Source organism: Bradyrhizobium sp. BR2003 (genome assembly GCF_009720285.1).
Taxonomy (GTDB): domain Bacteria; phylum Pseudomonadota; class Alphaproteobacteria; order Rhizobiales; family Xanthobacteraceae; genus Bradyrhizobium; species Bradyrhizobium elkanii.
Genome location: NZ_SMYJ01000032.1, coordinates 111,148 through 168,128, shown reverse-complemented (window position 1 = coordinate 168,128; position 56,981 = coordinate 111,148). Strand labels below are relative to the sequence as shown.

Annotated in this window: 50 protein-coding genes and 1 pseudogene (2 of these 51 only partly in view); 33 read left to right on the top strand and 18 right to left on the bottom strand. The window is 64.9% G+C overall.

The window, feature by feature from the left end:
* On the top strand, window positions 1–338 hold the 3' end of the coding sequence (locus E2I15_RS27420; protein WP_028341789.1) for a D-alanine--D-alanine ligase family protein. Its footprint begins 697 nt before the window's first position; the window shows 338 of its 1,035 coding nt (coding positions 698–1,035); the start codon falls outside the window, past its left edge; it ends in the stop codon at window positions 336–338.
* A gap of 10 nt (window positions 339–348) precedes the next feature.
* On the opposite strand, the gene E2I15_RS27415 is transcribed toward E2I15_RS27420, so the two are convergent.
* From E2I15_RS27415 to E2I15_RS27405, 3 genes are all read right to left on the bottom strand, one after another.
* On the bottom strand, window positions 349–621 hold the full coding sequence (locus tag E2I15_RS27415; protein ID WP_016840622.1) for a hypothetical protein: 273 nt from the start codon (window positions 619–621) through the stop codon (window positions 349–351).
* A 358-nt stretch (window positions 622–979) separates the two neighbouring features.
* Window positions 980–1,480, bottom strand: coding sequence for a Crp/Fnr family transcriptional regulator (locus E2I15_RS27410; protein WP_246729450.1), 501 nt, complete (start codon window positions 1,478–1,480; stop codon window positions 980–982).
* A gap of 261 nt (window positions 1,481–1,741) precedes the next feature.
* Window positions 1,742–1,918, bottom strand: a complete 177-nt coding sequence (locus tag E2I15_RS27405; RefSeq protein WP_155262588.1) for a hypothetical protein — start codon at window positions 1,916–1,918, stop codon at window positions 1,742–1,744.
* Between the two features lie 262 nt (window positions 1,919–2,180).
* Between E2I15_RS27405 and E2I15_RS27400 the strand changes: the two genes are divergently transcribed.
* From E2I15_RS27400 to E2I15_RS27380, 5 genes are all read left to right on the top strand, one after another.
* Window positions 2,181–3,206, top strand: a complete 1,026-nt coding sequence (locus E2I15_RS27400; RefSeq protein ID WP_170991653.1) for a L,D-transpeptidase family protein — start codon at window positions 2,181–2,183, stop codon at window positions 3,204–3,206.
* Between the two features lie 163 nt (window positions 3,207–3,369).
* Window positions 3,370–4,173: a dienelactone hydrolase family protein gene (locus E2I15_RS27395; RefSeq protein ID WP_246668215.1), complete on the top strand. Its 804-nt coding sequence runs from the start codon at window positions 3,370–3,372 to the stop codon at window positions 4,171–4,173.
* A gap of 213 nt (window positions 4,174–4,386) precedes the next feature.
* On the top strand, window positions 4,387–6,051 hold the full coding sequence (locus tag E2I15_RS27390; protein WP_137480989.1) for a thiamine pyrophosphate-binding protein: 1,665 nt from the start codon (window positions 4,387–4,389) through the stop codon (window positions 6,049–6,051).
* Between the two features lie 16 nt (window positions 6,052–6,067).
* Window positions 6,068–6,838 carry an SDR family NAD(P)-dependent oxidoreductase gene (locus tag E2I15_RS27385; protein WP_137480990.1) on the top strand — a complete coding sequence of 257 codons (771 nt, stop codon included), beginning with the start codon at window positions 6,068–6,070 and terminating at the stop codon, window positions 6,836–6,838.
* Window positions 6,839–7,298: 460 nt separating this feature from the next.
* Window positions 7,299–8,216 (top strand): DMT family transporter, encoded by a 918-nt coding sequence (locus tag E2I15_RS27380; protein WP_016840630.1) that lies wholly within the window; start codon window positions 7,299–7,301, stop codon window positions 8,214–8,216.
* A gap of 431 nt (window positions 8,217–8,647) precedes the next feature.
* Here E2I15_RS27380 and E2I15_RS27375 read toward each other — a convergent pair whose 3' ends face one another.
* On the bottom strand, window positions 8,648–8,824 hold the full coding sequence (locus tag E2I15_RS27375) for a hypothetical protein (protein WP_162832420.1): 177 nt from the start codon (window positions 8,822–8,824) through the stop codon (window positions 8,648–8,650).
* A 387-nt stretch (window positions 8,825–9,211) separates the two neighbouring features.
* Between E2I15_RS27375 and E2I15_RS39590 the strand changes: the two genes are divergently transcribed.
* The gene (locus E2I15_RS39590; RefSeq protein ID WP_016847287.1) at window positions 9,212–9,340 is read left to right on the top strand and encodes a hypothetical protein; all 129 of its coding nucleotides are present in this window, start codon (window positions 9,212–9,214) and stop codon (window positions 9,338–9,340) included.
* Here the strand turns inward: E2I15_RS39590 and E2I15_RS27370 are convergent.
* The 4 genes from E2I15_RS27370 to E2I15_RS27355 are packed head-to-tail and all read right to left on the bottom strand — an operon-like array spanning window position 9,337 to window position 12,942.
* A complete protein-coding gene (locus tag E2I15_RS27370) occupies window positions 9,337–10,092 on the bottom strand; it encodes a GntR family transcriptional regulator (RefSeq protein WP_137480992.1) in 756 nt (251 codons plus the stop codon). The two genes, E2I15_RS39590 and E2I15_RS27370, sit on opposite strands and share 4 nt — an antisense overlap.
* Window positions 10,093–10,098: 6 nt before the next feature.
* On the bottom strand, window positions 10,099–11,079 hold the full coding sequence (locus E2I15_RS27365; protein ID WP_137480993.1) for a Gfo/Idh/MocA family protein: 981 nt from the start codon (window positions 11,077–11,079) through the stop codon (window positions 10,099–10,101).
* Window positions 11,076–11,963, bottom strand: a complete 888-nt coding sequence (locus tag E2I15_RS27360) for an NAD(P)-dependent oxidoreductase (RefSeq protein ID WP_137480994.1) — start codon at window positions 11,961–11,963, stop codon at window positions 11,076–11,078. Before E2I15_RS27360 ends, E2I15_RS27365 begins: the two co-directional genes overlap by 4 nt.
* Before the next feature lie 19 nt (window positions 11,964–11,982).
* Complete coding sequence (locus E2I15_RS27355; protein WP_137480995.1) at window positions 11,983–12,942, bottom strand: Bug family tripartite tricarboxylate transporter substrate binding protein; 960 nt, start codon at window positions 12,940–12,942, stop codon at window positions 11,983–11,985.
* A gap of 136 nt (window positions 12,943–13,078) precedes the next feature.
* On the opposite strand from E2I15_RS27355, the gene E2I15_RS27350 reads away from it, so the two are divergent.
* The 3 genes from E2I15_RS27350 (at window position 13,079) to E2I15_RS27340 (ending at window position 16,261) form a co-directional block, all read left to right on the top strand.
* Window positions 13,079–13,468, top strand: coding sequence for a carboxymuconolactone decarboxylase family protein (locus tag E2I15_RS27350; protein WP_137480996.1), 390 nt, complete (start codon window positions 13,079–13,081; stop codon window positions 13,466–13,468).
* A gap of 60 nt (window positions 13,469–13,528) precedes the next feature.
* Window positions 13,529–14,890 (top strand): class-II fumarase/aspartase family protein, encoded by a 1,362-nt coding sequence (locus E2I15_RS27345; RefSeq protein WP_137480997.1) that lies wholly within the window; start codon window positions 13,529–13,531, stop codon window positions 14,888–14,890.
* Window positions 14,891–15,004: 114 nt separating this feature from the next.
* Window positions 15,005–16,261, top strand: a complete 1,257-nt coding sequence (locus E2I15_RS27340) for an aminopeptidase (RefSeq protein WP_137480998.1) — start codon at window positions 15,005–15,007, stop codon at window positions 16,259–16,261.
* A 188-nt stretch (window positions 16,262–16,449) separates the two neighbouring features.
* On the opposite strand, the gene E2I15_RS27335 is transcribed toward E2I15_RS27340, so the two are convergent.
* From E2I15_RS27335 to E2I15_RS27325, 3 genes are read right to left on the bottom strand one after another with little or no spacing between them, the layout of a single operon-like run.
* Complete coding sequence (locus E2I15_RS27335; RefSeq protein WP_137480999.1) at window positions 16,450–17,382, bottom strand: GNAT family N-acetyltransferase; 933 nt, start codon at window positions 17,380–17,382, stop codon at window positions 16,450–16,452.
* 11 nt (window positions 17,383–17,393) lie between these two features.
* On the bottom strand, window positions 17,394–18,446 hold the full coding sequence (locus E2I15_RS27330; protein WP_137481000.1) for an amidohydrolase family protein: 1,053 nt from the start codon (window positions 18,444–18,446) through the stop codon (window positions 17,394–17,396).
* 43 nt (window positions 18,447–18,489) lie between these two features.
* Window positions 18,490–19,305, bottom strand: coding sequence for an MBL fold metallo-hydrolase (locus tag E2I15_RS27325; protein WP_137481001.1), 816 nt, complete (start codon window positions 19,303–19,305; stop codon window positions 18,490–18,492).
* A 184-nt stretch (window positions 19,306–19,489) separates the two neighbouring features.
* Here E2I15_RS27325 and E2I15_RS27320 point away from each other — a divergent pair, with 184 nt between their 5' ends.
* The gene (locus tag E2I15_RS27320; protein WP_246668216.1) at window positions 19,490–20,434 is read left to right on the top strand and encodes an alpha/beta fold hydrolase; all 945 of its coding nucleotides are present in this window, start codon (window positions 19,490–19,492) and stop codon (window positions 20,432–20,434) included.
* A 90-nt stretch (window positions 20,435–20,524) separates the two neighbouring features.
* Here the strand turns inward: E2I15_RS27320 and E2I15_RS27315 are convergent, their stop codons facing one another.
* Both E2I15_RS27315 and E2I15_RS27310 read right to left on the bottom strand, forming a co-directional pair.
* Window positions 20,525–22,042, bottom strand: coding sequence for a permease (locus tag E2I15_RS27315; RefSeq protein WP_137481002.1), 1,518 nt, complete (start codon window positions 22,040–22,042; stop codon window positions 20,525–20,527).
* Window positions 22,039–22,791, bottom strand: a complete 753-nt coding sequence (locus E2I15_RS27310) for an ABC transporter ATP-binding protein (protein WP_137481003.1) — start codon at window positions 22,789–22,791, stop codon at window positions 22,039–22,041. The genes E2I15_RS27315 and E2I15_RS27310 overlap by 4 nt, the downstream gene beginning before the upstream one ends.
* 296 nt (window positions 22,792–23,087) lie before the next feature.
* On the opposite strand from E2I15_RS27310, the gene E2I15_RS27305 reads away from it, so the two are divergent.
* The 6 genes from E2I15_RS27305 to E2I15_RS27280 all read left to right on the top strand — a co-directional run bounded on the left by E2I15_RS27305 (window position 23,088) and on the right by E2I15_RS27280 (window position 30,010).
* Complete coding sequence (locus E2I15_RS27305; RefSeq protein ID WP_018269126.1) at window positions 23,088–23,963, top strand: branched-chain amino acid ABC transporter permease; 876 nt, start codon at window positions 23,088–23,090, stop codon at window positions 23,961–23,963.
* A 10-nt stretch (window positions 23,964–23,973) separates the two neighbouring features.
* The gene (locus tag E2I15_RS27300; RefSeq protein ID WP_137481004.1) at window positions 23,974–25,125 is read left to right on the top strand and encodes a branched-chain amino acid ABC transporter permease; all 1,152 of its coding nucleotides are present in this window, start codon (window positions 23,974–23,976) and stop codon (window positions 25,123–25,125) included.
* Complete coding sequence (locus tag E2I15_RS27295) at window positions 25,122–25,880, top strand: ABC transporter ATP-binding protein (RefSeq protein ID WP_028336610.1); 759 nt, start codon at window positions 25,122–25,124, stop codon at window positions 25,878–25,880. Before E2I15_RS27300 ends, E2I15_RS27295 begins: the two co-directional genes overlap by 4 nt.
* A gap of 10 nt (window positions 25,881–25,890) precedes the next feature.
* Complete coding sequence (locus E2I15_RS27290) at window positions 25,891–26,670, top strand: ABC transporter ATP-binding protein (RefSeq protein ID WP_137481005.1); 780 nt, start codon at window positions 25,891–25,893, stop codon at window positions 26,668–26,670.
* Between the two features lie 140 nt (window positions 26,671–26,810).
* Window positions 26,811–28,649, top strand: coding sequence for an AMP-dependent synthetase/ligase (locus tag E2I15_RS27285; protein ID WP_137481006.1), 1,839 nt, complete (start codon window positions 26,811–26,813; stop codon window positions 28,647–28,649).
* 161 nt (window positions 28,650–28,810) lie between these two features.
* Window positions 28,811–30,010 (top strand): ABC transporter substrate-binding protein, encoded by a 1,200-nt coding sequence (locus E2I15_RS27280; RefSeq protein ID WP_137481007.1) that lies wholly within the window; start codon window positions 28,811–28,813, stop codon window positions 30,008–30,010.
* A 149-nt stretch (window positions 30,011–30,159) separates the two neighbouring features.
* Here the strand turns inward: E2I15_RS27280 and E2I15_RS27275 are convergent, their stop codons facing one another.
* A complete protein-coding gene (locus E2I15_RS27275; RefSeq protein ID WP_137481008.1) occupies window positions 30,160–30,906 on the bottom strand; it encodes a transglutaminase-like cysteine peptidase in 747 nt (248 codons plus the stop codon).
* A 594-nt stretch (window positions 30,907–31,500) separates the two neighbouring features.
* Here E2I15_RS27275 and E2I15_RS27270 point away from each other — a divergent pair.
* Window positions 31,501–35,667: a VCBS domain-containing protein gene (locus E2I15_RS27270; protein ID WP_137481009.1), complete on the top strand. Its 4,167-nt coding sequence runs from the start codon at window positions 31,501–31,503 to the stop codon at window positions 35,665–35,667.
* Between the two features lie 100 nt (window positions 35,668–35,767).
* Complete coding sequence (locus tag E2I15_RS27265) at window positions 35,768–38,002, top strand: CHASE2 domain-containing protein (RefSeq protein ID WP_137481010.1); 2,235 nt, start codon at window positions 35,768–35,770, stop codon at window positions 38,000–38,002.
* Window positions 38,003–38,058: 56 nt separating this feature from the next.
* Here E2I15_RS27265 and E2I15_RS27260 read toward each other — a convergent pair.
* Window positions 38,059–39,246, bottom strand: a pseudogene (locus E2I15_RS27260) (ABC transporter substrate-binding protein); the annotation flags it as partial.
* A gap of 143 nt (window positions 39,247–39,389) precedes the next feature.
* Here E2I15_RS27260 and E2I15_RS27255 point away from each other — a divergent pair.
* The 7 genes from E2I15_RS27255 (at window position 39,390) to E2I15_RS27225 (ending at window position 46,738) form a co-directional block, all read left to right on the top strand.
* Window positions 39,390–41,042, top strand: coding sequence for an ABC transporter substrate-binding protein (locus tag E2I15_RS27255; protein WP_137481011.1), 1,653 nt, complete (start codon window positions 39,390–39,392; stop codon window positions 41,040–41,042).
* A 197-nt stretch (window positions 41,043–41,239) separates the two neighbouring features.
* Window positions 41,240–42,193 (top strand): ABC transporter permease, encoded by a 954-nt coding sequence (locus E2I15_RS27250; protein WP_016846820.1) that lies wholly within the window; start codon window positions 41,240–41,242, stop codon window positions 42,191–42,193.
* Window positions 42,194–42,196: 3 nt separating this feature from the next.
* A complete protein-coding gene (locus E2I15_RS27245) occupies window positions 42,197–43,084 on the top strand; it encodes an ABC transporter permease (protein WP_137481012.1) in 888 nt (295 codons plus the stop codon).
* Window positions 43,085–43,087: 3 nt separating this feature from the next.
* Window positions 43,088–44,161, top strand: a complete 1,074-nt coding sequence (locus E2I15_RS27240) for an ABC transporter ATP-binding protein (protein WP_170991654.1) — start codon at window positions 43,088–43,090, stop codon at window positions 44,159–44,161.
* Window positions 44,158–44,355: a hypothetical protein gene (locus tag E2I15_RS27235; protein ID WP_137481013.1), complete on the top strand. Its 198-nt coding sequence runs from the start codon at window positions 44,158–44,160 to the stop codon at window positions 44,353–44,355. The genes E2I15_RS27240 and E2I15_RS27235 overlap by 4 nt, the downstream gene beginning before the upstream one ends.
* On the top strand, window positions 44,352–45,764 hold the full coding sequence (locus E2I15_RS27230; protein ID WP_137481014.1) for an amidase: 1,413 nt from the start codon (window positions 44,352–44,354) through the stop codon (window positions 45,762–45,764). Before E2I15_RS27235 ends, E2I15_RS27230 begins: the two co-directional genes overlap by 4 nt.
* Window positions 45,761–46,738, top strand: a complete 978-nt coding sequence (locus E2I15_RS27225; protein WP_137481015.1) for an ABC transporter ATP-binding protein — start codon at window positions 45,761–45,763, stop codon at window positions 46,736–46,738. The genes E2I15_RS27230 and E2I15_RS27225 overlap by 4 nt, the downstream gene beginning before the upstream one ends.
* On the opposite strand, the gene E2I15_RS27220 is transcribed toward E2I15_RS27225, so the two are convergent.
* A complete protein-coding gene (locus tag E2I15_RS27220; RefSeq protein WP_137481016.1) occupies window positions 46,735–47,643 on the bottom strand; it encodes a LysR substrate-binding domain-containing protein in 909 nt (302 codons plus the stop codon). The genes E2I15_RS27225 and E2I15_RS27220 overlap by 4 nt on opposite strands.
* Before the next feature lie 110 nt (window positions 47,644–47,753).
* Here E2I15_RS27220 and E2I15_RS27215 point away from each other — a divergent pair, with 110 nt between their 5' ends.
* From E2I15_RS27215 to E2I15_RS27205, 3 genes are all read left to right on the top strand, one after another.
* Window positions 47,754–48,548: an acyl-CoA thioesterase domain-containing protein gene (locus E2I15_RS27215; protein WP_137481017.1), complete on the top strand. Its 795-nt coding sequence runs from the start codon at window positions 47,754–47,756 to the stop codon at window positions 48,546–48,548.
* Between the two features lie 150 nt (window positions 48,549–48,698).
* Window positions 48,699–50,450 (top strand): type I secretion system permease/ATPase, encoded by a 1,752-nt coding sequence (locus E2I15_RS27210; RefSeq protein ID WP_137481018.1) that lies wholly within the window; start codon window positions 48,699–48,701, stop codon window positions 50,448–50,450.
* Complete coding sequence (locus E2I15_RS27205) at window positions 50,447–51,757, top strand: HlyD family type I secretion periplasmic adaptor subunit (protein WP_137481019.1); 1,311 nt, start codon at window positions 50,447–50,449, stop codon at window positions 51,755–51,757. The genes E2I15_RS27210 and E2I15_RS27205 overlap by 4 nt, the downstream gene beginning before the upstream one ends.
* Window positions 51,758–51,919: 162 nt before the next feature.
* Here the strand turns inward: E2I15_RS27205 and E2I15_RS27200 are convergent, their stop codons facing one another.
* Complete coding sequence (locus tag E2I15_RS27200; RefSeq protein WP_137481020.1) at window positions 51,920–52,402, bottom strand: CinA family protein; 483 nt, start codon at window positions 52,400–52,402, stop codon at window positions 51,920–51,922.
* Between the two features lie 173 nt (window positions 52,403–52,575).
* Here E2I15_RS27200 and E2I15_RS27195 point away from each other — a divergent pair, with 173 nt between their 5' ends.
* The 4 genes from E2I15_RS27195 to E2I15_RS27180 all read left to right on the top strand — a co-directional run bounded on the left by E2I15_RS27195 (window position 52,576) and on the right by E2I15_RS27180 (window position 55,852).
* On the top strand, window positions 52,576–53,652 hold the full coding sequence (locus tag E2I15_RS27195; protein ID WP_137481021.1) for an amidohydrolase family protein: 1,077 nt from the start codon (window positions 52,576–52,578) through the stop codon (window positions 53,650–53,652).
* Window positions 53,649–54,758: an amidohydrolase family protein gene (locus tag E2I15_RS27190; protein ID WP_137481022.1), complete on the top strand. Its 1,110-nt coding sequence runs from the start codon at window positions 53,649–53,651 to the stop codon at window positions 54,756–54,758. Before E2I15_RS27195 ends, E2I15_RS27190 begins: the two co-directional genes overlap by 4 nt.
* A gap of 53 nt (window positions 54,759–54,811) precedes the next feature.
* Complete coding sequence (locus tag E2I15_RS27185) at window positions 54,812–55,225, top strand: Rieske (2Fe-2S) protein (RefSeq protein ID WP_137481023.1); 414 nt, start codon at window positions 54,812–54,814, stop codon at window positions 55,223–55,225.
* A gap of 120 nt (window positions 55,226–55,345) precedes the next feature.
* The gene (locus tag E2I15_RS27180; RefSeq protein ID WP_155262587.1) at window positions 55,346–55,852 is read left to right on the top strand and encodes a class I SAM-dependent methyltransferase; all 507 of its coding nucleotides are present in this window, start codon (window positions 55,346–55,348) and stop codon (window positions 55,850–55,852) included.
* 39 nt (window positions 55,853–55,891) lie between these two features.
* On the opposite strand, the gene tcuB is transcribed toward E2I15_RS27180, so the two are convergent.
* Window positions 55,892–56,981, bottom strand: the 3' portion of a protein-coding gene (gene tcuB, locus E2I15_RS27175; RefSeq protein ID WP_137481025.1) for a tricarballylate utilization 4Fe-4S protein TcuB. Its footprint extends 14 nt past the window's final position; the window shows 1,090 of its 1,104 coding nt (coding positions 15–1,104); the start codon falls outside the window, past its right edge; the stop codon is at window positions 55,892–55,894.

The following is a 56,981-nucleotide window of genomic DNA, read 5'->3' as shown; positions in this document are numbered from 1 at the left end:
CCACCGAAAAGGTCAAGCACGATACCAGCTATCAGGAGCGGGTCGGGATTGTCGACGGCCCGGCCGAGGACCTCACGCCGGAACTATCCGCCCATATTCAACGGCTGGCGAAGCGCATCTACCGGACCCTGGGGCTCGACGGCTATGCGCGCATCGACTTCCGCCTGTCCACCAATGGCGTTCCGTATTTCATCGAAGCCAATCCCAACCCCGAAATCGCCAAGAGCCAGGAGTTCGCGACGGCCGCCGGGCATGACGGGCTCAACTATCCGGATCTCCTGCAGCGCATTGTGACGCTCGGAATAAGCCGCGCCAAGGCCGGCGCATCGCTGGGCTGACTCCAGGCCGTCAAAGGCTGCGCTGCATCGGATGGCGTCGCGCATCTTTGGGGATGAACATCGCAAACGTTTCCCTAACGCGCGCGGCCGGCGTCACGTTGCCGGCGGCTGCGGACACAGGGGCCGCCGTCGGATGAAACGCGTCCGGTTCCGGCCAGCGCCGTGCAAGGACTTCGTTTACCGAAACCGGCATGGCGAGCCCATCACTGCGGCAGCTGTCGTAGACGTACAAACCGGCAAGAAAAATCGATACGACAACAAGGATCGTCCTGAAAATCGGCATTGTGTTTGCGCCTTCTTGATTGAGGCGGACAATGCCCGGTGACGGTGAACCGCGCGTTTAGCGCTCCGGTCGATCGGCCGATACGGTTCCCAACTCATGAACGTCGGAGCGTAAACGACCCGCTTACCAATGCCTTCAAGGTTGCGGCAACCAGCTTTCCTCACCGGCGGGAAAGAAGTCTCTGGCATTGAGAGACCAACAACAAGACTGAGGAGGCACCATGTTCGTCGCCATTCGAGTCATGATCCTGATCGCCAGTGCATATGCCGGCTCGGCCGTTGCAGAGATGCAGTTTGCGCCGCTGCCGAGCCTTGCGGCTTCGTCCGCGCCGTAGCGCCGGCAGGCGAGGCGGCGCACGTTACGCCGGATTGGGCGCCACCGCGCCGACCCGGATTGCGCGGGCTGCGTTTTCCGTCATCCTCGTCGCGGTCAAGCGCAGGAAATACAGCGACAGTCCCGGGTTGCGCTCGCACAGCTTCCTCAGCGCGCCGTCGCTGATCCAGAGCAGATCCACATCGGTCGCAGCTTGAGCCGTTTGCGTGCGGCGGCGCTCGAGCGAAAACAGCCCGATTTCGCCGAACAGTTCGCCCGCCGATACTGCGCGATCGATCTCGGGAAACCTGACCTCGCCCGATACGACCATGTACAGCAGGTCGGCGTCGTCGCCCTTCCGGAAGATCGTTTCTCCCGCCTTGACGTGCTTCGGCTGCATGAACGGCTGCAGCCAGTTCGGGGAAAGGTCCGTCGCTGCAGCCCGCTTCGCTTTCCGAAGCAGCCGAACCATCTGGAACAGCAACACCACGTTCAGCGGCAGCAGAATGATATGCAGGATGAGCACCGGGTAGATCCGGTCGCCCAATCCATAGCAGATGAACGCGAGATTGCTGAATATCGCGACAGCGCGCAGGCTCAGCATCGTGCTCATGCAGAACGTCAGCAACACGATAGCCGACGCCAGATAACCCAAACCATCGATCAACGTCATGACAACGCCCACTGGAAAATAAATTGCAAGCAAACCGATCTGAAACGACCGGCAACATACACCAGGGCATTCATTTTCCTGAGCGGAAATATCGCCGGCCCACGCTTGCGGCGGCGCACGCGTCGTGACGCGGCCTCAGCTCGACGAACGTCCGCGCGAGGTGACGTGAACGGCCCGGCCCTTCGCCGGCTTTGTCCTGCCGGCAACGACGGCCGGGCGCGCCTTGCCGAGCGCGAGCCGCCTGCGCGCGCGGCCGGCGACCGACCTTGCCGCCTCTCGCGCGGCCTCGGTCTTGCGGATGATCGTCGTCACCGCGGACGCCGGCGACGCCGCGACGAAGGCGACATCCTTCGCCTTCGAGAGGCCGCCGATGCCTTCGCACGGCGTTCGCTCCGCAAATCGATACGAATGGCGAGCGTGTCAGCATGCTCGATCCAGTCCTCCGCCTTGGTGCCGGTGATGATCCGGACATGGTCGCGGGTGAGCTGTTCCGTGGCGGAACTTCGCCGCTATTCGCATTGGAACTTCGAGGCTTTCCGTAGCTTTATGGAAGGTAGCCACGTTGGGATGCACGATGTTCCGACCGTTTTCCGCTGCGCGTTTTGCTGTTGTCCTTTTGCTTGTGTCGGCCGCGCCGGCGTTGGCCGCGGCTCTCGATGCCGCCGCGATCAATGACGAGGCGGCGCCGCCGGCAAAATTGCCGGACCGCCGTCAGCTCAGCGCCTTCATTGCCAGGCTCGAGATCCTGCTCGACCGCGCGCATTTTTCTCCCGGCGAGATCGACGGCAAGCTGGGTGACAACGCGCAGAAGGCGCTCAGGGCGTTTGCCGAGGCGAGTGGATTGCCCTTCGACAACGCAATAACGCCGGAGCTCTGGAGCAGGCTCACCGCCGCCAGCGACGGGCCTGCGATCGTCAGCTACACGATCGTCGATGCCGACGTGAAGGGACCGTTCGTGAAGAGGATCCCGGCGAAGATGGAGAGCATGAAGAGCCTGCCGACGCTGGGCTACACCAGTCCGCGCGAAGCGCTCGCGGAAAAATTCCACATGAGCGAGGCGCTGCTTCAGGCGCTCAATCCGGGACGGAAGTTCGACAAGGCCGGCGAGACCATTGCGGTTGCGAACGTCGTCGATGCCGGAAGCGCAACGCCGATCGCGCGCGTCGAGGTCGACAAGACGCGGCAGACGCTCGGCACGTTCGATGCGGCAGGCAAGCTGCTCGGCTTCTATCCTGCGACGGTCGGCAGCGCGGATAAGCCGACGCCGAGCGGAACGCTGAAGGTGACGGCGATCAACAAGAACCCGACCTACCGCTACAATCCAAAATACGCGTTCAAGGGCGTCAGATCGAAGACGCCCTTCACGATCAGGCCCGGTCCGAACAACCCGGTCGGTGCGATCTGGATCAACCTCTCGGGAGAAGGCTATGGCATTCACGGCACCCCCGATCCCGGCAAGATCTCCAAGGCGGAGTCCCACGGCTGCGTCCGGCTCACCAACTGGGACGCGCAGCGCGTCGCTGCCGGTGTCGCGAAGGGCACGCCGGTTGCGTTCGTCGATAACGCGACGAGCACAGCAACGACGGCTGAGAAGCGCTGACCGTGACGCAACATCGTTCACGCATCAGCAACCGACAGAAATGTCGGCGGCGCTCGAGAGATGATGCGCAGCTTGCGGAGCAAAGCCGCTCCGCTTTCCAAGCCTAGCGCGGGATTCGCTGGTATGCCAATGTCGCGTCGTGCCAAACCCGCAGGAGGTCAGCATGCGAACGATCATAACGAACATAGTGGGAGCACTCAGCGCCATCGCGATGGTCGCGAGCGCGCACGCAGCGGTCAAGGAGGAGCCGGTCACCTACAGCGATGGCGAGACCACGATGAAGGGCTTCGTCGTCTATGACGACGCGACCCAGGCCAAGCGGCCCGGCATCGTCATGGTGCATGAATGGTGGGGCATCACCCCGCATATCCATAACGAGGCGCGGAAGTTCGCGGAGCAGGGTTACGTGGCCTTCATCGCGGACATGTATGGCGATGCCAAGACCGCCGACAACCCGAAGGATGCCGGTGCGCTCTCCGGGGCGGTAATGAAGAACCCGAAGGTGATGGAGCAGCGCTTCAACGCCGCGCGCGAGCAACTCGCCAAGCAGGCCTCGGTCAATCCGCAGCGGATCGGTGCCGTCGGTTACTGCTTCGGCGGAGCGGTGGTGCTGAACATGGCGCGCACCGGCGCCGATCTCGCCGCCGTCGCAGGCTTCCACGCCTCGCTCGGTCTCAACACCCCCGCACCGGCGCCGGGCACCGTCAAGGCGAAAATCCTGATCCTGAACGGCGCTGACGACCCGTTCGTGAAGCGCGAGCAGTACGATGCGCTGAAGAAGGATTTCGACGCGGCGAAGGCCGATTACCGGATCGTCGAGTATCCCGGCGCGGTGCACGCGTTCACCAACCCCGAAGCCACCGAGCTCGGCAAGAAGTTCAATTTGCCGCTCAGATACGACGCCAAGGCCGATCAGGAATCCAAGGCCGAAGCCGCCAAGCTGTTTGCCGCCAACCTCAAGAAATAAGCAACAAGGGCCACCCGAACGGTGGCCCTTTCCATTCATGGCGGCTTTGGCCGCGGAAGTGGCAGGGCCGCGGCCTCGCTGGCGCGTTCGCGCCTCGAAGCCATGCGGAAGACGCAGCCGGCCGCGCGGATGCCAGCCGACTCGCACGGTTGCCACGGGGCGCTCCCCGGCCGATGATGCGCAGAACGGATCAGAACAATCGAGAGGGAGCGAATGCGCGGGCGTCGTGTGCTGATGGAATCGTTCGTGTCGCACGGCGTGCGTCATATCTTCGGCAATCCCGGCACGACCGAAACGCCGCTGCTCGACAGCCTGGCGGCATTTCCGCAACTCGAATACATCATGGCGCTGCATGAAGGTGTCGCGGTCAGCGCCGCCAGCTTCTACGCGCAGGCGTCGGGACGCGTCACCGTCGCCAACCTGCACGTCGCTCCCGGCCTCGGCAACGGCATCGGCTCGCTGTACGGCGCGCTGAAGGCGGGTTCGCCCGTGGTCGTGACGGCCGGCCAGCAGGATACCCGAATGCGGCTCAACAACCCGCTGCTCGGCCACGACCTCGTTGCGATGGCAGCGCCGGTGACCAAGTGGAGCGTGCAGATCGAGCGCGCCGACGAGATCGCGCCGATCATGCGACGCGCGTTCAAGGTGGCGACCGACGCGCCGCAGGGGCCGGTGTTCGTGTCGCTGCCGATCGACGTCATGGAACAGGAGACCGCGGTGGAGGCGTCGACGCCGGATCGTTTGTGGCGATCGACGCGCCCCGATCCGGAAGGCATCGAAGCGCTCGTCGCCCTGCTTCTGAAGGTGAAAAAGCCGGCCATCATCGCCGGTGACGACGTGGCGCGATCGGGCGGCGAGCAGGCGCTGGTGGCGCTCACGGAGGCGATCGGCGCCACCGTGTGGTTCGAGGGGCTCCGCCATCACGCGCCGTTCCCGACCAGCCATCCGAGCTATCGTCAGTCGCTTCCCGGCGACGCCCGGCAAGTGCGCAAGGCGCTCGGCGATGCCGATCTCGTGCTGCTGATCGGCGGTCCGTTCTTTGAGGACATCTGGTTTGCGCCTGGTGGCCACATCCCTGACGGCGCGTCAGTGCTGCAGATCGAGGCCTCGGCCGAACGCCTCGCGCTCAACAACCGGCTCGATGCCGGTATCGTCGGCGACATCGCCGTCAGCGTCAGTGCCTTGACGGAGGGGGTGCGTGCACAGGCGAGCGCGGACTTCAGGCAGGCCGCGCAGAACCGCAATGCCGCGCTGGCCGAATTGCAGGCGAAGGAGAAGGAGGCCTATCGCGCGCGCGTCGAGAAAAGCTGGGACCGCCAGCCGACCGCGATGCCGCGCGTTACCGCAGAGCTGCGTCGCGGGCTGCCCGACGATGTCGTCATCGTCGATGAAAGCATCACGGCAAGCCTCGATCTCGCGCGCGCCTTCGATTATCGCGGCTTCGGCGACTATTTCGGCGGCCGTGGCGGCGGCATCGGCCAGGGCCTCGCCGGCGCGATCGGCGTCAAGGTCGCAATGCCGGACCGTCCGGTTGTCGCCATCTCCGGCGACGGCTCGGCGATGTACGCGATCCAGGCGTTGTGGACCGCCGCGCACCACAAGCTGGCGATCGTGTTCGTGGTGCTGGCCAACCGCGAGTACCGCATCCTCAAGCACAATGTGGACGTGTGGCGGCAGAATTTCGAAGCCGGCACCCAGCATCCCTATCAGAACATGGATATCACCGGCCCCGCACTCGACTTCGTGCATCTCGCGGCCGGCATGGGCGTCGAGGCGGTCAGGGTCGAGAAGGCCGACGACATTGCCGGTGCAATCGCAAAGGCTGTCGCGGCCCGGCGGCCGTACCTCGTCGAGATCGCAATCGAAGGCAAGCGCTGATCCGAAGGAGTTTCTCATGGCAGGCATTCTGGACGGCAAGGCTGCATTGGTGACGGGCGGCGGCTCCGGCATCGGCCGGGCGACGGCGATCGCCATGGCGCGCGAGGGTCCGCGCGTGGCGGTGTCCGACCTCTCGAAGGAGGGCATCGATGAGACGGTCGCCTTGATCAATGCCGCCGGCGGCCAGTCGATCGCGATCCAGGGCGACGTCACCGACGAGGCCGATGTCGCGAACATGGTGGCCCGCACGGTGTCGGCGTTCGGGCGCATCGATTGTGCGTTCAACAATGCCGGCGTTGCCGGGCGCTCCGTCGGCCCGCCCGGCCAGCGCATTCATGAACTCACGCAAGCCTCGGTGGCCAGGATGTTTTCGGTGAATCTGATGGGCGTGTTCCTGTGCCTGAAATACGAGATCGCGCAAATGCTCAAACAGGGCGGTGGCGGCGCCATCGTCAACACGGCCTCGATCGCAGGCCTGGTCGGTCTTGCCACGTCGGGCCATTATGTTGCGACCAAGCACGGTGTCGTCGGGCTGACCAAGTCCGCTGCGATCGAATATGCCCAGGACGGCATCCGCGTGAATTGCGTCAATCCCGGATACATCAAGACGCCGATGACCAGGGAGACGATGGACGAACGTTACGACGAGATCATCGCCAAGGTGCCTGTCCGTCGCCTCGGCGTACCCGAGGAGATCGCGGAAGCCGTGGTCTGGATGTGCTCGGACAAGGCGTCGTTCATGACAGGCGCATCGCACGTGGTCGACGGCGGCTACAGCGCCGCCTGATCTTCCGAAGGGCCTTTGTTTACGTTAGTGGACCAGTCGCACAAGCATTTGATCATCGCGGCATGTATGGCCGTGTTGATCTTCGCGGCCTCAGTGCTCTTGCTGTGAGTGATGCATCTCAGGCAATATGGCGTTGGGCAACGAAGAGCTTCGAGATTCGGTGTTCAAACTCAATCGCATCGTCGGTTTCATCATTCTAGCAGCGCTCGTCTACGGCGTGCTCCAGGCTTGCGGGCTACTTCCTGACGGCGCACCTCGGCTGCTTCCTCAACGCAGCGGCTCGCCTGCGGCTTGAGATTGATGCTCCAAATCCGAGCGTCCGCTGCTGGCCCAAAACGGACACTGCGGCGGCGCGGAATGATGATGCCGTCTGACCCAGGCAGACTCCGGCAAGCTTGCGCCGACCAGCCGTGCATACCAGTGGGTTGATCCGTCTCGGCAGCTCACGTAGTCGTTCGCGATGAACGAACGTCCGGCCAACGCCAAGGCTGCAGCCCTTCCGGATACGAAAGCCATCCTGCTCGGGGTCGCCTGCGGCCTCGGCGCGGCGCTGTGCTGGGCGCTCGGCTTCGTGGCGACCCGGCACGGCCTCAAGGTCGGCTTCACGCCCGTCGACCTGCTGATGCATCGCTTCCTGTGGTCGGGCATCGCCTTCCTGCCGCTCGTTGTGCGCGCCGGCCTCCGCGATCTCTGCGGCATCGGCTGGGGGCGCGGCATGGCGCTGATGCTGCTGGGCGGGCCGGTGATGTCGCTGATCAGCTATGCCGGCTTCATGTTCGTGCCGCTGGGGCATGGCAGCGTGATCCAGCCGTCCTGCGCGACGCTGGGCGGATTGTTTCTCGCGGTCGTCCTGCTGAAGGAATCGGTCTCGCTCTCGCGGGCAGCCGGCGCTGTCGTCATTGTCGTCGGCCTTGCCGTGATCGGCAGCGAGTCGATCGGCCATATGGGGCCGAGCGCCGTGATGGGCGATCTGATCTTCGTTGCGACCGGATTGATGTTCGCTGGCTTCGCCACGCTGGTGCGCTATTGGCGTGTCTCGGCGTTCTCCGTGGCCAGCGTCATCAGCGTGTTGTCGCTCTCGCTGTTTCCACTGTATGCCGTCTCGGGTGGGCTCGCTCGCGATGCGGCCATCGGCCTGCATGAAAACGCGCTGCAGGCCATCGCCCAGGGCATCCTGGCCGGGCCCGCGGCAATGTATTTGTTCGCGGTGTCGATCCAGCGCCTCGGCGTTGCCCGCGCAGCCGTATTTCCTGCGACCGTGCCGGTGTTGACGCTGCTGTTGGGATGGCTCCTGATCGGCGAGCCACCGACCACGCTGCAGGCGGCCGGGTTGGCCGCCGTGTTGGCGGGATTCTATCTCGCGCAGCGGCAGCGCTAGACGGCTTGCCGCCGTCCCGATTGGCGCGGTCGCGGCGACGATAGACAAGCATGTGAGGGATCGCGAATGGTGCGGCTCCCCGCCGTGTCGCAATGAGACGCCGATGCAAGTTCAACGTTTGGCGCTGCCGATGCTTGCAGGGCTCGTGCTTGCAGCCGAGAATGCGGATATGTGACTCACAGCGGCGTCAAAAACTCAGTGTCGTCTGGGCGAAATCCAGGACCCATTACCCCAAATGAGAGTTGTTGCGCGATGCTGGAGCCATGATCCCGTTCATGATCAAGCGCAGTGGATATGAGTCCTGGCTTTTCGCCAGGACGACGATCGTGTATGTAGCATCCGCACGGTCATCGCCCGGCTTGCCGCCTCCGCTAAAGCTTCGGCGCGCCAAAGGAAACTGTGCGCCCGAGCCGCTCAGCGCGGCGGCGACCTTACTGGTCCACCTTCGGCGTCTTGCCGGCAATGTCGAGGCCGAACCGGAGCGCGCGCTCCTGGCGCTCTTCCGTCAGCAGCTTCAATTCCCGTTCCAGCGACCGCGCGACCTCGTCCTGGGTTTCCTTGGAGCGGCGACGGGAGTCGCCTTGCGGTTTGGCCGGTTCGGCAGTCACGAGAGAAACCCTTGTCATCACAGTGTCACAGGCCCTGATGGCACGGCGGGAGTCGGGGCGACAATCAAAAAGAATTCAGTGGGCGTATCTTTGGAAGGTTTGTTGTGCGTCTGACTCAAATTTGGGCAGAAAATTCTCTTAAGTGTTGTCTCGAATGGAGCCGAACCGCTTCGGCCCACGGTCTCATCAATTCGGATGAGAGAGCCTGGTTCCGACGAAATCATTTCCGGATTCGCACGAAGGCGTCCTGAAACCGACAAGGTCTAACCTTAGTAGCGTTGTGAAGGACGGCTGCATGGTGAGACGCTGAGGACTGCGGTGGTGAGATTCACGACCTGGGTCGAGAGATCAGTCGGTCCTGTAGAGACGTTGGGGATGATCCCGGAAATGAAGAAGTTGAATGCCGTGCCTTATGTCTGGGCGGCCGCGCTGATCGCGGTCGCGATCTGGGGCGTGAGCGGCACCCCGCAGACGGCACATACCTCTGCCAGCACGCATCTGGCCCGGGTGCGCTAGAGCTTCGGCCGCAGCGAGCGCTGCATATCCATCGTGTAGGTGTAGCGCCCCTCGGGGTGCGTGGTGATGGTGACCTCGAACAGTTCCTCGCGCTGGCCGTAGTAGCGGCGTACCACGGTGAGCGCCGGCGAGCCGGTCTTGACGCCGAGCGCCCTGGCGATCGGCGCCGGCATGCCCCGCACGAAGATTTCCATCTGCGCGCGCTCGGTGACCTGGCCGTACATCCTGGCGATCTGCTCATGCACCGGGGTGCGGCCATGGTCGGGCCGGACCACGACATCGGCGAACCGGCGCAGCACATAGATCTCGGCCCAGCCGAGCGGTGCGGCGAACTGGTCCGAGCGGCGCACCGCCTCGATCAGGAACCAGCTCTTGCCCGGCTCGCATTTCAAAAGCCCGGCCAGCTTGCGGTCGGCCACGATGTCGCTGCTGGCCACGACCTCGCGGTAGGTCTCGTTGGAATAGCGCAGCCACTCGCCGAGCGACTTGACGCTGTGGGTGAACAGCACCGGCGGCTCGGATGCGATCACCACCGAGCCGAGGCCGGCGCGGCGCACGATCAGGCCCTGGTCGATCAGGATGCGCAGCGCCTCGCGCACGGTCTGCCGGCTGGCCTGGTAGCTCGCCATCAGTTCGGTCTCGGTCGGCAGCAGATTGCCGACCGCGTAGGTGCCGAGCCGGATGTCCTTCTGCAGCCCGGTGGCGATGTCGCGATAGCGGGACGATCTCGCCCTGTCCGGTTGTTCAGACATGGCAGATCACTGGCATGCCATATGGCAGGCAACGGGATGTCCAGACTGCATCGACTGCAGCGCGGCCTCGAACGCAGCGAGCGTCGCCAGCACGTCCGCTTCAGGCACCGGGAACGGCTGCTTGCCTTCGACCGCGTCTGCAAAGGCCGCAAGTTCCGCGGTCAGGGTGTCGATCGCCGGATAGCGCGTCGTCGCAGGCGCCTCGCCGGATCTCCGCAGCACCATCGTCTGTTCGTCGAGCACCTCGGCGGATCCCTTCGTTCCGAACACATGCACGCGCCAATAGAACGGTGTTGCGCGAATTGTCGCAAGGGTTGCGCTCACGCCATTCACAAATTCAATCGCCAAGGTTGCAGTGTCGAGCGGCGGCGGTCCGGCCTCGCGCGCACTCAACCGGGCATAAACCTGTCGGGCAGGACCAAGGAGGCTGACGAAGCCGTCGAGCACATGCAGCCCCGCGCCGGTCAGGCCGCCGCCCGGCGATTCCTCGGGCGACAGCCGCCAGCCCTGGGCGATGCTCTGCGAGTTCTCGTTGCTGTTGTGGCCCTCGACATGCAGGATGGTGCCGAGCTCGCCGCCGGCTGTGATCGTGCGCAGCGCCTGCATCGACGGCCAGAACCGGCGGTTATGCCCGACCGCGAGCACCACGCCGGCACTGCGGCACGCCGCGAACATCTCTGCGGCATCGGCGCGCCGAAGCGCCAGCGGCTTCTCGCAAAACACCTGCTTGCCGGCGCCGGCTGCCGCGATCACCTGGCCCTTGTGCAGCGAATGCGGCGTCGCCAGCAGCACGGCATCGATGCGAAAGTCGGCGAGGACATCGTCCAGGCTCGCCGTGACGGAGAGGCCGTGCGTCTCGCAAAAGCTGGCGGCGCCGTTGGCGTCGGGTTCCACCGCGCGGACGATCCTGAGCCGCGGCTCGCTCTGCGCAGCCTCGACCAGTGCGCGGCCCCACCGGCCGAGGCCCGCGATCGCACAGTTGATCATGACTGTCCCTCACCATGGCCGCGGCCGGCCCGGATCGCTTCGATGACCGCGGCGCTGTCGTTGTCCGGCCCTTGCAGCGCGATCGCCGCGCGCAGCAACCCGGCCTGCACCGAGGTCAGCGGCAAGGGCAGGCCGTGCCGGCCGGCCTCCTGCAGGATCAGTTCGGCATCCTTCAGGGTCTGCGCGATATGCGATTGCGGCGTGAAATCCCGCGCCAGCATCTTCGGCCCCTTGCTGTCCATCACCTTGGAATATGCCGCCGATCGCCGCGCGGTCGCAAGGAACGCCGCGCCCTCGAGGCCGAGGCTTTCGGCAAAGGCGATGCCCTCGGCCAGCGCGGCACGGTTGTTCTGCAGGATCAGGTTGATGGCGAGCTTGGTGCGGCTGGCATTGCCGATCGCGCCGACATTGATCCGCTGCGGGCAGAGAATGTCGAGGGTAGCCGTGGCGGCGTCGATGACGTCGGCATCGCCGGCGACCAGCGCAGTGGCCGTGCCCGCACGGACCTCGGCGCTGGTCCCCGAGATCGGCGCTTCGATGAAGGCGAGGCGCGAGCGGGAGGCGAATTCGGCGATTGCCATGATCTCGCCCGGCGCGCAGGTGGTGGTGCAGATGACGCGCGGCGGCGGCGTCGCGTTGGCAAGGTCCGGCAGCAACGTCCCGACCTGAGCCGCGTCATACACCGCGATGACGATGGTCCGGCAGCGCGCCGCGACGTCGGCGGCAAACGCCGCGAACTCGGCACCGCTCGCTCTCAAGCCATCCGTCTTCGCAGCGTCGACGTCGAAGCCGATCACCCCGATGCCGGCGTCGATCATCCGCGCGGAGAGCGCCGAACCCATCAGCCCCAGGCCGATCATGCCAACAGGTGTCTCGCGAGCCATGATGCGACGCCGCCTCGCTTTATTGCGGCTGGATGCCGGCCGCCTTAACCTCCGCCGACCAACGCACAACCTCGCTCCTGACGAAGGCGCCGAACTCGGCCGGCGCCAGCGGCGCCACCATCACGCCGACATCGGCGAGCTTCTTCCTCGTCTCCGACATCGCGAGGTATTTCGCACACTCGGCGTAGAGCTTGCTGACCACCGGTTCCGGTGTGCCGGCGGGCGCGAACAGGCCGTACCAGATCGTGGCCTCGAAGCCCGGCATCGCTTCGGCGAGTGCGGGCAGGCCGGGCGTCAGCTCGTTGCGGGTCGCCGACGTCACGGCGATGCCGCGCAAGGTGCCGCCCTGCATCTGCGGGATCGCGACCGAGAAATCGCCGAAGGTGAGATCGATCACCCCCGCCATCACGTCGGTCATCGCCTGCGGCACGCCGCGATAGGACGCCGCGATCAGCGACAGGCCGCCGCGCGAATGCAGCTGGGCGATCGAGATCTGCGAGGCGCCGGAGCCGTAGCCCGCGGTCAGATTGGGGTTGGCCTTGGCGTAGGCGAGGAACTGCGGCAGGTCCCTGGCCGCGAGCTTTGGATTGACCAGCAGCACCATCGCCGTGGTGGTGGTGCGGATCACCGGCGCGAAATCCTTCACCGGGTCGTAGGGCAGGCTCTTCAGCGTCGCGACGTTGCTGGCATGGGTGGTGTTGGTGCCCATCAACAACGTGTAGCCATCGGGCGCGCTGCGGGCGACCTCCTGGGCGCCGATGCTGCCGAGCGCGCCGGCGCGGTTCTCGATCAGCACGGTCTGGCCGAAGGCGTCCTGCAGATGCTGGCCGACCAGCCGCGCGACATTGTCGGGACCGGCGCCGGCCGGGAACGGCACGATGATCTTGAGCGGCCGTTGCGGGAAATCGTCGGCCGCGAAAGCCGGCAGGACCGGAAGCGTCGCAAGCAGGACGACGAGCAGCCCCAGCCGTAGCTTCATCCCGGTCCCCTCCCGTATCTGCTTTTGCAAATTTATACGGACAAATCAGTCAGAAAGGCAAGCGTCAGGCTTGCCGGAATGTTGAGGTGCGTCATATTTATCCGTATAAATAGCCCATTCAGGGAGCCCGACGACGATGGTGGACATCAGCGATCTCCATGCGCGCGGACTGCGCCGGCGGCAGAAGATGTTCGGCGAGGACGATGTCGCCAAGCGGATGGCCGCTGCCGGCGATTTCGGCACGCCGCTGCAAGACATCATCAACGCCTATGTCTATGGCGACGTCTGGGAGCGCAGCGGGCTGTCCGACCAGATCCGCAGCCTCGTGATGCTCGGCATCACCGCGGCGAGCAGCAAGCCCGCCGAGTTCCGCGTCCATGCCAAGGGCGCGCTGGCCAATGGCTGCACCGCCGCGCAGGTGCAGGACGTGCTGCTGCTGGTCGCGATGTATTGCGGCATTCCGGCCGCGATCGAGACCAGCAAGATCGCAGCCGAGGTGTTCGGCGAGGCGCCGCCGGAGGGGTAGGGCACAAGCCTCTGCCGTGATAGGGACGTTGCCGACCGCGACCGGCAACAGGATCTGCCCATGTCCGCCTTCCCGACCTCGACCACCGTGCTCGATTCCGTGTTGTTTCGCGATGCCTTCGGCACGCGCGAGATGCGCGAGGTGTTTTCCGACCTGCGGTTGATCGAGCGCTACGCCGAGGTCGAGGTCGCGCTGGCAAGGGCCGAGGCGCGCTGCGGTGTGATCCCGGCGGAAGCGGCCGCGGAGATCGCAAAACGGACCGATGTTGCCGCGCTCGATTTCGATCTGCTGCGGCAGGAGACCGACGTGGTCGGCTACCCGATCCTGCCGCTGGTGCATCAGATGGCGAAGCAGTGCGGCGAGGCCGGCCGCTATGTGCATTGGGGCGCGACCACGCAGGACATCATGGACACCGCCGTGGTGCTGCAGCTGCGCGATGGTCTCAAGATCATCGAGGACGACATCGCCGCGCTGCGCGGCATCCTCGCCGATCTCTCGAAAACATACCGCGACACGCCGATGGCCGGGCGTACCCATCTGCAGCAGGCGCTGCCGGTGACGTTCGGCTACAAGACCGCGATCTGGCTCGCCGCCTTCGATCGCCACGCCGTGCGGCTGGTGGAGCTGAAGCCGCGCGTGCTGGTCGGCCAGTTCGCCGGTGCCGCCGGCACGCTGGCTTCGCTCGGCGACAAGGGTTTCGAGGTCCAGCAGGCGCTATGCGAGGAGCTCGGGCTCGGCGTGCCCGTCTCCACCTGGCATGTCGCGCGCGACGGTCTGGCTGAAGCGGTGAATTTCCTTGCGCTGGTCACGGGCACGCTCGGCAAGATCGCGCTCGACATCATGATCATGGCGTCGACCGAGTTCGCGGAAGTCTACGAGCCGTTCGTGAAGGGGCGCGGCGCGTCCTCGACCATGCCGCAGAAGCGCAACCCGATCTCGTCGGAGCTGATGCTCGCCGCCGCCAAGGCGGTGCGCCAGCATGCCGGCCTGATGCTGGACGCGATGGTGCAGGATTTCGAGCGCGCCACCGGTCCGTGGCACGCCGAATGGATGGCGATCCCGGAAAGCTTCGTGCTGACCGCGGGCGCGCTGCACCAGGCGAGGTTCGCGCTTGGCGGCCTGATCGTCGACGAGCAGCGGATGGCCGACAATCTCGACATCAGCCGCGGGCTGATCGTGGCCGAAGCCGTGATGATGGGCCTCGCGCCTTCGATCGGCCGGCAGGAGGCGCATGACGTGGTCTATGACGCCTGCCGCGTCGCCAACGACAAGGGCCTGACGCTGGCCGAGGCGCTGGCCGCGGATGATCGCGTCGCCAGCCGGATCGATCGCGCGACGATCGACCGCCTCACCGCGCCGAAAAACTATCTCGGCCTCGCGCCCGAGATGGTCGACCGGGTGCTGGGCTCGGTGAAGCGGTAAAATTCGAGGCAATTGCTCGCCGTCGCGTGATCGGGCGCAGCGGGCAGGAACCTTGCGGATGCGGATCGAATTGGACTACGAATCCCGAGAGTTCCTCAAACGACACGGCGCTTCATGACCGCACATCAACGCAACCTTTCCGCCTCGATCGATCCCGTCAAGCTCGATCGGCTCGCCGAAGTCGCGATCAAGGTCGGCCTGCAGCTGCAGCCGGGGCAGGATCTCTTGCTGACCGCGCCTGCCGCGGCGATGCCGCTGGTGCGGCGGGTGGTGGAGCATGCCTACAAGGCCGGTGCCGGTCTCGTGACCCCGTTCTTCTCGGACGAGGAGCTCACGCTGGCGCGCTACCGTTACGGCAACGATGCGAGTTTTGATCGCGCCGCAAGCTGGCTCTATGAGGGCATGGCGAAGGCGTTCGGCGCCAACACCGCGCGGCTTGCGATCGTCGGCGACAATCCGATGCTGCTGTCGGGCGAAGACCCGGTCAAGGTGGCGCGCGCCAGCAAGGCCAATTCGATTGCCTACCAGCCGGCGCTGGAGAAGATCGTCAATTTCGACACCAACTGGAACATCATCGCCTATCCGAGCACGTCCTGGGCCAAGCAGGTGTTCCCCGACGATGCCGAGGACGTCGCGGTGGCCAAGCTTGCGGACGCAATCTTTGCCGCCTCCCGGGTCGATCAGGACGGCGCCGTCGCGGCCTGGGCACAGCACAATGCGAAGCTCCGCGAGCGCACCGAATGGCTGAACGGCCAGCGCTTCCACGCGCTGAAATATTCCGGACCCGGCATGGACCTCATGATCGGCCTTGCCGACGGTCATGAATGGGAAGGCGGAGCGTCGACCGCCAAGAACGGTATCGTCTGCAATGCCAACATCCCGACCGAGGAAGTCTTCACCACGCCGCACTGCCGCCGCGTCTCAGGCCACGTCGTCAGTTCCAAGCCGCTGTCCTATCAGGGCACGCTGATCGACAATATTTCGGTCAAGTTCGAGGAAGGCCGCATCGTCGAGGCCAAGGCCTCGCGCGGCGAGGAAGTGCTGAAGAAGGTGCTAGACACCGACGAGGGCGCGCGCCGCCTCGGCGAGGTCGCGCTGGTGCCGCATTCCTCGCCGATTTCGAAGAGCGGGCTATTGTTCTTCAATACGCTGTTCGACGAGAACGCCGCCTCCCACATCGCGCTCGGCCAGTGCTACTCGAAATGCTTCGTTAATGGCGACAAGCTGACGCCGCAGCAGATCGCCGAGCAGGGCGGCAACAAGAGCCTGATCCATATCGACTGGATGATCGGCTCCGCCCACACCGACATCGACGGCATCCACGCCGACGGCCGCAGTGTGCCGGTGTTCCGCAAGGGTGAGTGGGCGTAACGGGCGACTGCCCACTCAGTCCCGTCATCCCCGCGCAAAGGCTTCGCCTTTGTCGCCGGAGGTGCGAGCGGAGCGAGCCTCAAGAGATGCACGGCCCCGCCGGTGGCCGTCGACCCTTCGAGACGCGCTACGCGCTCCTCAGGGTGACGGGCCTAAATTTGCTGTTGTCGGACTTGTGCTGCAGGGCTCTACTGAAACCGCCGCTCGCGCGCGGCGATCAGCTCGCGTCGCGGCGCGCTGAAGCGGCAGGTCTCGTGCTGGGGCCGGAAGCCGAGCCGGCGATAGATCTTCAGCGCGGGCGCGTTGCGGCTCGAGACGTTGAGCCAGCAGGGGTGCTCGATCGAGACGTCGTGCGCAGCCAGCACACGATAGACCAATAGCTGGCCGAGCCCGCGTCCCTGCCGCACCGGATCGACGGCGACCGACTCGATCCACATCGAGTTCCGCTCGGACTCGGTCAGGCAGAAGCCCGACATCTGGCCATCCTCCGACGCAATCCAGACTTCGCTCTCGGTCAGGACCTGCGCCATCTCCTCCGGCGAATACAGGCGGAAGGCGGCGTCCGAGGCATAGGCGGCATTGTGGATGCGCGCGACCTCGCCCGCGCAGGCGGTGACGTCGCTGACCTGCTCGATGGTGGCGCGCGCAGCCGCGAGCGTGCGCGCCGGCTGCAACGGCTCGACGCACTTCATCCCGATCTCGGACTCGACATGAACAAAGCCGAAGGTAGCGACGAAGGCCATACCCGCAGGCCAGTCGCTGCTCACCAGCGTCTGCACGGTGAGACCGGGATCGGCGTCGATCGCAAGCACCTCGTCGAACAGCGCGAGGCCAATCCGGTGGCGCCGCATCTCGGGCGCCACGACGATCTTGAGGAATCGGGAATGGTGCGCGCCCTGGTCGCGCAACGACGACTCGGCTAGGCCGCAGAGCGCGCCATCGCGCTCGGCGACACGGAAGTCCCGCCCGCCGCGGTTCTGCGGCAGCTTCAGGAACTGGTCCCATTGCGGCAGCGTGACAGGGCCTAGCCGCGGTTCCACCGCGGCTGCCTTTGCGTAAAGTTCGACCACCGCTTCCGCATCAGCCTCTCGAAGCGGCCGGATGGTGATGCCGTCATCCATGAGTCGGAAGCTTACCCGATATCGAGCCGATAGACATCCTTTGCCGTCTTCAAGAACAACGCCGTCTTTTCGGCTTCGCTATATTGTGATGCAAGCCGTTTAAAGGTGTTGAAGATGACCTGGTAACTGCATTGCCCCTTATCAGGTGGGAAGTTGCTCTCGAACATGCAACGGTCCGGACCGAACGCCTCGATGCAGGTCTCGACATAAGGCCGCCAGGCAGCGGCGAGTTCCTCCGACGAGGGCGGCCTGGGGCGGAGGTGGAAGTCGTAGCCGAGCAGGCACATCGCCAGCCCGCCGAGCTTGACCACCACATTCGGGCATTTGGCGATCTCCAGGATCGACGCCTTCCAGACCGGAAAGGTTTCCGCGCGCTTGCCGGCGAAGCGGCCGGTGCCGACCGGGCCGCCGCAATGGTCGAGAACGATCCTGGTATCGGGAAAGGCGCGAGCGAGGTCGGTCAGCTCGCCGATTTGCGGGTGGAACAACCAGGCATCGAAGCTGAGGCCGAGTGGCGCCAGGCAGGCGAACCCCCTACGAAAGGTGGAGTCCAGCAGAATGCCCTTCGGCCGGTTCGCGTACATGTGGGCGACGTCGGGGTCCTCGTCCCAGGCCGAGGAGTGGCGGATGCCGCGGAACCGGCCGTTGCCGGCGGCAATCTCCGCCTCCAGCACCGCCTTGGCCTGATCGCCGATCAGAAGGTTAACGTGGCTGACGATGCCGGCGCAGATCGCCGCCTTGCCGTAGCCGCCACTCGCCGCCATCGCGGCGACGCCGTTGGCGAACTCGACCTCGCCAACCGGACGGAACGCCTCCGGGCCGTCGGCGCGATACATCGATCGGCAATCGACATAGACGGTCGCCACGATGTTGTGGCCGGACGCGATGTCGTCGGACATCTCCTCGATCAGATAGCGCAAGCCCCCGCGATCCCAGAGATGGTGATGCGGATCGACGATCGGCCGGGCCGGATCGATGATCTCCTCGGTGTATTGGGCGAGCCAGTCTTCGCGCGGATTGGCATAAAGCCCGCTGGCGGAGGCGGGCAGAGTGCTGGCAACCATCGATTTTCACTCCCGTTTGGTTTTGCTTCTTCTTGAAGAGACGTCACACCCCGTCGAGGATGATCACCGTCGGCGTCGCCGGCAGGGTGTCGCGCGAGATCCGCAGGGTGCGCTCGCCGCCGCGGCGATCGATCTCGAACTGCTGGCCGATCAGGCGCATGAACTCGTCGAGCGGGGTGGCGAAGCGGTGCATCGGCAGCACGACGGCGGCGCGCAATCGCCTGGTGATCTCGGAGATGCCGTCGAGCGACATCGTATAGGTGCCGTCGATCGGCACCATCACGATGTCGAGCCGGCCGATCGCGGCGAAATGGCTGTCGTCGAGCTTGACGTGGAGGTGGCCGAGATGACCGATGCAGAGGCCGGCGACCTCGAAGATGAAGATCGAATTGCCGTCCTTGATCATCTCGCCGCCGGAGTCTTCGCCCCAGTAGCGGCGGATGTCGGTGGTGACATTGCGGATATAGACGTCGCCAATCCGCTCAGCGTAATGCGCGGCCTGGCCGTTCTCGCCCCAGCCATGCAGCACGTGGGGAATCTTGGGGTCGGGAAACAGCGTGTAGTGGGTCGCGTGGGCCCGGTTCATGGTCGCGACGTCGGGCAGCCGCCCGGTCCGATAGACGCCGTTATAGTCGGTCGCGATCCGGATGCCGCCGGGCGTGTCGATATAGTAGGTCGAATGGCCGGCATAGGTGATCGCGACCTCGTCGGCTTTGGCTGCGACGCGCCGGTAGTTCACCGGGAGGGCGCGCGGCGGCGCATTGGCCATCGCCAGGCATTCGCTGCGCTGGGCATCCTGCGCGAAGGCGTGGCTGGTGAACGTTCCCAGCAAGACGAGCGCGGCGAGCAATCTCAGCATGATGTGTTCCGCCTTCTTCCGCCTTCGGCGATATCCGCCGAGGTGAGATTATCGCGCAATCGGCGCGCCGTCATGATGAGGTCGGCGCATCGCTCCATGGCGCTGATTGCAACGCGATCCAGCGGATTGTTGCGTCGAGACGCGCTAGGATGCCGCGCAGACAACCAGGATCAGGGAGTTATGCGTGACTGACACTGCCTCCGCGCCGCGCGCGCCTTCGACCAGGCGGCTCGAACCATTGCGCCATGTCGACGCAGGCGTGCTCAACATCGCGTATTACGAGGCTGGTCCGGCCGAGGGGCCGGCCGTGATGCTGATGCATGGCTTCCCCTACGACATCCACTCCTATGTGGACGTTGCGCCTGCGCTGGCGGCGCAGGGTTGTCGGGTCATCGTGCCCTATCTGCGCGGCTACGGACCGACGGCCTTCCGCGACAAGGCAACGCCGCGGTCGGGCGAGCAGGCGGCGGTCGGCGCCGACATGATGGCGCTGATGGACGCGCTCGGCATCGAGCGCGCGGTGTTCGCCGGTTATGACTGGGGCGGCCGCGCCGCATCGATCGGTGCGGCGCTGTGGCCGGAAAGGTGCATCGGCCTCGTCTGCACCAACGGCTACATGATCCAGGACATCGCGCATGCGATGGTGCCGGCGCCGCCGGATCGCGAGGTGGCGCTGTGGTACCAGTACTATTTCCAGCTTGAGCGAGGGCGGGCGGGGCTCGCCGCCCACCGGCGCGGCATCGCCAAAATCCTGTGGTCGCAATGGTCGCCGAGCTGGGCGTTCGACGACGCCTGCTTCGAGCGGACTGCGGTCGCGTTCGACAATCCTGACTATGTCGACGTCGTGATCCACAGTTATCGGCACCGTTACGGCGTTGTCGATGGGGATCCCCAATATGCGGATTTGCAGCGGCGGCTGGACGCGTTGCCTGTCATCAGGGTTCCCGCCATCACGCTCGACGGCGCCGACGACGGTGTGACGTTCGCGACCGACGGCAGTCGCACCGCGGCAAAGTACACTGGCCGCCTGGCCCATCGCCTGATTCCGCATGCCGGCCACAATCTGCCGCAGGAAGCGCCGGAGGTGTTTGCCGCCGCGGTGCTGGAGGTGATGAAGGCTAAAGCATGATCCGGAAAAGTGCGAAGCGGTTTTCCGAAAAGATCATGCTCAAACAAGGAACCAAAGCGCGGTGATGATTCAACCTAATCTCATCGCGCTTTAGCGCCGCGGGCTGATCTTCCAGGCGATCGCAAGCGTCAGCAGCGTCAGAATGCTGCTGACCAGCGCGGCCGTCGGGATTGTCAGGGCCAGCGCCGCGGTTGCGGCCCAGCCGATCGAGGAGAAGGCTTCCGCGAAAGTGGCGATGCGCGAGGAGGTCTGACGCCGGCGGAATTGGCTGCGCTTGGCCTGCGCGCGGAACCAGAGCTGGACGGCGGCGGCGGATGTGGTCGCAATGATGATTGCGATCGCCGTGACCGCGGCCTGCCCTGGCGAGGCAAACGCCAGCGCGGTCACCAGCGGGGCGAAGACCACGGCGATTGCGATCAGGACCACCTCGACCTTGGCACGGGTCACGCGTGACGGCGGCAGCGGCGCGGTCGCCACCAGATCGGGCGCGTCCTCGCCGGAGATGGTCAGCCAGGCGAGGCCGCCCGCGAGCTGGCCTGCGGCCATGACGATGACGGGCGTAATCAGCACGATCGCGGTCGACGTACCGGAGAAGCTGCGCCACAGCATCAGCGCCGGCGGCAGCAGATAGAGCATCTGCATCAGGCTCTGCGACAGCAGCCACGGATCGCGGCGCAGCAGCAAAAATTCCTTGCGCCGCAGCGCCTGCTGCCGCGAGCCCGCCCGGAACGCGCGGGCGCGTCCCCGCGTCACCGCAGCCGGATTGGCGGCGACGCTGGCGACCGTATCGGCAAACCGCGGTGCGAATATCGCCATCACGCCGCCGAGCATCACCAACGCCGCAGCGAGCAACAGCATCATGATTTCGAGGTCGCCGAGCGATGCCCGCGCCGGCCACCACAGCAGGCTGTCGGGGGCGGGGGCAATTCGCGCCGCGGTTTCCGAGGTCAGAAAGGCAAAGCGCGACAGCGTGCCGTAGGACAGCACGGCCACGACCTGCAGCGCGATGACGAAGCCCGCACCGATCACGGCGGAGACGACCTGCGCCACCAGCCGTGTTCGGCTCGGCCCGATCAGGCGGAACAGGAACGCGGTGACGGCGATCGCGGTGGCGGCCGCCGACAGCCCGATCGCAAGGACGACGCCGAAGCCGGCGAGCCAGCGCGGGCCGCCGAGATAGACCAGCACGTCGATGAACGGCGTCGACAGCAACAGCGCCATGCTGCTCACCGTCAGCGCGATCGCGGCGATCCGGATCGAGAAGATGTTGGTGAGCTTTGCCGGTGACGACATGATCAAATCGAGATCGGCGCGGGCGTAGAATACGCGCGTCACCGACTCGATCGCCTGCGAGAGCATCAGCGCCCAGGCCAGGAAGATCGTCGCGGTCAGCACGATCAGGGACGACGGGTCGAGCGGAAACCGCAGGTCGGCATAGCGGCTGACCACGGCATAAGCCGGCAGATGCAGGATCGCCGCGAAGCTCAAGAGGCCGATCACGGCGCGATTGCGCCGGCGCCGGCCGCCGGTCATCATCGCCAGCCATTCGCGCCACGCCAGGCGGAATTCGTGGCGCGCGAACCAGGTGAGATGGGCGACCGAGCTCACGCGGCCGCCGCTTCGGTATCGACCAGCGCGATGAACATATCCTCGAGGGTGGTGTCGTTGCGGCCGTTCTGCTCGCGCAGCTCGGCCAGCGTGCCCTCGGCGATCAGCCTGCCGGCCGCGATCACGCCGATCCGGTCGGCCATCCGCTCGGCGACTTCGAGAATGTGGGTCGTCATGATCACGGTGCAGCCGGCGCGGACGCGCTCCTGCAGCAGCCCCTTGACGTGACGCGCCGACAGCGCGTCGAGGCCAGTCAGCGGTTCGTCGAGAATGATCAGGCGGGGATCGTGCACCAGCGCGCCGGCGAGCGCGACCTTCTGGCGCATGCCCTTGGAGAAGCCTTCGCAGCGCTCGTTGAGATGCGGCTCGAGCCCGAGGGACATCAGGAGATCTCGCGCCGAGCTCTCCGAGGTGCGCGGATCGATGCCCCAGAGGCCGGCGACGAATTCGAGATACTCCAGCGGAGTCAGCTTGTCGTAGATCATCGGCTCGTCGGACACCCAGGCCATGATCTGCTTGGCGGCGACCGGATCGGCGAGCGCGTCGATGCCGAGGATCGCCACCGAGCCGGCATCGGGCCGCAACAGCCCCGCCACCATGCGCAGCGTCGTGGTCTTGCCGGCGCCGTTCGGCCCGAGCAGCGCATAGAATTCGCCGACACGGATCGTGAGATCGAGCGCGTCGACCGCCGGGCGGTCAAAACGCTTGGTTAACCCTCGCACGGCGAGTGCGGACAGTTCAGGTGTCATGGCGTGGTGGCGATCCGGAAATTCGCTCGTCGGTTGCGCAAGCTTTGGACAAAAACCGTTTCGGTGCAGTGAATCGCACGGGGCAAATCAAAGGTGATATCCGTATTAGTCCGTGCTGCGGCAAATCTCCGCAAATGTGATGATACAGCGACAACAGCGGTTTGTTGACAGGGATCGGGCGTTTTGGCTCAATCGGGGCGGACATAGGCGGCTTTCAGCGCTCCAGACACAAGGGCGTGAAGGCGGGATGCAACGAGCGATCGGATAAGAATCGCCGGGCATCGGGGAGGGAAACGATGCTGGACTTTGTTCAGCAGCTCGTCAGCGGCATCGCGCTCGGCTGCGTTTACGGCCTGATCGCGCTCGGCTTCGTGCTGGTCTACAAGGCAACCGAGGTCGTCAATTTCGCGCAAGGCGATTTGATGATGCTGGGAGGCTTTTTCGCCTTCACCTTCATCGGCATGCTCGGGTTGAATTACTGGGTCGGGTTCGCCGGCGCGGTAATCTGCATGGCGCTGTTCGGCATGCTGGCCGAGCGGCTCGTGGTGCGGCCGATCCTCGGTTATCCGCAGTTCTCCATCATCATGGCGACGATCGGGCTCGGCTATTTCCTGCGCTCAATCTCCGGCATGATCTGGGGCACCGACGACTTCAAGATCGAGACGCCGTTCAGCCAGGGCGTGCTTCGGATCGGCAGCCTGGTGCTCGCCTACGACAAGCTGTCGGTGATCGCGGCGACCATCATCCTATGCGCGCTGCTCTATCTGTTCTTCAACCGCACCACGCTCGGCACCGCGATGCGCGCCAGCTCCGAGAACATGCTGGCTGCCTATTACATGGGCATTCCGGTCAAGCGGGTGGTCTCGATCGTCTGGGCGATCTCGGCCGCGGTCGCGACCTGCGCCGGCGTGCTGCTGGCGCCGATCACCTTCATTCATTCCAATGTCGGCCTGGTGCTGGGGTTGAAGGCGTTTCCGGCCGCGGTGCTCGGCGGCTTCGGCTCGATCCCGGGTGCTGTGGTCGGCGGCGTCCTGATCGGCGTGATCGAGAGCATGGCCGGCTTCTATTTGCCGCAGGGATGGAAGGACGTCGCGCCATACATCGTGCTGCTGGCGGTGCTGCTGCTCAAGCCCGAGGGCCTGTTTGGCCTTCATGTCCGGAAGAAAGTCTGAGGAGCGACACATGCGGTTTCTCTTCAAGACCGACTATGAAGACGACATCAAGCTGTTCCCACATTCGGGCTACATCTACTCCTACGGCCTGTTGCTGGCGGTGCTGCTGATCGCGCCCTACGTGCTCTCAAGCTATCTGATGAGCCAGCTGGTCTTCGTCTGCATCTACGCGACGGTCGGCGTCGGGCTCCTGATCCTGACCGGCTTCACCGGACAGGCCTCGCTCGGCCATGCCGCGTTTCTTGCGATCGGCGCCTACACCGCGGCCTATCTGCAGCAGTTCAATGTGCCGTTCCCGGTCTACTTCCTCGCCGCGGGGCTGTTGACCGGCGTGGTCGGCGCGCTGGTCGGATTTCCGGCGTTGCGGCTGCAGGGCATCTATCTGGTGATCGCGACGATCTCCTTTGCCTTCATCGTCGAGGAGATCCTGGCGCGCTGGGAAAGCGTCACCAACGGCAACGAGGGCATGCGGGTCAAGACCATGCAGCTGCTCGGCACGACCGTGTCGCGCGACGGCCCGACCTTCTATTACCTCTGTCTTGCGGTGCTGGTGCTGACCATCGTCGGCACGCTCAATCTGCTGCGCTCGCCGACCGGGCGCGCCTTCGTCGCGATCCGCGACAGCGAGACCGCGGCGCGCAGCATGGGCATCAATGTCGCGCTCTACAAGGTGAAGTCGTTCGCGATCTCGGCGGCGATCACCGGCTTTGCCGGCGTGCTGTTCGCGCACAAGCTCTCCTTCATCTCGCCCGAGATGTTCACGCTGCAGCTTTCGATCGAGTTCATCATCGTGACCCTGATCGGCGGCACGTTCAGCCTGCACGGCGCGGTGCTGGGCGCGATCTTCCTGGTCATGATCGATCCGTTCCTGACCTATCTGAAGGACGATATGCCCGGCGTGATCGGCGGCATTGCTGCGACCCTCGGCGCCGGCACCGAGCGCGCGGGCCACATCCAGGACGCCGTCGCAGCCTTCGCCTCCGCCAACGGACTGAAAGGCGCGATCTACGGCATCATCATCGTGCTGTTCGTGCTGTTTGAGCCGCTCGGACTCTACGGCCGCTGGCTCAAGATCAAGCTGTTCTTCCAGCTGTTCCCGCTCTACAAGCGCGCGACCTTCAAGCGGCAGAAGATCTATGTGAAATCGGAGCGGAACAGATGAGCTATTTCCGCGCCGAGAACCTGTCGCTGCATTTCGGGGGCCTCAAGGCGGTCGATGCGGTCAGCTTCGCGGTCGAGAAGGGCGAGATCCTGTCGATCATCGGGCCCAACGGTGCCGGCAAGAGTTCGATCTTCAACCTGATCTCGCGGATCTATCCGCCGACCTCCGGCAAGATCTTCTTCGAGGATCAGGACATCACCCAGGAGCCGGCCTACGATATCGCGAAACTCGGCATCGCCCGCACCTTCCAGAACATCGAGCTGTTCGAGAACGCGACCGTGCTGAGCAATCTCCTGGTCGGTCGCCATCGCCATTCCACCACCCGGCTGTGGCAGGAGCTGTTGTTCCTGCCGAGCGTCCGCGCCGGCGAGAAGGCGCATCGCCGCCGCGTCGAGCAGGTGATCGAGTTCCTTGATCTCGAGCCCTACCGCGACAAGCTGATCTCGGGACTGCCTTACGGCGTGCGCAAGGTGATCGAGCTGGCGCGGGCGCTGTGCTCGGAGCCGAAGCTGATCCTGCTCGACGAGCCGTCGTCAGGCCTCAATGTCGAGGAGACCGACGACATGTCGTTCTGGATCCGCGACATGAAGAGCGAGCTCGGCATCACGGTGCTGATGGTCGAGCACGACATGACGCTGGTCAACCGGGTCTCCGACCGCGTCATCGCGTTGAACTACGGCCGCGTGCTGGCGATGGGCTCGCCGTCCGAGGTGCAGCACCATCCCGACGTCGTCGCAGCGTATCTCGGCGCATGAGGATGATGCCATGAGCACAGCGGACATCATCCTGAAGCTCTCCAACATCGAGAGCTATTATGGGCCGATCATGGCGATCCGCGGCGTCAGCCTCGAGGTGCCGCGCGGCCGGATCGTGACGCTGCTCGGCGCCAACGGCGCCGGCAAGACCACGGTTCTGAAGACGATCTCCGGCATCCTCGACCCGCAGAAGGGCTCGATCGAATTCCTCGGCAAACCGATCCAGCGCATGGAGGCCGACCGGATCGTGCGGCTCGGTCTCAGCCACGTGCCGGAGGGGCGCGAGGTGTTTCCGTTCCTGTCGGTGCGCGAAAACCTGATGATGGGCGCCTATCTGCGCAAGGACCGCGACGGTGTGGCGCAGGACCTCGAGCGCGTCTACGGCTATTTTCCACGATTGAGGGAGCGGCTCGGCCAGCCCGCCGGGCAGCTTTCGGGCGGCGAGCAGCAAATGCTGGCGATCGGGCGGGCGCTGATGAACCGGCCGACCCTGCTGCTGCTCGATGAGCCGTCGCTCGGGCTGTCGCCGATCCTGGTGAAGGAGATCTTCACCATCATCCGCCGCGTCAATGAGGAGCAGGGCATGTCGATCCTGCTGGTCGAGCAGAATGCCAAGCTCGCGCTGGAGACGGCGCATTACGGCTATGTGCTGGAGATCGGCCGCGTCGTCATGAACGATACCTGCGAGCGGCTGATGAATTCGCCCGATATCCAGGAGTTCTATCTCGGCGCCAAGGAAGCCGGCGCGCGGGGCGAGCGGCGCTGGAAAAAGAAGAAGACGTGGCGTTGAGAAGGACTTGGTGCTGAAAATTGGCGCCGAGGAAGGTTTGGCACTGAAAGAGAGTTGGAGCTAGATTTAAGGCCTGTTTCGCCAACAAGACCGGCACGAGGGGCCGGCGGGCGAGACGGGCGGCAGAGGAGGGAGCGCGCATGGCAGGACCAGCGGTGCTGACGGTTGCCGACACGATCGCGAGGAGCTTTCTGCTCGCGGTTCAAACGCGTGGCGACAGGCCCGCGATCCGCGAGAAGAAGTTCGGCATCTGGCAACCGACCAGCTGGCGCGAATGGCTGCAGATTTCCAAGGACATCGCCTTCGGCCTGCATGCGACCGGCTTTCGCCCGGGCGACGTCGCCTCGATCATCGCCAACGCGGTGCCGGAATGGGTCTATGCCGACATGGGCATCCTGTGCGCCGGCGGCGTCTCGTCCGGGATCTATCCGACCGATTCGGCGGCGCAGGTCGAATACCTCATCAATGATTCCCGCACGCGGGTGATCTTCGTCGAGGACGAGGAGCAGCTCGACAAGGTGCTGACCTGCCGCTCGCGGTGTCCGACGCTGGAGAAGATCGTCGTGTTCGATATGGAGGGCCTCTCCGGCTTCTCCGATCCGATGGTGCTGTCGCTTGCCGAATTCACCGCGCTCGGCCGCAACCATGCCCAGGGCAGCGATGCCTTGTGGGACGAAATGACCGGCAGCCGCACCGCCTCCGATCTTGCGATCCTGGTCTACACCTCCGGCACCACGGGCCCGCCCAAGGGCGCGATGCACTCCAACCGCAGCGTGACGCACCAGATGCGCCACGCCAACGACCTCTACCCCTCGACCGACAGCGAGGAGCGGCTGGTGTTCCTGCCGCTCTGCCATGTCGCCGAGCGAGTCGGCGGCTATTACATTTCGCTCGCACTCGGCTCGGTGATGAATTTCGCCGAGAGCCCGGAGACGGTGCCGGACAATCTGCGCGAGGTGCAGCCGACCGCGTTCCTCGCGGTGCCCCGGATCTGGGAGAAGTTCTATTCCGGCATCACCATCGCGCTGAAGGATGCGACCCCGTTCCAGAACTGGATGTATGCCCGCGCGCTCGCGATCGGCAACCGGATGACCGAGTGCCGGCTGCAGGGCGAGGCGCCGCCCTTGTCGCTGCGGATCGCCAACCGCGCGGCCTATTGGCTGGTGTTCCGCAACATCCGCCGCATGCTCGGGCTCGACCGCTGCCGGATCGCATTGACCGGCGCCGCGCCGATCTCGCCGGATCTGATCCGCTGGTATCTCGCGCTCGGCATCGACATGCGTGAGGTCTACGGCCAGACCGAGAATTGCGGAGTCGCGACCATGATGCCGGCGGACCGCATCAAGCTCGGCTCGGTCGGCAAGGCCGCGCCTTGGGGCGAGGTGATGATCTGCCCGAAGGGCGAGATCCTGATCAAGGGCGACTTCCTGTTCATGGGTTATCTCAACCAGCCGGAGAAGACCGCCGAGACGATCGACGCGAAGGGCTGGCTGCACACCGGCGACGTCGGCACGATCGACAATGAAGGCTATGTCAAGATCACCGACCGGATGAAGGACATCATCATCACCTCCGGCGGCAAGAACATCACGCCGTCCGAGATCGAGAACCAGCTCAAATTCTCGCCCTATGTATCGGATGCGGTCGTGATCGGCGACAAGCGGCCGTATCTCACCTGCCTGATCATGATCGACCAGGAGAATGTCGAGAAATACGCCCAGGATCATGACATTCCCTTCACCAATTACGCGAGCCTGTGCCGCGCCCGCGAAATCCAGGATCTGATCCAGCGCGAGGTCGAGGCGGTCAATGTGAAGTTCGCGCGCGTCGAGACGGTCAAGAAATTCTATCTGATCGAGCGCCAGCTCACGCCCGAGGACGAGGAGCTGACGCCGACCATGAAGCTGAAGCGCAGTTTCGTGAACAAGCGCTACGCCGCCGAGATCGACGCCATGTATGGCGAACGCGCGGTGGCATAGGGCATGATCCGGAAAAGTGTGAAGCGGTTTTCCCTCGCGACAATCGCGCAGCGCTTGTGCGGAGATCATGCTCAAAGAAGGATTCGACGACGCCGAATTAGCGAAGGAGCGAGCCGGCCCGACCCTTCGCTCAACATGGGCCATGTAAGGAGGAGACTGCAATGTCGAAATCGCTGAAGGCGCTAGGCCTTGCGGTGAGCGCGTTGGCGCTGACCTGTCTGCCGGCCGCAGCCCAGACCAAGGTCACCAATGAAGGCATATCGCCGACCGAGATCGTGATCGGAACGCACCAGGACTTGTCCGGACCGATCAAGGTCTGGGGCGTTCCGGTGTCCAACGGCATGAAGATGGCGGTCGAGGAGATCAACGCCGGCGGCGGCATCAACGGCCGCAAGATCAAGATGATCCTGGAGGATAACGGCTACGATCCGAAGAAGGCGGTGCTGGCCTCGCAGAAGATGGTCGAGCGCGACAAGGTGTTCGCGATGATCGGACCGATGGGCTCGCCGACCGTGCTCGCCGCGCAGGACGTCCTGTTCGATGCGGGTGTGCTGCAGCTGTTCCCGCTGACGGCCGCCGAATTCACCTTCAAGTTCGATCCCGCCAAGCCGCAGGAGCGGTTGAAGTTCAACAACCTCCTGCCCTATGTCGAAAGCACGCGCGCCGCGCTCAAATACATGATGGAGTGGAAGAACTTCAAGAAGCCCTGCATCATGCATCAGGATGACGAGTACGGCAAAAACGTGCTCGACGGCTTCACCCAGCAGCTCGGCGCGATGAAGGTGCAGCCGGCCTCGGTCACGAGCTACAAGCGCGGCGCCTCCGATTTCTCGGCGCAGGTCGCCAAGATGAAGGCCGACGGCTGCGACCTCGTCGTGCTAGGCACCGTGATCCGCGAGACCATCGGCGCGATGAACGAGGCCAAGAAGCTCGGCTGGGACGTAACCTTCCTCGGCGCCACCCCGACCAACGTGCTCGAAGTGCCGGCGCTCGGCAAGGAAGCCGTCGAAGGGCTCTATGCGGCGTCGGGCTTCGAGATTCCCTACGAGGACACGGCCAAGGGCAAAGTGAAGGACTGGCTGGTGAACTACAAGAAGATGTTCAACACCGACGCCAACACCCAGGCGATCATCGGCTACAACGCGGTGATGACCTTCGCCTTCTACGCGCAGAAGGCGGGCAAGGATCTCACCGGCCAGAAGATGCTGGACTCGCTGGAGTCAGGCGACAAATTCCTCGACATCTTCAGCTCGCCGCCGACCAAGTTCTCCAAGACGGATCATCTCGCCAACACCATCACCCAGGTGCAGGAGGTCAAAGGCGGCCGCTGGGTTCTGGTGAAGGACAATTTGATGTTCTGAGCGGCATTCCTCGGGATCGTCGTTCCGGGATGGTGCGTCAGCACCAGACCGCAGGTGGGCAGTTGCGCACGGGGGAACCTCGAGAATCCCCAATTCGCAATTGCGAATTGGGGTTCGATGCTTCGCATCGCCCGGAATGACGCAGTCAGTTACCTCGCCGCCGGCCGCCACGCGGCCTCGGCGACGAGCGGGGCATCGACATAGCGGCTGACGCCATGCTGGTCGATCACGAAGGTCGGCCGAAAACTCCTGATGTCGGCGTCCTCGATCATCGCCATGCGGCGGTTGTCGAGCGTCAGCCAGCGGCCGTCGAGCCGCGCCGCGACCACCGCATGGTCCTCGCCGCCGACGAGGTCATGCAGGACGACGATCCGCAAATCTTCCGGCGCCACGCCGGCCTTGCGCAGCGCCACCAATTTCGCGATCGCATAGTCCTCGCAATCGCCGCTGCCGCGGGCGAGCGTGGCGAGCGGCGTCGCCCAGACGTCGGGCTCGCCATAAGCCACAAGATCGCTGCCCGGGCGGATCGCAAGGTTGATCGCGCGGTTGATTTCGCCGAGCCGGGCGCGACCCTGACGCGCCCGTCCGGCATCGACGATCGCCAGGAATCGCAGCGCCGCCGGCGACGCGCAACCCGCGCGGTCGCTCTCGCAGGCTGCCAGTTGCTCCAATTCGTCGGCGAGCTTGTGCTGCACGCCGAGCCATTTGTCGTACAGGCCGCCGTCGGCAAGCAGGCTGGTCGTCAGGCCGAACGGCTCGGTCGACTTTCTGATCAGCGTCGCCGGACCGGGCGAGAGCAGCGAAGCCGCATTGAGCTCGGCAACTGGCGCGGCCAGGGCCAGGCCGAAACCCAGCATGACGGCGCGCAGCGCAAGCGAGCGAAGCGAGAATCTCATCCGACACCCCCTGTCCGCTCATCGGCGGGTGGATATTGCACCGCGCACGCGACCGGATCGTTTCATGCCGGCCAGCATGACGAACGATCCCTTCGAATCGACTTAAGATGTGGGGAATCAGGGGAAGAGGCTAAAGGGCGCCTGCGTGGGGTCCCGAAAACTTTACCGGTTTGTGAAAGGAAGCGGCGAACCTTTTTCCACTGCTTTGCAACTCATCCTTGCCTCCTGGTTAACCCGGCCGGTCGCGCACGGGACTCGTGTGATTTGTAAGCTAAGTCACAGCTTTGGCCGGGAAATTGGGGTCAAATGCCCGCTCTGGGGTATGGGGGAATAGAGGCAAGTACAGAAATGCCAATCAATACCACGAATACGTGGCTCAGTACGTATCTTGGCTTAAATCCCACCTTATGGTACCGTCAAACGAATGCGAACTACACGGCTCTTCACAGGGTGAGCCAAGTCACATCCACTCAAACCGCACTACAGGACCACCTTGCGCAAGCACAGAGTGGTTTCGCCAAGCTTTATCCGATGATATGCAGACTTAATCATTCGGATATTTTAACAATATTAACTCTCGTGCGGTGATCCGCAGTGAACTTTGTCGAGAAATTCGACGGCCTGTCGCCGAACACGGACGCTTATGCCCGTGGATACGTGCACGTCGACAGCGTTTCCACGCATGCTCCGGCCGGCGCGATCATCGTCGACGACGGGCAATTGCTGTTCACCGGCGACTTCAAGCGGACCGGGCTCGATCTCGTCATCGCGAGGGACGATCGGGAACTCGTCCTGCACGACTATTTCAAGGGCGAGAAGCGCGCGCCGCTGGCGTCGCCTGACGGCGCGCATCTCACCGGCGATCTCGTCAGCGCACTCACCGGCTACACACAATATGCCCAGGCCGGCGGCGCGGCGGAGCCGGCCAAGGTCATCGGCCATGTCACCAAGCTGACCGGGAACGCCACGGCCATCCGCAATGGCGTCGCCATCGTCCTGAACCAGGGCGACAACGTCAACAAGGGTGACGTTGTGCAATCCGGCGGCGACTCGACGCTCGGCATCACCTTCATCGACGGCACCGTGTTCGGTCTCGGGCCGAACGCCAAGATGGTGCTGAACGAAATGATCTACGACCCGAACGGGTCGAGCAATTCGTCGCTGATGAGTCTGGTCTCGGGCACGATCTCCTTCGTGGCCGGCGCGACCGCCAAGCACGGCGACATGAAGGTCGATACTCCGGTTGCGACCATGGGCATCCGCGGCACCGCGGTGCTGGTCGAGATCGATTTCGACGTGCAGGGCACCGGCGGCGTGCCGCCGGCCAAATTCCAGGTGCTGGTCGAGCCCGATGGCAGCACCGGCTCCTACATCCTGTTCGACAAGACGACGCTCAATCCGATCGCGACCGTCGATCAGGCCGGCACCCAGACCATCGTCAACGGCCAGGGCAGCGTCAGCTTCGTCTCGTCGGCGCAACTGTCGACCGATGCGCAGAAGCTCATCTCCGACGTCTTCGCGCTGAAGTTCACCGACAACAACAATCCCAACACCAAGCTCACGACGAACTTCACGGACAGCGTCGTGCCGGTGTCGACCAGCTTCAAGCTCACCAGCAGCGACAGTGGCGCGCCGATCGTCATTCTGCTGACCTTCGTCAACACGACCGGACCTCAGGCCGGCGGCGCTCCCAACAGCAGGCTCGATCACATCCCGGGGCCGCCGCAAGTCGTGACCCAGGACGCGGTGTTTACCGAGCGGCCGGGGCTGACCCAAAGCGGGCTGTTCGACACAGCGACGGGCCAGATCAAATGGCTGGACCTCAATGTCGGTGACATACCGAGTGCGAAGGTCGACTATTCCGCGTTCAGCTACCGGGACGCCAACGGCAGCGACGTCACCTCATCGCTGACGGCTGCGCAGCTCGCGGCCATCAAGACGGTCGAGATCCCGTTGCTGCTCGAGCCCAATCCGAACAACAAGAATGCCGGTTCGGCGACCTGGACCTACAACCTTGCCGACAGCGCGTTCGACTTCCTGGCCGCCGGGGAAACGCTGACGCTGACCTATGTCGCGCGCGTCGACAATAATTTCGCGCCGAACAACGAGACCACATTCAAGACCTTCACGATCACGATCACCGGCACCAACGACACGCCGGCGGTGACGTCCTCGGCGCAGGCCGGTTCGATCACCGAACTCGCAGCAACGACGAATTCCGCCCAACCCGATACGGCGCACGGCACGCTGACGTTTACCGATGCGGATCTGACCGACACGCATACGGTCACCATCACCGGCGTCAGCGAGGCCGGCGTCACCACCGGACTTGCCAGCCATGCCACCGTGCTGAGCTGGCTGTCGCTGGGCGCGCTGACTGATTCGACCGATGGCGTGACGGGATCGCGCTCCTGGACGTTCTCGGCTGCCGACAGGAGCTTCGACTATCTCGCCACCGGCGAGACGCTGACGCTGACCTACACGGTCGAGATCGGCGACCATCAGGGTGGCGTCGTCACGCTGCCGGTCACCATCACGATCGTCGGCACCGACGACAGGCCGGTGATCACCTCACCGACCCAGGCGGCCGCCATCACTGAAGCCGAGGAGACGACCGGTTCGGTCGTGCCGGAGACCGCATCCGGTACCGTGACCTTCGTCGATGTCGACCTCAGCGACACCCACAGCGTCACCGTGGCCGGCGTCACCGAAACGGGCGTTACCACAGGGCTTCCCGATCAGGCGACGATACTGGGCTGGATGTCGCTCGGTACGCTGACGGATTCGACCGGCGGTGTAACCGGATCGCGCGCCTGGACCTTCTCGGCCGCCGACAGGAATTTCGACTATCTCGCCGTCGGCGAGACGTTGACGCTGACTTACCTGATCCAGGTCGACGACCACCACGGCGGTGTCGTGACCCAGCCCGTCACCATCACCATCACGGGCACCAACGACGCGCCGACGTTCACGTCGGAGCCGCCGACCGCCACGGTCCCCGAGATGATCGGCGAGACCGGATCGATCAAGCTCGACGTGGCCCAGGCCGCGGTGACATTTGCCGACGTCGATCTCAGCGACACCCACATCGTGTCGATCACCGCCGTCGCGGAATCCGGAACGACCACAGGCCTGCCCGAGGACGAGTCCACCATCCTGAACTGGCTCTCGCTGGGGACGCTGACCGATTCGACCGGCGGGGGCGCCGGATCCCGGGCCTGGACTTTCTCGGCCGCCGACCGCAATTTCGATTATCTTGCCGACGGTGAGACGCTGACGCTGACCTATACGGTCGAGGTCAATGACCATCATGGCGGCGTGATCAGCCAACCGGTGACGATCACGATTACCGGCAGCAATGACGCACCGATCGTCACGTCGGCGCCTCAGGCTGCCATCATCCCCGAACAACCCGATACGACCGGTTCATCGACGCTAGACAGCGCATCGGGCACCGTGACGTTCACCGATGTGGATCTTAGCGACACCCACACCATGACCATCACCGGCGTCGCCGAATCCGGGACGACCACGGGCCTGCCCGACGAGCCCGCGATCCTGAACTGGCTGTCGCTGGGGACGTTGACGGACGCGACCGGCGGTTCAACCGGATCGTCGATCTGGACCTTCTCGGCTGCGGACCAGAATTTCGACTATCTCGCCCTCGGCGAGACGCTGACGCTGACCTACACGATTCAGATCGACGACCACCATGGCGGCGTCGTCAACGAGCCCGTGACGATCACGATCGACGGCGCCAACGACGCGCCGACACTTGCCGACGTCAATGCCGGCACGCTCACCGATACCGCTGATAACGACACGTTCGGCACGCTGACCGGCACGCTGCATGGCAACGACGTCGACCATGGCGAAACCGCGACGCTGACTTATGCCGCGCTCAATTCGGACCACGCCGCGGTCACGCAGATCGCAGGCCTCTACGGCTCGCTGACCGTCAACCCGGACGGCACCTACAGCTATGTTCCCGATCCCGCCGCGATCAACGCCTTGGGCAAGGGTACCTATGCCGACACGTTCGATGTGGAGACGATCGACGCGCATGGCGCCGTCGGGACTGCGAAGCTGACGATCGACGTGATCGGCGCCAACGACACCCCCGTGATCCATACCGACAACGTCAGTATCACCGAACATCCCAACGGGACCGAGACGATCTCCGGACTGACCGTGACGGACGCCGATGCGACAGCCGACGAGACCTTCACCATGGCCGCGACGACGACGCCCGCTGCGGGCAGCAGCGTTGCGCCTTCGTCGCAGGAGGGGCTTCTCTCCAGCATCAACACAGCGCTTGGATCGTCGGGCCTCGTTTACAACCCCGGCCAGACACCGCCAGCGACCGACAAGATCGCGCTCTCCGTGACCGATGGCCATGGCGCAACCGATACGGTCAACCTGATCTTCAACGTCCAGCAGGATCCGCCGCAGCCGGTGACACTGACGGGGACCAGCGACAAGGACGTGTTCTTCGGGTCGGGGTACCAGGACAAGTTCGTGTTTGCGCCGAGCTTCAACCACGACACGATCCTGAACTTCACGCCAGGCGAGGACCAGATCGACCTGTCCACGGTCGTCTCGGCAAGCACCTTCAGTACCTGGTTCGATCAGCATGTTGCGACATCGCCGACGAACTCGGCGGATACGCTGATCACGGTCGACGGCGCAGACACGATCACATTGCACAATGTCGCGAAGGCGAGCCTGTCTCAGAACGACTTCATTATTCATTTTACGTGACGGACGCGCGGCGGTGTCGCCGCGGGTCTGGTCCGGCCGATTGTGCACTGCGCATGCTTGTTCGATTGGAACAATTCTGCGCGCGTGATATCCAGATGGCATGAAACGGCTGAAGGCGATACGCAGGTGGTTCGCACGGCGCTTCGGCTACGCGCGGCTGGTCTGCGTGGCGCTGTTGATCGGCATTGCCGCGCTGCGGATCGTGGATCCGGCTCCGGTCCAGGAGCTTCGCGTCAGGACGTTTGACACATTCCAGGCGCTGCAGCCGCGCCAGAAGACCGCGCGGCCCGTCACCATCGTCGACATCGACGAGAAGAGCCTCGCCGATCCCCGGCTCGGACAGTGGCCGTGGCCACGGACGCGGCTCGCCGACATCGTCACCAACCTCACCCGGCTCGGCGCCGTGGTGATCGCGTTCGACGCGGTGTTCTCCGAGCCGGACCGTCTCAACCCCGATATCGCCGCCGATACCTTCAGCAGCCTCGATGAGGAGATGCGCGCCAGGCTGCGGCAGCTGCCGAGCAACGACAGCATCATGGCCGAAGCCATCAAGAACTCGCGCGTGGTGCTCGGCGAATCCGGCGGGCCCAACGTGCGCGCCGACCTCAACGAAAAGCTTCCGGTCACCGGACTTGCGATGCTCGGCGAGGAGCCGCAGCCTTTCATGTTCATGTTCCCGGGGTTGCTGCGCAACGTGCCGGTGCTTGAGGAGGCGGCTGCCGGGCGTGGCCTGTTCACGATCAGGCCGGAGCGCGACGGTATCGTCAGGCGCGTGCCGATGATCATGGTGGCGCAGGGCATCACCATGCCGTCGCTGAGCTTCGAGATGCTGCGGGTGGCGAGCGGCTCGGGTACGATCCTGATCAAGGCCGACAAGGCCGGGATCAAGAGCCTGGGTCTCAAGGGCTTTGCGATCCCGACCGATCTCCACGGCCAGCTCTGGATCCACTACGCCCGCCGCGATCCCTCGATCTATGTCTCGGCCGTCGATGTGCTGGACGGGCGCGTCCCACCGGACCGAATTGCCGGCAAGCTGATCGTGATCGGCACCTCGGCGATCGGGCTGAACGACATCAAGACGACGCCGGTGACGCCGGCGATGCCTGGTGTCGAGGTTCATGCCCAGGTGCTGGAGAGCGCGCTGACCGGCGACGTCGTTTCGCAGCCGAATTACGGCATCGGCATCGAGTTCTTCGCCGCGTTGATCATGGGGCTCCTTGTCATCGCCTTCGCGCCGAAGTTCGGTCCGATCACGCTGGTCGCCGTCGGCGGAATGTTCGCCTCCGTGCTGATCGGCACGTCCTGGTATTTCTATTCCCAGCACCGGCTGCTGATCGACTTCACCTATCCGCTGATGTCGACCACGGCGATCTATCTCACGCTGATCTTCTCCGCCTTCGTGCGCGAGCAGCAGCAGCGCCGACAGATCAGGTCGCAATTCGTGCAGTACATGTCGCCCGCGCTGGTCGAGCAGCTGGCGCAGTCGCCGGAGCGGCTGGTGCTCGGCGGCGAGGAACGCGAGATGACCATTATGTTCTCGGACATGCGCGGTTTCACCTCGATCTCGGAAACCTACAAGAGCAATCCGCAGGGCCTCACGGCGCTGATGAACCGCTTCCTTACTCCGCTTTCCAACGCGATCCTCGCCCGCAAGGGCACCATCGACAAATATATGGGCGACGCCATCATGGCGTTCTGGAACGCGCCGCTCGACGACAAGCAGCACCAGCTCAACGCATGCGATGCGGCGCTCGACATGCTGGAGCGCGTCGACGACCTCAACCGTGAGCGGGAGCAGGAGGCGAAGGACGGTGGCCACGTCTATGTGCCGCTCAACATCGGAGTCGGTCTCAACACCGGCTTCTGCGTAGTCGGCAATATGGGCTCCGATGTGCGCTTCGACTATTCGGTGTTCGGCGACAGCGTCAATCTGGCCTCGCGGCTCGAGGGGCAGTCAAAGGAGTACGGCTTCCCGATCATCGTGGGATCGAAGACTGCGCTCGCGGTGAAGGAAAAGTTCGCGATCCTCGAGCTCGACTTCATCATGGTCAAGGGCAAGAAGGAGCCCGAGGTGATCTACGCGATTGCCGGCCGCGAGGATGTCGCGAACTCCGGCCGCTTCCAGCGGCTGCGCAACCTGACCATCGAGATGCTCGCCTGCTACCGCGGCCGCGATTGGGACGGCGCGCTCGCCGCGATCGAACGCGGCCGCAAGACCGACGAGGCGCAGACGCTGCAATATCTCTACCGCCTCTACGAGGCGCGCATCCACGCCTTCAAGAAGGAGCCGCCGCCCGACGACTGGAACGGCGCATTCGCGTTGACGACGAAATAGACGCCCCACTTTCGTCGGGACGACGGCGGAGGGGTTTACGCGGCGACGACCAGCAACTACTCCAGCCCGATCTGGGTCAGGTCCTGGAACCAGTGCTGCGCCTGCACGAAGGTTTTCACCTTCGGCGACAACGCGTGCGGATTGGTGTCGTGCACCACCCACACCAGCGCGGCATCGTCGACGATCAGCGCGTGCGCCTGCGCCAGCAGCGCATCCTGCTTCGCGGTATCGAAGGTCTGCTTGGCCTCGTCGATCAGCGCATCGACCTTCGGGTTCTTGTAGCCGCCCCAGTTGACGCCGACCGGTGCGATTTGGCCGGAATGGAAGAACCGCACGATGGCGTAGAGCGGATCCGACGTGACATAGGCGATGTTGTTGGCGGTGATGCCGGCGTTCATCTCGTCCGCCGCGCCCTTGCGCCAGTGCGTATATAATGTCTCGAGCTCGACCACCTTGAAGTCGATGTCGATGCCGATCTCCCTGAAGCTCTGCTGCAGGAACTCGTTCATCGGCAGCGACAGCATCTGCCCGGTACCGCCCTGGGCGATGATGAAGGTCGCCTTCAGCGGCTTGTCCTTCGAATAGCCGGCTTCCTCCACCAGCTTCCTGGCGGCTGCGAGGTCGTATTTCAGTTCAAAGGTCGGCTTGCCGAACCATGGGCTCGACGGATCGACCTGGCCCTTGGCGGGCTTGGCGAGGCCGTTCATCAGGCCAACCACCGCCTCGCGGTCGATCGCGAGGTTGAGCGCCTTGCGCAGGCGGATATCGGTCCATGGCGAGCCCGGCAGCACGCTCAAGTGATAGTTCCAGACATGCGGTGTCACGTTGTCGACGATCCTCATGCCGGCGGCCTTGAGCTGCGGCACGGCGTCGGGCGCCGGAGTTTCGATCAGGTCGACCTGGCCGGCCAGCAGCGCGTTGGTGCGGGTCAGCGCTTCCGGCATCGGAATCAGGATCATCTTGTCGACCTTCGCAAGCCGCTTCTTGTCCCAATAGTCCGGGTTTTTCGTCAGCTCGGCGAGCTCGCGTGGCACCAGCTTGGTCAGCTTGAACGGACCGGTACCGGAGGGCTGACTGGCGAATTTGTCCCAGTCCTTGCCGAGCTTTTCGTATTGTGCGGGGCTCGAGACCAGGAACCAGAGCATCTGGTAGGGGAAGAAGGAGTCGACGGTCTTGGTGGTGATCTCGATGGTGAAATCGTCGATCTTGGCGTAGCTCGCGACCGAGGGCAGGCGGGTCTTCTTCGCTCCGTTCGGGCGCGAGGTGGGAAGAAATGACGCGCCCGGCGGTTATTTGCTGATGAACTATTCCCCTTGGCACAGGCATTGCATACGCTTGCCCAAGAAATAATCACCAAAACGTCACCAGACTCGAAGGGGCTGCTCAGATGCGTAACAGGAAAACCAATGCGACGGCGATCATGCTGGCGCTGGCGATAGCCACTGGCGTGCCGGCGATCGCCAGCGCCGAGACCGTGCTGCGCATTGGCATGACCGCTGCCGATATTCCGCGCACGCTCGGTCAGCCCGACCAGGGTTTTGAAGGCAATCGCTTCACCGGGCTGACGATGTATGACGCGCTGACGATGTGGGACCTGTCCTCGTCGGACAAGGCGAGCGCGATGATTCCGGGTCTAGCCACCGAGTGGAAGGTCGACGATGTCGACAAGACCAAGTGGATTTTCAAGCTGCGCCCCGGCGTCACCTTTCATGACGGCTCGCCGTTCAATGCCGACGCCGTGGTCTGGAATGTGGACAAGGTGCTGAAGCAGGACGCGCCGCAATACGATGCGAGCCAGGTCGGCGTCACCGCCTCACGCATGCCGACGCTGGTCTCGGCGCGCAAGATCGACGACATGACGGTGGAGCTGACCACCAAGGAGCCGGACAGCTTCCTGCCGATCAATCTCACCAATTTGTTCATGGCGAGCCCGGCCAAGTGGCAGCAATTCTACGACAAGGCGGAAGGCGCCGACGCCAAGGCGAAGTCGCAGGCCGCGTGGGCCGCGTTCGCCAAGGACGCGTCGGGCACCGGGCCCTGGAAGATGTCGAGCTTCACCCCGCGCGAGCGGCTTGAGCTGGTGAAGAACGAAAATTACTGGGACAAGGCGCGGGTGCCGAAGGTCGACAAGATGGTGCTGTTGCCGATGCCGGAGGCCAATGCCCGCACCGCGGCGCTGCTGTCGGGGCAGGTCAACTGGATCGAGGCGCCGGCGCCGGACGCGCTGCCCGAGATCAAGCAGCGAGGTTTCAACCTCTATTCCAACGAGGAGCCGCATGTCTGGCCGTGGCAGTTCTCGCGCGTCGAGGGCTCGCCGTGGAACGATATCCGCGTCCGCAAGGCGGCCAATCTCTGCGTCGATCGCGAAGGGCTGCGTGACGGCCTGCTTGCCGGCCTGATGGTGCCGGCGACCGGCACGTTCGAGCCGGGCCATCCCTGGCGCGGCAACCCGACCTTCCAGATCAAGTACGACAAGCCGGCCGCGCAGAAGCTGATGCAGGAGGCGGGCTTCGGTCCGAACAAGAAGCTGACGGTCAAGATCCAGACCTCGGCATCGGGGTCGGGCCAGATGCTTCCGTTGCCGATGAACGAGTATCTGCAACAGGCGTTGGCCGAGTGCTACTTCGATGTGCAGCTCGACGTCATCGAGTGGAACACGCTGTTCACCAATTGGCGGCGCGGCGCCAAGGATCCGACCGCCAACGGCTCGAACGCCATCAACGTCACCTATGCGGCGATGGATCCGTTCTTCGCGCTGGTGCGCTTCCTGCAGTCGGGCATGGCGCCGCCGGTGTCGAACAATTGGGGTTTCAACAACAATCCGAAGTTCGACGAGCTGGTGAAGAAGGCCCGCCAGACCTTCGAGCCGGCCGCGCGCGACGCCGCGCTCGCCGAGCTGCATGCGGCCTCGGTCGACGACGCGGCTTTCCTCTATGTCGCCCACGACGTCGCACCGCGCGCGATGAGCCCGAAGATCAAGGGCTTTGTGCAGCCGAAGAGCTGGTTCGTCGACTTCTCGCCGGTCACGGTCGCGCCGTGAGGCGCTAGTCGCGCAACAGGTGGACCCTCTCCCCTTGTGGGAGTGGGTGGCTTCGCGAGAGCGAAGCCGGGTGAGGGGTTGTCGCCGCGGACACTCCTCCCCGAGATGAAATGATTGCATCCGCGGATGGAAACCCTCATCCGGCGCGCTCCGCGCGCCACCTTCTCCCGCAAGGGAGAAGGAAGAAAGAACGCAACGTGTTCGCCTATACGTCCAGACGGATCGTCTACGTCATTCCGATCGTGCTCAGCGTGGCGCTGGTGTGCTTCCTCCTGGTGCACATTACGCCCGGCGACCCCCTGGTCGCGGTGCTGCCGGCTGATGCCTCGCAGGAGCTCGCCGCGCAATTGCGCACGGCCTACGGCTTCGATCGTCCGTTGCCGGTGCAATTCGGTCTGTGGCTGTGGCGCGCGATCCATGGCGATCTCGGCAATTCGATCGCGACCGGGCGGCCCGTCCTGACCGAGGTGATGCGCGCCGTCGGCAACACCGTGATGCTGGCGATCGCGGCGGCGATGATCGGCTTTACGCTCGGCCTGCTGTTCGGCCTGATCGCCGGCTATTTCCGCGACACCTGGGTCGACAAGGTCGCGACCTCGGTTGCGATAGCCGGCGTGTCGCTGCCGCATTATTGGCTCGGCATGGTGCTGGTCATCATCTTCTCGGTGCAGCTCAACTGGCTACCTGCGGTCGGCGCAGGTCCCGGCGGCTCCGGCGCCTGGGCGTGGGACTGGGAGCATCTGCGCTATCTGGTGCTGCCAGCGATCACCACCTCGGTGATCCCGATGGGCATCATCACCCGCACGGTGCGCGCGTTGACCGGCGACATCCTGAGCCAGGATTTTGTCGAGGCGCTGCGCGCCAAGGGCCTGCGCGAGACCGAGGTGTTCCGCCACGTCGTCAAGAATGCGGCACCGACCGCGCTCGCGGTCATGGGCCTGCAGCTCGGCTATATGCTGGGCGGCTCGATCCTGATCGAGACCGTGTTCTCCTGGCCGGGATCGGGCCTGCTGTTGAACTCGGCGATCTTCCAGCGCGATCTGCCGCTGCTGCAGGGCACCATCCTGGTGCTGGCGCTGTTCTTCGTGCTGCTCAACCTCCTGGTCGACATCGCGCAGGCCGCGATCGATCCGCGCATCAAGCGGAGCTAGAGCATGAGCGCAATGAGCGATACTGCGTTGCAGGCTGCCCCGACCACCAAGGCGCGCGGCTATTGGGCGACGGTTGCCCGCCGCATCAGGCGCGACAAGGTCAGCATGGCCTGTGCCATCATCCTGGTGCTGATCTTTGCGTCGGCGCTGCTGGCGCCATGGCTGCATCTCGCCGATCCCTATCAGGGCTCGATGATCCGCCGTCTCCGCCATATCGGCACGCCGGGCTATCCGCTCGGCACCGACGAACTCGGCCGCGACATGCTGGCGCGGTTGATATATGGCGGACGGCTGTCGCTGGTCATCGGCATCCTGCCGGTGATCTTCGCCTTCGTGATCGGCACTTCGCTCGGCCTCGTCGCCGGCTATGTCGGCGGCAAGCTCAATACCGCGATCATGCGCACCGTCGACGTGTTCTACGCCTTCCCGTCGGTGCTGCTGGCGATCGCGATCTCGGGTGCGCTCGGCGCCGGCATCACCAATTCGATCGTGTCGCTGACCATCGTGTTCGTGCCGCAGATCACCCGCGTCGCGGAAAGCGTCACCACCGGCGTCCGCAACATGGATTTCGTCGAGGCGGCGCGCGCGTCCGGCGCGGGTCCGTTCACCATCATGCGGGTGCACATGCTCGGCAATGTGCTCGGCCCGATCTTCGTCTATGCCACCGGCCTGATCTCGGTGTCGATGATCCTTGCGGCCGGTCTGTCGTTCCTCGGGCTCGGCACCAAGCCGCCGGAGCCGGAATGGGGCTTAATGCTGAACACGCTGCGCACCGCGATCTACGTCAATCCGTGGGTTGCGGCGCTGCCGGGTGTGATGATCTTCGCCGTCTCGATCTGCTTCAATCTGCTCAGCGACGGCATGCGCAGCGCCATGGACATCAGGAATTGAAGCATGAGCGACGCCAATCTCTCCGTCGATATGCTGGAGCCGGTCGCCGACATCGGCGGCGCCGCGCAGCCGCTGCTGCAGGTCAAGGGACTGACCAAGCACTTCCCGGTGCGCGGCGGGCTGTTCAGTCCGCGCAAGACCGTGCGCGCCGTCGACGACGTCACCTTCGCGGTCATGAAGGGCGAGACCGTCGGCATTGTCGGCGAATCCGGCTGCGGCAAATCGACTACGGCGCGGCTCTTGATGCACCTGATGGCACGCGATGCCGGCGACATCATCTATGACGGCCGGCAGGTCGGCCCGTCGCTCTCGCTGCGCGATTTGCGGCGCGGCGTGCAGATGGTGTTCCAGGACAGCTACGCCTCGCTCAACCCGCGCCTCACCATCGAGGAATCGATCGCCTTCGGGCCAAAGGTCCACGGCATGGCCGACGACACGGCGCGGAAGCTGGCGCGCGAACTGCTCGGCAAGGTCGGCCTGCGGCCGGAGATTTTTGCCAACCGCTATCCGCACGAGGTATCCGGCGGCCAGCGCCAGCGCGTCAATATCGCCCGTGCGCTCGCGCTGTCGCCGCGGCTCGTGATCCTCGATGAAGCGGTCTCCGCGCTCGACAAATCGGTCGAGGCGCAGGTGCTCAACCTGCTCGCCGACCTGAAGCGCGAATTCGGCCTGACCTACCTGTTCATCAGCCACGATCTCAACGTCGTCCGCTACATCTCCGACCGCGTGCTGGTGATGTATCTCGGCGAGGTCGTCGAACTCGGCCCGGTCGATGCGGTCTGGGACGCGCCGGCGCATCCCTATACCCGCGCGCTGCTGGCGGCGATGCCGTCATCCGATCCCGACAAGCGCACCGAGGTGCCGCCGATCTCGGGCGATCCGCCCAATCCGATCGATCCGCCATCGGGCTGCCGGTTTCACACCCGTTGTCCGTTTGCGGAGCCGCTCTGCGCAAACGACACGCCAAAACTCAGCGATCTCGATACAATGGGCCATCAGGCGGCGTGCTACATGGCCATTCCTGGCTCGGGGCACAGCCGCGCGCCGGCAAAAGCAAAAGGAGAAAACGCGGCATGACCAGACCCACGGCCAAGGATGTCAAGGTGATCGCGCACGTCGCCGACGTGCCCGCCGACGACGACGTCGCCACCCGGATCGCCAATTCGATCGGGCCGGCATTCGACGGCTTCGCACCGATCTCCGGCACGCTGCCCTTCGATCTCGAACCCGCGAGCTTCCTGCTGGCGCAGATCGCGAAGGTGTCGAAATGAGTTCTGATCCGGCCCTGATGACGCTGACCGCGGTCGCCAAGGCGATTGCAGACAAGAAAGTTTCCTCGCATGAGGTGACGCGCGCGGTGCTGCATCGCATTGCGGAATGGCAGCCGCGCCTCAACGCCTATATGGCTGTTGAATCCGAGCAGGCGCTGGCCGCGGCCACCGAGGCCGATGCCGCGCTCGCCAAGGGCAATAGTCGCGGTGCGCTGCACGGCGTGCCGCTGGCGCACAAGGACATGTATTACGACGCCGGCAAGGTCGTGACCTGTGGCTCGCTGATTCGCCGCGACTTCGTGCCGAAGACGACTGCGACGGCTTTGCAGCGGCTGAAGGATGCCGGACAGGTCCGCCTCGGCTCGCTGCAAATGGTCGAGTTCGCCTATGGGCCGACCGGCCACAACGTGCATTACGGCGCCGTGCGCAATCCCTGGAACACCGAGCACATCACCGGCGGCTCGTCGTCGGGCTCGGGCTCGGCAGTTGCTGCGCGGCTGACCTTCGCGGCGCTCGGCTCCGACACCGGCGGTTCGGTGCGCATGCCCGCGCATTTCTGTGGCGTCACCGGCCTGAAGACGACGGTCGGCCGCGTCAGCCGCGCCGGTGCGATGCCGCTGTCGCAGTCGCTCGATACCGTCGGTCCGCTGGCGCAGACCGCGGAAGACTGCGCGCTGCTGCTCGGCCTGATGGCCGGTGCGGACCCGGAGGACCTGACAGCGTCGACGCAGCCGGTGCCGGACTATATGGCCGCGACCAAACAGTCGCTGAAGGGCCTGAAGATCGGCGTGCCGACGGCGTTCTATGTCGACGACCTCGATCCTGAGGTGGCGCGTATCCTCGACGAGACCATCGCCACCCTGAAGAAAGAGGGCGCCGAAATCGTCAAGGTCGAGCTGCCCGATCAGCGCCAGCTCTCTTCGGCATCGCAACTGGTGCTCGCGGTCGAGGCCGCCGCCTTCCACAAGCGCTGGATGATCGAGCGGCCGCAGGATTACGGCGCGCAGGTCCTGATGCGGCTGCAGAACGGGCTGACCATTCCGGCGGTCACCTATCTCGAGGCGATGCGCTGGCGCGGCCCCGCGCTCGCCGGGCACAACGCAGCCGTCAGCGGCGTCGACGCGGTGATCGCGCCGTCGTCGCCGGTACCGGCACCTACGATTGCCGAGAGCGATGTCGGCAACGGTCCGGGTGCCGACGCGGTGCTGCAGCGCCTGACGCGGTTCACCCGCCCGGTCAACTATCTCGGCCTACCGTCGCTCTCGATTCCCTCCGGCTTCACCAAGGCGGGCTTGCCGGTCGGCATGCAGCTGATCGGCCGCTCCTTCGAGGAAGCCTCACTGCTTCAGATCGGCGCTGCCTTCCAGCGCGCGACAGATTTCCACGCCAGGGTGCCCAAGCTCGCATGACCAACCTCGTCGAGATCGACAACCTCAACATCCGCTTCACCGGCGATCGCACGGTCCATGCCGTGAACGATCTCAGCCTAAAGCTCGGCGAGGGCGAGGTGTTGGGGCTGCTCGGCGAGTCCGGCTCGGGCAAGAGCGTGACGCTGCGCGCGTTGATGCGGCTGTTGCCGAAGAAGCGCACGCAGATATCCGGCAGCGTCAAGGTGCTGGGACAGCAGGTGCTGGCGATGGACGACGAGGCGCTGTCCGCATTCCGCGGCCAGACCGTCTCGATGATCTTCCAGGAGCCGGCGCTGGCGCTCGATCCGGTCTACACCATCGGCCGCCAGATCGCGGAGACGGTGATGCGCCACGAGGGCAAGAGCGAGCGCGAGGCGACGGCCCGCGCGCTTGAGATGCTCGAGGTGGTGCGGATCCCGTCCGCGAAGCGGCGGCTGGACTCCTATCCACACGAGATGTCGGGCGGCATGCGCCAGCGTGCGATGATCGCACTGGCGCTGGCCTGCAAGCCGAAGATCCTGCTCGCGGACGAGCCGACCACGGCGCTCGATGCCACCGTGCAGATCCAGATCCTGCTGCTGCTGCGCGAGCTGCAGCGCGAGTTCGGCATGTCGGTCATCTTCGTCACCCACGATATTGGCGTCGCGATCGAGATCTGCGATCGCGTCGCGGTGATGTATGCCGGCGAGATCGTGGAGCAGGGCGCCTTGCGCGACATCGTGCGCTCGCCGGTTCACCCCTATGCCAAGGGTTTGCTGGCCTCGACCATTCACGGCGCGATGCGCGGCCAGCGGCTGGAAACCATTCCGGGCACGCCGCCTTCGCTCGATCACGCGCCGGCCAGTTGCTCCTTTGCGCCGCGTTGCAAGTTCGCCGAGCCGCGCTGCAGCGAGCGCTTGCCGCCGGTCGTGCAGGTCGCTCCCGGCCGTTTGGCACGGTGCATCCTGGCCGAGCCGGCGCCGGCCACGGCCTAGCTCGCGCGCGCGACCGCGTCCGTGATCCAGCGCCGCACCGCGGCGATGCGGCGGTCCCGCGCCTGTTCGGTGCGAGAGACCAGGTAGATCGTCTCGCTGTATGCGGCCTCGAACGCAAACGGCGCCACCAGCCGCTTGCCGAAGCCCGGCCGCGCCTTGATCAGGGGCGCGATCGCAATCGCGACGCCGAGCCCGTGTTCGGCGGCCTCCAGCATCGCCGGCACGTTGTCGAGCCACAGATGTCCGCGCGGAGCAAGATTGGGCAGCCCGGCCTCCTTCAGCCAGGCCGGCCACGCCCGCGGCTGCGTCGTGACATGGATCAGCACCTCGCGCGACAGGTCCGCAGGGGTCCGAAGACCTGCCTTGACCAGTGCCGGCGTACAGACCGGCATTCCTTTGACCTGCACCAGCGGCTCGACCTTCAGCCCGGCGGCATGTTCCCGCCCGTAGCGGATCGCGACATCGACGCGCGAGCCGTTGAAGTCGGCATATTGGTGGGTGGCCTCGATCCGCAGCGTCAGTTGCGGATGGCGCCGCTTGAACTCCGGCAGCGCCGGCAGCAGCACGGCGCTGGTGAAGAACGGCAATGAGCTGATCCAGAGCTCACCACTTGCCTCGCCGCGTTGCCGCAGCATGTCCCGGCTCGCCTCCTGCAGCGCCGCCAGCGCGGCCGACACTTTTGCAAGGTAGCGCTCGCCGTCGGCGGTCAACCGCACCTGGCGCGCGCCGCGGACGAACAGCTTGGTGCCGAACTGCTCCTCCAGCCCGCGGATCTGGTGGCTGATCGCCGACGGGCTCAGCGACAGGTCTCGCGCGGCGCGCCGGAAGCTGAGTTGGGTGGCCGCGCGCTCGAAGGCGAGCAGCGCCGGCAGCGGCGGGATCACCCGCGGATCGGGGGTGTCCAATGGGTGAATCCTGCTCACCTGAAGTGATGAATGGCCTTTTGTCATGGCCGCTATTCTTGGATCAGATTGGCCGTACGCTAAATCCTGCTCATCTCATGGGATCATTCGTCTTGGCCATCTTCGAACCGCTCGCCACGCCTCATCACTGGAAGCCCGCGGCGCTGGCGGCCGGGCCGTTCACGGGCCTTCAGGGCGGGGCGGTCGCAAGCCTGCTGACCGGCGAGGTCGAGGCCATGGCCGGCGCGCGCAACTGGGGCACCGCGATCTCGGCGGCGGCCTGGTTCCTGCGGCCGACGCCAATGGCGGAACTGCGCACGCAGGTTACCGTGGTGACCGAGGGCGGCCGGGTCAGCGTCGTCGACAACACGCTCTGGCCGGCCGGTGAGGAGCAACCCTGCGCGACGGTGCGCGTGACGCTGTCGCGCGAGCGTGCCGTCGAGGTCCCGGGGTTTTACGGGAGCGCAGCCGATCCGGTGGATCCTACGGCATTTCCGTTGCGCAACCTGCGTGCCGTCCATGGCCGCAGCTGGTTCATGGATGCGATGGAAGCCCGTGCCGGGGGCGATGTCGCCTGGTTTCGCTTGCATCACGCCGTAATTGCGGACGTCGGCCCATTGGCGCGAGTGCTCGGCCCGGCTGATTGGACCCACGGCATCGCGCGCCCGGTCCAGAACGCTGTGGCCGACCCCAATCCGAACCTCGCGGTGCAGCTGTTCAGGCCGCCGCGGGGCGCGTGGATCGGCGTTCGCGCCGAGGCCCGCTGGCGACCGGAGGCCGGGCTCGGCGTCGGCAGCGGGGTCTTGCTCGATGTGGATGGCGAGATCGGCCGGGTCTCGATGTCGGTCATTCTCGTGCCGTTTCCGGGAAGCGCGCCCGCGCGCGGCCAGGGTTCCGCGGCCGGTTAACCCTAATTTATTCCGTCAACTGTCGGTGCGATCACAAAAATGGGCCGCGAACCATGCTTTGGTTCGCGCGACTTAAAATGGACGGTGGTCGCAAACGTCTATACAACGTGGCGATCACGTAACTCTTTTGTTTTGCAGAGATCAGTTTTTATGGCAGCCGCGCCCGCTGTCCGGCGTTCCGAACTGGCTGAGGCGCTGCGCGCTTGCCGCAGCGCCTTCATCGGCGTCGGCCTTATCAGTTGCATGATCAACCTGCTCTACCTGACAGGTTCGATGTTCATGCTGCAAGTCTACGACCGGGTGCTGCCGAGCCGCAGCGTTCCCACCCTGGTCGGCCTCGTGGTCATCGCCGCGGTCCTCTACATCGCCCAGGGCGTGCTCGACCTGCTGCGTGGACGGATCCTCGGCCGCGTCGGCACCTCGCTCGACGAAGCGCTCAACGCGCGGGTGTTCGACACCGTCGTGCGGCTGCCGCTGATGGCGGGCAATCGCAGCGAGGGCCTGCAGCCGCTGCGCGACCTCGACAATGTGCGCTCCTTCCTCGGCAGCATGGGTCCCGGCGCCTTCTTCGATCTGCCCTGGCTGCCGTTCTACATGGTGATCTGCTTTGCGTTCCATTGGCTGCTTGGCGTCACGGCGCTGGTCGGCGCGATCATCCTGGTGACGCTGACGCTGATCACCGAATACTTGTCGCGCACGCCGGCCAAGGAAGCGATGACGCTCGCGGCGCGGCGCAACGATCTTGCCGCCTCCAGCCGCCGCAATGCGGAAGTGCTGGTGGCGATGGGCATGGCCGGCCGCATGAACCGGCGCTGGAACGAGGCCAACGAGGAATACCTGTCCGGCAACCAGCGTGCGAGTGACGTCACCGGCGGGCTCGGTGCGGTCGCCAAGGTGCTGCGCATGATGCTGCAGTCCGCCGTGCTCGCGGTCGGTGCCTATCTCGTGATCCATCAGGAGGCCACCGGCGGCATCATCATCGCCGGCTCGATCCTGAGCGCGCGGGCACTGGCGCCGGTCGATCTCGCGATCGCGCATTGGAAGGGCTTCGTCGCCGCGCGGCAGAGCTGGCAGCGGCTCAACCGCCTGCTGCAGCAGATGCCGGCGCGCCCTGAGCAGACGCTGTTGCAGGCGCCGGAGAAGAAGCTTTCGGTCGAGGCCGTGACCATGGTCGCGCCGGGCGATCAGCGCGCCATCGTGCAGGACATCACCTTCGCCGTCGAGGCCGGCAGCGGCGTCGGCGTGATCGGCCCGAGCGGCTCAGGCAAGTCATCGCTGATCCGCGCGCTGGTCGGCGTCTGGCTGCCGGCGCGGGGCAAGGTGCGGCTCGACGGCGCCGCGCTCGACCAGTGGTCGTCGGACCAGCTCGGCCGTCATGTCGGCTATTTGCCGCAGGACGTCGAACTGTTCGCCGGTACGGTCGCGCAGAACATCTGCCGGTTCGATCCCGATGCCAAGTCGGACGGCATCATCGCGGCGGCCAAGGAGGCCGGCGTGCATGAGATGATCATCAAGATGCGCGAGGGCTACGATACCCAAGTCGGCGAACAGGGCACTGCGCTCTCGGCCGGCCAGGCGCAACGCGTGGCGCTGGCGCGTGCGCTGTACGGCAATCCGTTCCTGATCGTGCTGGATGAGCCGAACTCCAATCTCGACAGCGAAGGCGACGAGGCGCTGACCCGCGCGGTGCGCGGGGCCCGCGAGCGCGGCGCGATCGTCATCGTGGTTGCGCACCGGCCGATCGGCATCGAGGGCGTCGACCATCTGCTGGTGCTGAAGGACGGCCGCATGCAGACCTTCGGGCCGAAGGAGGCCGTGCTTGCGCAGGTGCTGCAGCGTGCCGCGCCGCCGGTGCCAACGCCGATCAAGATCGTCGCGGATGCGGGAGCCGCCAAGTCATGACCGATCAACCGCGCAATGCACATCGCTCGATCCGCAAGCATCTGATCGTCGGCCTTGCGGTGGTTCTGATTCTCGGCGGGGGCGTCGGCGGCTGGGCCGCGACGGTGCCGATCTCGGGCGCGCTGATTGCGCCGGGCTCGGTGGTGGTCGAATCCAACGTTAAGAAGGTGCAGCATCCGACCGGCGGCGTGGTCGGCGAGGTGCGGGTGCGCGACGGCGACGTGGTCAAGGCGGGCGACATCGTCGTGCGCCTCGACGAGACCGTCGTGAAGGCGAGCCTTGCGATCGTGGTCAAGACCTTGAACGGTCTTTATGCGCGCGCGGCCCGGCTCGAGGCCGAGCAGCAGGGCCGCGACAAGATCGCTTTCCCGCCGCAGCTCCTCGAACAGGCCAAGGATTCGGACGTTCGCGACATCATGGCGAGCGAAACCAAGCTGTTCGAGGTCCGCGTCAACGGTCGCACCGGCCAGAAGGCGCAGCTGCGCGAGCGCGTCACCCAACTCAACGAGGAGATCTCCGGCCTGCAGGCGCAGGAGAGCGCCAAGGACAAGGAGATCGCGCTGGTGCAGCAGGAGCTGGTCGGCGTCCGCCAGCTCTATGAGCAACATCTGGTGCAGCTGACCCGCCTGACCACGCTCGAGCGCGACGCGGCGCGGCTCTCCGGCGAGCGCGCGCAGTACATCGCCTCGCGCGCGCAGGCCAAGGGCAAGATCACCGAGACCGAGTTGCAGATCATCCAGGTCGACAAGGACATGTTGTCGGAGGTCTCGAAGGACCTGCGCGAGACCAACGACAAGATCGGCGAGTTCGTCGAGCGCAAGGTGACGGCCGAGGACCAGCTCCGCCGCATCGATATTCGCGCGCCGCAGGACGGCGTGGTGCTGCAGTCGACCGTGCACACTGTCGGCGGCGTCATCACGGCGGGCGACGCCATCATGATGATCGTGCCGAAGGCCGACGATCTGTCGGTCGAGGCCAAGGTCAATCCGCAGGACATCGACAAGCTGCAGGTCGGACAGAAAACCGTGCTGCGGCTCTCCGCATTCAACCAGCGCACCACGCCGGAGCTGAACGGCGTCGTCACCCGCGTCTCCGCCGACGTCACCACTGACCAGCGCACCGGGCAGAGCTATTACACCATCCGCGTCTCGATGCCGCCGGAAGAAGTCGCGCGCCTCGGCAGCGAGGTGAAGATCATCCCGGGCATGCCGGTGGAGGCCTTCGTGCAGACCGGCGACCGCACCATGCTGTCCTATCTGATGAAGCCGATGAGCGATCAGTTCATGCGCTCGTTCCGCGAGAAGTGAGGTCTGGCGGGCAGGCTTAGCCCAGAGCGAGCTCTTTCCCCACCTCGTCCCTGCGAAAGCAGGGACCCATAACCACCGCTGATCATTGCGGCACAGCGCTGTGGCCCCAGTGTTCTTTAACGCTGGCGGCTGCGCTACGCTTGCCCGGGACGACAGCGGAATTTACTGCGAGAGATTCCTCAACAGCAACTCCAGTGCTGCCTTCGCAAAAGCCTGCATGTTCGCCTGCCGGTCGCCGCTCGCGGTCTCCAGCGTGATCACCTGCTGCCGGGGGCCTGCGACCGCCATGCAGCTATGGCCGGCGGCATCGCCGTAGCGGTTGCCGGTCGGACCGGCGGCACCGGTCTCGGACAATCCCCAATCGGTTGCGAGGCGCTCGCGGATCTGCCGCGCCAGCAATTGCGCGTAGGGTTCCGACGACGAACGGAGCCCGCGCATGGCGTCGTCGGGAATGTCCATCAGCGCGCGCCGCGCGTCGCGCGTGTAGATCACGCCGCCGCCGAGGAAATAGGCCGACGCGCCGGGAACCGCGAGCAGCGATGCCGAGATCAGTCCGCCGGTCGAGGATTCCGCGACCGCGATCGTCTGCCTGTTCGCAATCAGTCTTGCGGCGACCTGTTCGGCGATGGATGTGAGCGCGTTCATCGGCCTTCTTTCTCGTTGCTTGCCATGAAAATCCCGTGGGGCGTTCTGCCTTCCTAGCACAGCACGCAGGCCCTTGCCGAGTTGCAGGCCGCGCCATGGCCTGCTTGAATGCGAGCCAAGAACCAAGCGCCGCCCGACAAGCTTGTCGTGAGAGCGTGCGCGGAGGAAACAGCATGACGTCGCCGATCGCGGGCGGCGTGGATTGCGATCTGCATCCCGCCGTACCCCATCTCACCAGCCTGCTGCCGTACATGAACGACTACTGGCGCGACCAGGTGACCACGCGCGGCATGACCGATCTGATCTCGCAATCCTATCCGACCAATTCGCCGATCTCGTCGCGGCCGGACTGGCGTCCCGCGCAAGGCAAGCCGGGCTCGAGCCTTGCGGACATGCAGCGCCAGGCGCTCGACAGGTTCGGCACGGCCTGCGGCATCTGCAATCCGCTCTACGGCGTGCAGATGGTGTTCTCCGAGGACATGGCCGATGCGTTCTGCCGCGCGCTGAACGACTGGCTGGTCAAGGAATGGCTCGACAAGGACGATCGCCTGCGCGGCTCGATCGTGATCCCGGTGCAGAGCATCGAAAAGGCGGTCGCCGAGATCGAGCGCTGTGCGCAGGACAAGCGCTTCGTGCAGGTGCTGATGCTGGTGATGGGCGACATGCCGCTCGGCAAGCGCCACTACTGGCCGATCTACGCCGCGGCCGAACGGCTCGGCCTGCCGGTCGGCATCCATGCCGGCAGCGCCTATCACAATCCGCCGACCTCGGTCGGCTGGGGCTCCTATCACATCGAGGATTATGTCGCGCAGGCGCAGGCGTTCCAGACCCAACTCACCAGCCTGATCGTCGAGGGCGTGTTCGCGCGCCATCCGAACCTGAAAATGGTGATGCTGGAGTCCGGCTTCACCTGGCTGCCGCCATTCCTGTGGCGGCTGCACAAATTCTGGCGCGGTGTGCGCATGGAGACCCCGTGGGTCGACCGCGCGCCGCTGGAGATTGTGCGCAGCAACATCCGCTTCTCGCTGCAGCCGGTCGATGCGCCGCCGGACGGAGACGCGCTGAACCGCCTGTTCGACCATATGCAGTCGGACGAATTGATCCTATTCTCGTCAGACTATCCGCATTGGCAGTTCGATGGTGACGAGGTGCTGCCGCAGGGGTTGTCGCAGGATCTGGTGCGCAAGATCATGATCGATAATCCGCATGCGACCTATGGCCGGCTCAAGGTGAAGGAGATGACGCCATGAACATCCAGCTTCGCGAGCGTCCCGAAACCGCATCGCCGACCGGCGTCAAGACCGCGATCGCCGACTGCGACATCCATCCGGCCCGCGCCACCAAGGACGAACTGTATCCTTATCTCGAAAAGCGCTGGCATGCGCATCTCGAGACCTTCGGCGTCCATGCCTATCAGGGCATGATGGAAGGCCCGCCCTATCCGAAGGCGCAGCCGAATGCGTCGCGCCGCGATGCCTATCCGCCGGAAGGCGGCCCGCAGGGCTCGTCGCTATCCTTCATGCAGAAGCAGCACCTCGATCCCAACAATGTCGCGCTCGGCGTGCTCAACCCACTCAACACCGGGCAGGGCATCCGCAACCAGGATCTCGCCGGCGCGATCTGCTCGGCCATCAACGACTGGCAGATCGAGAAGTGGACCAGCAAGGACTCGCGGCTGAAGGGTTCCGTTGTCGTCGCCAACGAGGACGGCGTGTCGGCCGCCGCCGAAATCCGCAAGCGCGCAGGCGACAAGAATTTCGTCCAGGTGCTGCTGCTCAGCCGCAATGTCGAGCCGCTCGGCCAGCGCCGCTACTGGCCGATCTATCAGGCGGCGCAGGACGCCGGTCTTCCGATCGGCGTGCACGCTTTCGGCTTCGGCGGCAACCCGATCACCGCATCGGGCTGGCCGAGCTACTATATCGAGGAGATGGTCGGGCATTCGCAGTGCCAGCAGACCGCGCTGGCCAGCCTCGTGCTCGAGGGCGTGTTCGAGCGCTTCCCGAAATTGAAGATGGTGATGGTCGAGGCCGGGTTCGGCTGGGCGCCGTCGCTGGCCTGGCGGCTCGACAAGGTGTTTTCGCGGCTGCATGCCGAGGTGCCGCATCTGAAGCGCAAGCCGTCGGAATACATCCGCGACCACATCTGGTGGACGACGCAGCCGATGGAGGATCCGGAGAGCCGCGACCATCTGTTCCAGACCATCGAGTGGATCGGCTGGGACAGACTGTTGTTCGCGACCGATTACCCGCATTGGGATTACGACGAGCCGTCGCGCGTGCTGCCGGCCGGCGTCAGCGATGCCAATCGCCAGGCGTTCTATCTCGGCAACGCCAAGCAGCTGTACGGTATCGCATGATCCGAAAAAGTGGGAACCGGTTTTTCGAATCAGATCATGCGTGAGAACAACTGATGGCGCGGCATGTGATCGCCTCGGTGGACGAGCTGCCGCCGGGTTCGCGAAAATTCCTCGAGATCGACGGACGGCCGATCGCCGTCTTCAACGTCGAGGGCGAGTTCTTCGGCCTGCTGAACCGCTGCCCGCATCAGGGCGCGGCGCTGTGCGAGGGGCCGCTGATCGGGCTCGCCTCATCGTCCGACCCCGGCGAGATCGAATACACCAAGCTCGGCGAGATCCTGCGCTGCCCCTGGCACGGCTGGGAGTTCGACATCCGCACCGGCCAGTCCTATTGCGACCCGCGCCGCTTCCGCGTGCGCGCCTATCCGGTCAGCGTCGAGCCGGGCACCAATGTGGTGAAAGGGCCGTATGTCGCCGAGACCATCAAGGTCGCGGTGGAGAGCGACTACGTGGTGGTGGATTTGTAGCCGCGACCATCCCGAAATCCTGTTCACCGGAGATGGCAATCGGTGAGCGTCGTGCGAAGCATCCTCTTGCGGGCGTTTGGCCGTCCTCGGGGTCTCCTGGGTAGGCTCGGCGGCGTGATCATGGCGCGCACCAATGCCGATTGCGGCGCGTGGGTCGCAGATCGCCTCGACGTCCGACCTGATGACAGCGTGCTCGAGATCGGGTTTGGTCCCGGCGTCGTCATTCAACGGCTGTCGACATTGGTGCCGGCGGGACGCGTCGCGGGCATCGATCCGTCGCAGGAGATGCTCGGGCAAGCTCGCGCCCGGAACGCGGCCGCGATCGAGGATAGTCGTGTCGAGCTTCGGCTTGGCTCCGTGGAGCGGATGCCATTCGATGCGGATAGCTTCGACGAGGTGCTGGCGATCAACTCGATGCAAGTCTGGCCGGACGCCGACGCCGGGCTACGGGAGGTCCGGCGCGTGATGAAGCCGAGCGGCAGGATCGCGCTCGGCTTTACGCGCTACTCCGGACAGCCCCAGGAAGGGGTGGCGGAAAAGCTGGCAGCAGCCGGCTTCTCGCAGGCTCGGCTGGTCGAGACAAATGAGTGGTTCTGCGCTCTGGCGACAAAGCCCGATGCAGGATGAGTTCGCAAGCCGGGCTACGCTGCGCTAACCCACCGCCATTCATTCCGTCATCATCTGCCGTTCCCGCGCATAGCGCACCAGCGCGACGAAGCGGTAGATGCCGTGCACGAATTTTCCGTAGGGCATGGTGATGAACAGCGCGAACACCACGCCGAGATGCAGCGCCAGCAGCGGGCCCATTGCGGCGGTCTCGCGCCACAGCAGCAAGGCGAGGCCGGTGATGCTGGTCAGGAACAGCATCAGGATGAACGCGATGTCCATGCCCATACGCTGCTCGTCGACCAGCACGCGGTCGCGCTTCCATTTCTCCGACAGGAGCCCGAGCGGGCCGACCACGAGCCCGATGCCGCCGAGCGTGCCGAGCACGACGGGCAGGTCCCACCACGCATAGGGCGCCTCGCGCGCCAGGAGGTAATGATACAGCGTGCCGACGCAGGTCGCGGCGAAGCACAGCGCGAAGCCATAGAAGGTGAAGTGATGATACAGCTTGCGGCGATCGGTCGGCTGGTCGTCCTCGTTGAAGCAGCCGACGCCGCCGCCGTCGAGATAGCGCAGCTCGCCGGCGTCGCGGACCGCCTGCAACAGCGCTTTCGCATCCGTCGTCATGCCGACCGGCTCGCCGATGTCGCGCCAGAACGCGCGCACGCCCATCGCCAGCGCCAGGATCGCGTAGAGCAGGGCGGCGCCGAACAGCAGCGCCATCGCATTGTGCGGCATCAATTTATAGAACGCGCCGGGACCGGTGTGGATGCCGGTGAGCACGCCGCGATCATTGACCGCGGCGAAGCCGAAGATGAAGGCAGCGACGCTGAGCGCTGCGATCAGGCTGATGACGAGGCCGTTGCGCGCGAACGCGCCGGCAAAGGCGCGCGGCCAGGCATAGACCGCATAGGATTCGGCGCGCGCGACCGCGAGCGTCTTCGGTACATTGACGTTGAATTCGTGCGGCGGCGAGAACTGGCAGTCGGTGTAGCAGGCGCCACAGCTATGGCAGAGGTTGGCGAGGTAGTTGAGATCGCCGTCGGAGAAGGCGCGGCGCATCTCCATCGCGGGAAACACCGCGCACAGGCCCTCGCAATAGCGGCAGGAATTGCACACCGTCATCAGGCGGTCGGCTTCCTGCAAGATC

Excerpts from the sequence above, each read along its gene's own strand:
- E2I15_RS27415 (WP_016840622.1), bottom strand. The coding sequence starts at position 621 with ATGCCGATTTTCAGGACGATCCTTGTTGTCGTATCGATTTTTCTTGCC.
- E2I15_RS27400 (WP_170991653.1), top strand. The coding sequence starts at position 2,181 with ATGTTCCGACCGTTTTCCGCTGCGCGTTTTGCTGTTGTCCTTTTGCTT.
- E2I15_RS27395 (WP_246668215.1), top strand. The coding sequence starts at position 3,370 with ATGCGAACGATCATAACGAACATAGTGGGAGCACTCAGCGCCATCGCG.
- E2I15_RS27390 (WP_137480989.1), top strand. The coding sequence starts at position 4,387 with ATGCGCGGGCGTCGTGTGCTGATGGAATCGTTCGTGTCGCACGGCGTG.
- E2I15_RS27385 (WP_137480990.1), top strand. The coding sequence starts at position 6,068 with ATGGCAGGCATTCTGGACGGCAAGGCTGCATTGGTGACGGGCGGCGGC.
- E2I15_RS27380 (WP_016840630.1), top strand. The coding sequence starts at position 7,299 with ATGAACGAACGTCCGGCCAACGCCAAGGCTGCAGCCCTTCCGGATACG.
- E2I15_RS39590 (WP_016847287.1), top strand. The coding sequence starts at position 9,212 with ATGAAGAAGTTGAATGCCGTGCCTTATGTCTGGGCGGCCGCGCTGATC.
- E2I15_RS27370 (WP_137480992.1), bottom strand. The coding sequence starts at position 10,092 with ATGTCTGAACAACCGGACAGGGCGAGATCGTCCCGCTATCGCGACATC.
- E2I15_RS27365 (WP_137480993.1), bottom strand. The coding sequence starts at position 11,079 with ATGATCAACTGTGCGATCGCGGGCCTCGGCCGGTGGGGCCGCGCACTG.
- E2I15_RS27360 (WP_137480994.1), bottom strand. The coding sequence starts at position 11,963 with ATGGCTCGCGAGACACCTGTTGGCATGATCGGCCTGGGGCTGATGGGT.
- E2I15_RS27355 (WP_137480995.1), bottom strand. The coding sequence starts at position 12,942 with ATGAAGCTACGGCTGGGGCTGCTCGTCGTCCTGCTTGCGACGCTTCCG.
- E2I15_RS27350 (WP_137480996.1), top strand. The coding sequence starts at position 13,079 with ATGGTGGACATCAGCGATCTCCATGCGCGCGGACTGCGCCGGCGGCAG.
- E2I15_RS27345 (WP_137480997.1), top strand. The coding sequence starts at position 13,529 with ATGTCCGCCTTCCCGACCTCGACCACCGTGCTCGATTCCGTGTTGTTT.
- E2I15_RS27340 (WP_137480998.1), top strand. The coding sequence starts at position 15,005 with ATGACCGCACATCAACGCAACCTTTCCGCCTCGATCGATCCCGTCAAG.
- E2I15_RS27335 (WP_137480999.1), bottom strand. The coding sequence starts at position 17,382 with ATGGATGACGGCATCACCATCCGGCCGCTTCGAGAGGCTGATGCGGAA.
- E2I15_RS27330 (WP_137481000.1), bottom strand. The coding sequence starts at position 18,446 with ATGGTTGCCAGCACTCTGCCCGCCTCCGCCAGCGGGCTTTATGCCAAT.
- E2I15_RS27325 (WP_137481001.1), bottom strand. The coding sequence starts at position 19,305 with ATGCTGAGATTGCTCGCCGCGCTCGTCTTGCTGGGAACGTTCACCAGC.
- E2I15_RS27310 (WP_137481003.1), bottom strand. The coding sequence starts at position 22,791 with ATGACACCTGAACTGTCCGCACTCGCCGTGCGAGGGTTAACCAAGCGT.
- E2I15_RS27305 (WP_018269126.1), top strand. The coding sequence starts at position 23,088 with ATGCTGGACTTTGTTCAGCAGCTCGTCAGCGGCATCGCGCTCGGCTGC.
- E2I15_RS27300 (WP_137481004.1), top strand. The coding sequence starts at position 23,974 with ATGCGGTTTCTCTTCAAGACCGACTATGAAGACGACATCAAGCTGTTC.
- E2I15_RS27295 (WP_028336610.1), top strand. The coding sequence starts at position 25,122 with ATGAGCTATTTCCGCGCCGAGAACCTGTCGCTGCATTTCGGGGGCCTC.
- E2I15_RS27290 (WP_137481005.1), top strand. The coding sequence starts at position 25,891 with ATGAGCACAGCGGACATCATCCTGAAGCTCTCCAACATCGAGAGCTAT.
- E2I15_RS27285 (WP_137481006.1), top strand. The coding sequence starts at position 26,811 with ATGGCAGGACCAGCGGTGCTGACGGTTGCCGACACGATCGCGAGGAGC.
- E2I15_RS27280 (WP_137481007.1), top strand. The coding sequence starts at position 28,811 with ATGTCGAAATCGCTGAAGGCGCTAGGCCTTGCGGTGAGCGCGTTGGCG.
- E2I15_RS27275 (WP_137481008.1), bottom strand. The coding sequence starts at position 30,906 with ATGAGATTCTCGCTTCGCTCGCTTGCGCTGCGCGCCGTCATGCTGGGT.
- E2I15_RS27265 (WP_137481010.1), top strand. The coding sequence starts at position 35,768 with ATGAAACGGCTGAAGGCGATACGCAGGTGGTTCGCACGGCGCTTCGGC.
- E2I15_RS27255 (WP_137481011.1), top strand. The coding sequence starts at position 39,390 with ATGCGTAACAGGAAAACCAATGCGACGGCGATCATGCTGGCGCTGGCG.
- E2I15_RS27245 (WP_137481012.1), top strand. The coding sequence starts at position 42,197 with ATGAGCGCAATGAGCGATACTGCGTTGCAGGCTGCCCCGACCACCAAG.
- E2I15_RS27240 (WP_170991654.1), top strand. The coding sequence starts at position 43,088 with ATGAGCGACGCCAATCTCTCCGTCGATATGCTGGAGCCGGTCGCCGAC.
- E2I15_RS27235 (WP_137481013.1), top strand. The coding sequence starts at position 44,158 with ATGACCAGACCCACGGCCAAGGATGTCAAGGTGATCGCGCACGTCGCC.
- E2I15_RS27230 (WP_137481014.1), top strand. The coding sequence starts at position 44,352 with ATGAGTTCTGATCCGGCCCTGATGACGCTGACCGCGGTCGCCAAGGCG.
- E2I15_RS27225 (WP_137481015.1), top strand. The coding sequence starts at position 45,761 with ATGACCAACCTCGTCGAGATCGACAACCTCAACATCCGCTTCACCGGC.
- E2I15_RS27210 (WP_137481018.1), top strand. The coding sequence starts at position 48,699 with ATGGCAGCCGCGCCCGCTGTCCGGCGTTCCGAACTGGCTGAGGCGCTG.
- E2I15_RS27205 (WP_137481019.1), top strand. The coding sequence starts at position 50,447 with ATGACCGATCAACCGCGCAATGCACATCGCTCGATCCGCAAGCATCTG.
- E2I15_RS27200 (WP_137481020.1), bottom strand. The coding sequence starts at position 52,402 with ATGAACGCGCTCACATCCATCGCCGAACAGGTCGCCGCAAGACTGATT.
- E2I15_RS27195 (WP_137481021.1), top strand. The coding sequence starts at position 52,576 with ATGACGTCGCCGATCGCGGGCGGCGTGGATTGCGATCTGCATCCCGCC.
- E2I15_RS27190 (WP_137481022.1), top strand. The coding sequence starts at position 53,649 with ATGAACATCCAGCTTCGCGAGCGTCCCGAAACCGCATCGCCGACCGGC.
- E2I15_RS27185 (WP_137481023.1), top strand. The coding sequence starts at position 54,812 with ATGGCGCGGCATGTGATCGCCTCGGTGGACGAGCTGCCGCCGGGTTCG.
- E2I15_RS27180 (WP_155262587.1), top strand. The coding sequence starts at position 55,346 with ATGGCGCGCACCAATGCCGATTGCGGCGCGTGGGTCGCAGATCGCCTC.